Here is a 55,344-nt window from a genome sequence, read left to right on the forward strand (position 1 = left end):
TCCGGATAGGATTCCACGGCGCGGCGGATCGCCTCGCCCAGCATCCAGCAGCGGTTGCCGGACGGCGGCGGATAAGTGACCACGTTCACCGGCAGCGGAATGACCTTGACCGGCCATTCGTCCGGTTCGCCAAAGATCATCGACAGCGGCACGGTGCAGCCGTGATCGACGTCCATGTCGTTCATGATCGTCATGTCGAACTCGTCCAGGATCAGCGACTGGGCGATATGCCAGGCAAGATCCGGGTGGCCGATCACGTCGGGCACCGGACGCGGGCCCCAGCCTTCATCAGCCGGCTTGAAGCGTTCCGCACACCCGATCGCGAACGTCGGGATAATGTTCATGTCGAACGCGGAAGCGTGGTCGTTGTAGACCAGGATCACCACGTCCGGCATGTTTTCCGGCTTGGCTTCCCATTCCTTGACGTGGTCATAGCCCTTGAACACGGGGCCCCAGTAGTCATCCGCGGTCTTGCCGGTCTGGATGGCCGCGCCCAGCGCGGGAATGTGGCTTGTCGTAAGCCCTGCGGTAATCCGCGCCATGTCAGCGTCCCTCCTTGATTGAACGTACTCCGTGGGGCGAACGGCCGCCCTTGAGCATCATTTCGGCATAAGCTTCCTGCGTCATGCCGGTCATCGAACCGGCGGCGAACTGGAAGCTCTTGCGGTCGGTAGAGAAAAGCTTCGACAGGAAGTAGATGTTCCCGCCGCAATCGATCATCCGGTTGTAATCCCGGTCGAGCACCGCCTGCTTCGCCTCGTCGGTCAGTTGCCACTCATTGAGATAGGCCTTTTCGTCGGCGAGGAACCGCTGGCGGTTCTCTTCCTTCATCAGGCTCATCGCGAACTGGTTGAGATGGTATCCCTGCCGGGCGCGCTTGGCAGTGAAGACGCGGGTGCCGGGAATATCGTCGAATTCAGCGAGATATTCATGGATGTTGGTGATCCGCCGCATACCTTGGGCGGCTTGGGTGTTGTCGTCGCTCATTGCTCTTTCCAGTCAAAGGACAGGGGCGCCTCGCGAAAGGCGAACCGGTCGAGATGGCGCTCGATCACGCCGCGCAAGTGGACGTTGCGGGTCTGATCGGGCGTGGTCAGGGTAATCGCGATGCCATCCGCCCGGATGTCCATCGCGCAGTTCTCTTCATCGCTGAAGGGAAACTCGGCGTGGCCGCCGTTCTCCCCCCGCTCTTCCCAGGTCGTCGCCATCTTGTTGCTCCAGTGCTTGGTCAGCGTCTGGACATAGCGCGCCGGCTTTTCACAGGGTGCAAATCCGAGGGCGGTGACGGTCATAAGCCTCGTTCCTTGAGCTTCGCGTCGAGCCGCGGATAGACTCGCCGCGCATTTCCTTCAAAGATCATGTGCTTAGCAGATTCGTCGATCGGCAGCGCGTCAACATAGCGCTTAGTGTCATCGAAATAATGCCCGGTCTGGGGATCGATCCCGCGCACCGCGCCGACCATCTCGCTGCCGAACAGGATGTTCTTGGTGTCGATCACCTCCGCCAGCAGGTCCACGCCCGGCTGGTGGTAGACGCACGTGTCGAAGAACACGTTGTTCATCAGATGCTCGTCGAGCGAGGGCTGCTTCAGCATGTCCGCCAGACCGCGGTAGCGGCCCCAGTGGTATGGCACCGCGCCGCCGCCGTGGGGAATGATGAAGCGCAGATTGGGGAACCGGCTGAACAAGTCGCCCTGCAAAAGCTGCATGAACGCCACCGTGTCGGCGGCGAGATAGAACCCGCCGGTCGCGTGCATCGCCGGGTTGCACGACCCCGAGACGTGGATCATCGCCGGCACGTCCAGCTCGCACATCGTCTCGTAGATCGGGAACCAGTACTCGTCGGTCAGGGGCGGATGCTCGAAGTGCCCGCCGCCCGGATCGGGGTTGAGGTTGCAGCCGACGAAGCCCAGTTCCTCAACGCAGCGGCGCAGCTCCTTGATCGAGGCAGTCAGGTCCGCCTTCGGGCTTTGCGGCAGCATGCAGCCGCCAACGAAGGTTTCGGGAAACAGCTGGGTGACGCGGTAGATCAGGTCGTTGCAGCGGCGGGCCCATTCCTCGCTCACTTGCTGGTCACCGACATGGTGCGCCATGGCGGACGCGCGGGGGGAGAACAGCGTCAGGTCTGCGCCGCGTTCCTGGATCAGCTTCAGCTGGTTCTGCTCGATCGTCTCGCGAATCTCCTCGTCGGAGATCTCGGGGTAGGGCGAGGGAGTGCGGCCTTCCTTGTAGGCGGCCTTCTGCTCCTCGCGCCAGGCGTCATGCGCTTTGGGAAGTACCGTGTAGTGGCCGTGGCAATCGATGATCAGCGTCATTCGCCCTTGTTCCTCTCGTTGTTTTCCGCCGCCTTGCGCTGCAGCAGCACCGTGCCGCGAGTCATGACCGGTTCGATTCCCAACCCTAGCAGCGTGCGGGCCGATTCTTCCATTTCCGCCGCGCGGCGAAACCCGTGGGTCGCCATCCGCTCCCGGTTGTAGGCGACGCGTTCCGCCCAGCCGGTTGCTTTTTCGGACGCGTCGAGCGAGGCCATCACTTCATCGAACACGCCGGCAGCATCCGCCGCGGCGGCGCATTCACTGGACAGCGCCTCAAGCCCTTTCACCATAACCGAGCGGATCATCTTGATCGCCGATGCCCTGCCTATTTCATCGCCCACCACGCGCGTCTTCGCAAAGCCGAGTGTGGCAAGCAGCGAACGCGCATCTTCCGCATCGGGTCCGGCGATCAGCAGCGGAACGTTCAGCCGGGCCGGATCGACCGGGGCCATCACCGCGATATCGACATAGCGCCCGCCGGCTGCGCGGATCGCCTCTGCCGCGGCGCGCTTGGTTTCCGGCGCGACGGAGTTCATGTCGCACCAGATCGCGCCTTCAGGCAATTCGGCGGCGTGATCCTGCGCCACCTTCAGCGCGCTTTCGGCGGTCACCAGCGACAGGACGATCTCGGCCCCCGCCAGCGCCGTCGCGGCTTCTTCCGCCGGGTCGATGCCGCAATCCTCCATCGCGGCGCGCCGTTCGGGCGCGATGTCCCAGCCGCGGGCATGGCCGGACCAGTCGCCGGCAAGGGCGAAGGTGGAGCCTGCTTCACCGAAACCGATGAGGGCGACGTTCGGGGCGGAAACGGTCATTGTTGTTCTGGACGGCTCCATACAGTCTGTATGTGTTGCTTACAAGTTTGCCCGCGCGGCAGAGGGGGCAGGTACTCGAAGACCTGACGGCCAAAGAAGCCTTGACGGAAGGGGCGCGCGCGGTCCACGCCACCGGCAAACCACATCGGGAGAATTGAAGCATGGGTGTCGTCGTCCAGAACATCGAACGCACGGACAAGCAGCTCGCAGAAGGGCTGGGCGCCAGCGGCGTCGCCACCGTGCACGAAGCGCAAGGGCGCAAGGGCCTGCTCGCCAGCTACATGCGGCCGATCTATCCCGGCGCGCGGATCGGCGGCACGGCAGTGACGATCAGCGTTCCCCCGGGCGACAACTACATGGTCCATGCCGCCATCGAGCAGTGCCAGGATGGCGACATCCTGGTGATCGCGCCGACCTCCCCTTGCGAAGACGGCTATTTCGGCGATCTGCTGGCCACCAGCGCACAGGCGCGCGGGGTGAAGGGCCTGATCATCGATGCCGGGGTGCGCGACGTGCGCGACTTGCAGGAAATGGGCTTTCCCGTCTGGTCGAAGCGGGTCTTCGCGCAAGGGACGATCAAGGCCTCGCTCGGCAGCGTCAATGTACCGGTGGTCTGCGCCGGGGCCTATATCCTGCCCGGCGACGTGATCGTGGCCGATGATGACGGCGTCTGCGTCGTTTCCCGCCAGGAAGCGGCCGATGTGCTGGAAAAGGCCCGCAAGCGCGAAGCGAACGAGGAAGACAAGCGCCAGCGCCTCGCCGGCGGGGAGCTCGGCCTCGACATGTACGGCTTCCGCCAGAAGCTGACCGACATGGGGCTGAAGTGGATCTGACCATGAACAGCGCACCGGTCATGTGGATGCGCGGGGGGACGTCGAAAGGCGGTTACTTCCTCGCGTCCGATCTGCCGTCCGATACTGCCGAGCGGGATGCTTTCCTGCTGCGGGTGATGGGCAGCCCCGATCCCCGCCAGATCGACGGGATGGGCGGGGCCGACCCGCTGGCCAGCAAGGTCGCGGTGGTGAAGAAATCGGACCGCGAAGGCATAGACGTCGATTACTTGTTCCTGCAGGTGTTCGTCGACCAACCGATCGTCACCGACGCGCAGAACTGCGGCAACATCCTGGCCGGGGTCGGCCCGTTCGCGATCGAGCGGGGGCTGGTGGATCCCAAGGGTGAGGAAACCCGGGTCGCGATCTACATGGAAAACACCGGGCAAGTCGCCATTGCGGGCGTCGAAACCCCGGGCGGCACCGTGAACTATGCCGGCGAGGCGCGGATCGACGGCGTTCCCGGCAGCCACGCGCCGGTCCCGCTGGAATTCCGCGATACCGCCGGCTCCAGCTGCGGCGCCTTGCTGCCGACCGGTAACGCGGCCGATATTATCGAGGGAGTGCGCTGCACTCTGATCGACAACGGGATGCCGTGCATCGTCTTCAAGGCGGAAGACGTGGGCGCGACCGGATATGAAACGCGCGAGGAGCTGGACGCCGCCGATGATCTGAAAGCGCGGATCGAGAAGATTCGCCTCGCGGCCGGAGAACGGATGAACCTTGGCGACGTGTCGGCCAAGTCCGTGCCCAAGATGATGCTGGTCGCCCCTCCGAAGAACGGCGGGGCCGTTACCGTGCGCAGCTTCATTCCGCACCGGGCCCACTCCTCGATCGGGGTGCTTGGCGCGGTGACGGTGGCGACCGCCTGCCTGGTTGAAGGATCGCCCGCCGCCGAAGTGGCGGATATTCCGACCGGCGCGAAAAAGACGCTCAGCATCGAGCATCCGACCGGCGAGATGACCTGCGTGCTGCAAGTGGACGACGCTGGCGAAGTGGCGAGCGCCGCCTTGCTGCGCACCGCACGCAAACTGATGGATGGAACCGTTTTCGTATGACTAACCGTATCGTCAGCTGGCACCCGAACCCGTCGAAGCCCGCTTACGCCCCGCCTGCGGGCGCGGTGGACGCGCATTGCCACGTGTTTGGGCCGCAAGCCGATTTCCCGTTCAGCCCCAAGGCGAAGTACCTGCCGGAAGACGCCGGGCCGGACATGCTGTTCGCGCTGCGCGACAAGCTGGGCTTCGAAAAGAACGTGATCGTCCAGGCCAGCTGCCACGGGACGAACAACGCCGCCACGCTCAACGCGATCGCGCAATCGAACGGCAAGGCGCGCGGCGTGGCCGTGGTCGATCCGGCGATTTCGGAAGACGAGCTCCAGCGCCTGCATCAGGGTGGCATTCGCGGCATCCGCTTCAACTTCCTGAAGCGGCTGGTGGACGATGCGCCGAAGGACAAGTTCATCGACGTGGCGCGCCGCCTGCCGTCCGGCTGGCACGTGGTGATCTATTTCGAAGCCGACATTCTTGAGGAACTGCGCCCGTTCATGGACGCGATCCCCGTGCCGCTGGTGATCGATCACATGGGCCGCCCGGACGTGACGCAAGGGCCGGACGGGCCCGACATGCGCGCGTTCCGCAACCTGCTGGAATCCCGCGCCGACATTCACTTCAAGGCGACATGCCCGGACCGGCTCGATCCCACGGGCGATCCGTGGAACGCGTTTGCCGAAGCCGTGCGCCCGCTGGTGGAGGATTACCCGGACCGCTGCCTGTGGGGCACCGACTGGCCGCATCCCAACATGCAGGACAACGTCCCGGACGATGGGCACCTGGTCGACATGATTCCGCGCATCGCACCCAGCGAAGAGTTGCAGCAGAAGCTGCTCGTCGCCAATCCCAACCGGCTGTACTGGAACGACTGAGGACTTTCCGGCGAGCGGCTCGGGCCGCTCGCCGGAAGCAAGGTCAGTTCGTCGGGGCGACGTTGCGGTTGGCGATCAGCCATTTGTCGCCAACCTTGACCACGTCATCCACGCCGCGGCCCACCGCAGCGACGTTGGGCGGGGTCGGGCTGCCGGCTGCACCGCCGAACACGGTCATCCAGTAATACTGCACCCGGGCGTGGTTCGGATCGAGGAACTCGATCGACTGGTTGCTCATCACGTGGTGCATATCGCCGATCGTCTGGCCCTGCGCGCGCCGCTGGTCCTGGCTGGCCTTGAGGTCCGCCACCATCGTGCGCAGCGCCTCGCGCCCCTTGGTGCGCCCAAAGGCGCCATCGGGGGTGAACACCGCAGCGTAAGCGTCCGGGTTCCAGCCGTCGATTGCGCGGACATAGTCCCACATCAGCCGCTCGATCGCCGCGCGGTCGGCTTCCTGCTGCAAGGCGACCTGATGCTGGGCCATGTTGCCCATCGCCATGCCGCCTGACGCGGGAGCCGGGGCCGGAGTGGCGCGGACGGGCGGCAAGGTCGCCGGATCCCAGTGCTCATCGGCCTTGCCGTCGACGAAGCGCCAGGTGTCGAACCAGGTCGTGGTGTAGGTTTCGCCGGGGATGCCCGGCACCGGCAGTTCCTGCTTCGCCAGCACGGTGACGTAATCGCCTTCCGCCTGCACTGCGACGATCGGGCTGGTCAGCTTGTCGCAGGTCGGCGTCGGCTGCCGCTTGGCGACGTTGATGAAATAGTCCTGCACGCCCTTCAGGCCGGACGCCGCCAGCGGATTGTGCTGGATGTACCGCCCGGTCAGCCACTCGCCGGCCCGGTTCCACTGGTTGCACTGGAGCAGCTCCCGCATGATGTGCAGCGCGGCCTGCTTGTTGCGGTGAAGCTGCGGGTCACGGCTGGTGAACAGCGCTTCCGGGTTGGGATGGGCGACCACCGGATCGTTCAGCGGCCTCATCTGCGCCTGGGCGGGCATGGCGGTGCATCCCAGCAGCGCGGCGAACAGGATCGAACGTGAAAACCTCATCGACAAATCCCCCAATTGGCTCTCAGGCCGGTTAACGTCTTCGTTTTGCGCGTGGCTTACTTTCCGGGCGAAACCTTCAGCAGCGCGCCTTCCGTCTCATCCGTCAGGATATAAAGATTTCCATCCGGTCCGGTCCGCACGTCGCGTAGGCGCTGCTTGAGATCGCCCAGCAGCTTTTCCTGCAGCACCGGCTGGCCCGAGGCATCGGGCGCGAACCGCAGCAGTCCTTGCGTGAAGCTCGCCAGCAGCAGGTTGCCGTTCCACTGCGGGAACGCCTGTCCGCGGTACAGCGTCACGTTGCCGGGATTAAGCGAGGGCGGACCGAAGGCGAGCACCGGATCGGTAAAGCCTTCGACGTCCCGGACGCCCTTGGCCGCCTCGCTGTTGTAGTGCTCTCCCTGAGTCACGTCGATCCAGCCGTAGTTCGCTCCGCGCTCGATCCGGTTCACTTCATCCCCGCCGCGCGGCCCGAATTCGGATTCCCACAGCTCACCGGTCTGCGCATCGTAGAACAGGCCCAGCGGGTTGCGATGCCCGGTGCTCCAGATCTTCGGGTCCCAGCCCGGCTGGCCGACGAACGGATTGTCCTGCGGCACGCTGCCATCGCGGTTGATCCGCAGAATCTTGCCGAACGCCTTCGACTGGTCCTGCACCATCTCGCCGTAGTTGCGGTCCCCGGTGGCGACGAACAAGCGGCCGTCGTTGTCAAACGCGATCCGCCCGCCCCAGCTGCCCGAGGCCGGACCTTGGCCGCAGCACCGTTTTGGCCACGGCCGGGCCCCGTACCAGGCATCGGTGACGAGGATGTCCTGCACATCGGACAAGCCGTGCGCGCCGTCCCACTTCGCCCGCGCCACCGCGAGCGTGGTCTGGTCGTGATTGGCGGGATCCGGTTTGACGTAGGAAAAGTAGATCCGGCCGTTGCGGGCGAAATCAGGATCAAGCGCGATGTCGTACAGCCCGCCAATACCGACCGCTGCGATCTCCGGCAGCCCGGAAACCGGGGTGGGGTCGAGCACGCCATCGCGGATCAGTCGCAGCCGCCCGGGCCGCTCCGTCACCAGCATTCCGCCATCGGGCAGGAAGGCCATGGCCCACGGGTGATCGAGCCCCTTCGTCACCACGTCTGCGCGTACGGGCCCGCCTTGGGTGGAATAGCTCCAGGGTCCGTCCCGCAGCGCGGTCCGCGGGGGTGGGCCGGCGGGCCGTGCCGGAGTCGCTGCGGTGGGCGCATCCTGCGCCAGCGCCGTTCCGCCCGGCACACTGATGCTGGCCGCCAGCGCCAGACACGCAGACGCGTGTTTCCAGAAATTCGCCACCATCCCGCTCCCGATTGATTATGTCCGGCAGTCTAGCGCCCGTTTCGCGCATGACAATCGGCTGATCGGGATCATCGTCTCCAATGGCGCTGCACAGGACAGCTCAGGCGGTTAGGCAACGGTCAACGATCATCCAGGGAACCTCGCGGCGCGCCCGGAGCAGGGGTCAGGAGCTTGCGCCCGCCTGGGGGGTGGAACGGCCCGGAGCGGCGGCTTAGCGCAGCCCGGCCACACGCTGGCTGAAGCGGCCGTTGCGGCGGTACCGAACCATCCAGCGATCAAGAAACAGGCTGAGCGGGCGCGGCGTGATGCCCAGGTCCTGAATGCCCGGGAGCTGCCCGGACGCGACATTGCCGCGCTGAAGCATCGTCCACTGATCGCCGTTCATCGGGCTGCCCGGCAGCTTGGACACGAAGCCTGCGACGGAATCCGACACCCGCACGAAATGGCGCCGGCGCCCCTGCGCCTCCGCGATCCGCTGGTTCAGGTCCCACATGGTCATCGTCTCGGGTCCGGCGATTTCGAATATCTTGCCGCCGTGCTGGCCCGGATCCGACAAGGCACTGGTCACGGCTTCGGCCACATCGTCCACCCATATGGGCTGCAGCTTTGCGTCGGGCGCGAAGACCGGGATCACGGGGTAGGAGCCGATCAGGCCGGCGAACAGGTTGATGAAGTTGTCCTCATCCCCGAACATCGCCGACGGGCGCAGGATCGTCGCCCGGGGGAATGCCGCGCGGACGGCTTCCTCGCCTTCCGCCTTGGTGCGGGCATAGCCGCTGTCCGACTGCGGATCGGCGCCAATCGCCGAAAGATAGACAAACGCGCTCGCCCCTTCGTCCCGGGCTGCCTCGGCGGCCACTTGCGCGGCGTGGTTGTGCAGGGTGCCAAGGTTGCCGGAAAAGCTGCCGACCAGATAAACGGCGGCATCGGCGCCCTGCATGGCGCGGCGCAGGTTTGCTGCGTCGGAGACGTCGCAGCGCAGGAACTGGATCTGGCCCAGCAGGCCCAGCGGCTTCAGCTTGATCGCCCGGTTCGGCTCACGGCTGACGATCCGCAGGCGGGCACCGCGGCGCAGCAGCTCCTGCGCAAGATAGGTGCCGACAAACCCGCTGCCGCCGACAAGGACGACCAGCTTTCCTTCGAGGGGATTCATTTTAGCCATGCTGCACCCGGTTTCGCATCGTGTGGTCGCCATGCCGCAACCCGCCGCGCACCGCAAGCAGCACAAGAATGTGACGAGGCAGTGCACACAGTCGTTGACAAGCGGTCATCCTTTTAGCTATCGGCGCGCCCCTACCCACCGTGCAGCGGACGCTTCACGGTTTTCGTGCCCAGATGGCGGAATTGGTAGACGCACCGTCTTCAGGTGGCGGCGGGGGAAACCCCGTGGAGGTTCGAGTCCTCTTCTGGGCACCATTTTCCAAAGCGCAGAAACGCCGGAGAACCATCGCGAGATGGTCTTCCGAGTGCGGTTGCACCGTCGCTTCCGGACAATCGCACCCGTAGATCGGTGGCACCGGGCCTCGTGACGTAAAGTTCCTCTACTGCATCGGGGTTGGGCGGATCGCGACGGCATGGAGCCGCCAGCCGTTCTGCCAACGGTAAAGCAGATCGAAGGCGACTGCGGTGGGCCGCATTGGAAAGCTTCCGCGCATTCTCAGCAGTCCGCCTTCCACAATCGCCGGCGCAAAATCGTACTGCGGTGCAACCAGCAGCGTATCCGATAGATCGACTCGCTGCGTGCGGATCGGCGCGAACACCTCGGCCAGCCCCGCAGCGGTGTTGCGAGCCTGGAAGTCAGGAGTGCCAAGGTCGCGCAGGACGGAGTAGTTGCCCGTCTTGTTCGCCTGGTCGATGGCGGCCATCGTGCTCCAGAGCAGCTTGAGCGATGTCTTTTCATCAGGTGCCGCAACAGCTGCCTGGGCCGGGGCTTGCGAAAGCGCCGGGAACGCCCATCCCACGGGGGCGGTGAACCACAGGGCGAGCGCGAGAAAGCGGGCCGGGGAAATCCCCGGCCCGCTCTTCTCATTCACCGAACGTCTGCTCACCATGCGGTCTGGAAGCCTGCTCGCGCGCCGATTTCACCGCTGTCGAAACCGACGCCCACACCGGCAGAGACCGAAGACATCGCGCCGACCCTTCCGGCGAACGCTGCAGAGACAGCCGCGCGTTCGTCATAGTAGCCGACACCGCCGGACATCGCGAAATTGGCTCCGGCCGGAATGAACGGCGTGTCCATTGCCAGCGCAAGGGCGACACCCTCATTTGCTTTGCGGATGGAGCGGCGGTTCACATCGGCAAGATCGAACAGTTCTCCGATCTGCCCCTGCATGATGGTCCGATCCGACTGAAGGCTGGCAATCGCGGTTCCTTGCGACGCCATGGTGCCCATCAAGCTCGTATTCCGGCCAAGCGTGCCGCTGTTGTCGACCGTGACGACGGCAAGTTCGCCTTGCTGGGCAGCCGTGCTTCCGACGATGTCTCCGACGGTTACACTTGTCCCGGTGCTTCCCAGCACAACCTGGTTGTCGCGGGTTGCTGTTGCGTTGGCCCCGAGGGCGGTCGAGTTCACGAACGTCTGGGTGTTCGCGCTCGCTCCGATCGCCGTGGAATTCGCTCCGCCTGCAAAGGAGCGCGCACCGACAGCGGTGGTCGAATCGGCCATCGCCATGGCATCTGCGCCCAGTGCCATGGCGGTTACGCCGTTCGCCACCGCACCATCGCCGTTCCCGTTGGCATCGCTGCCCAGTGCAATCGCACCGACGCCGCGTGCCTCGGTATCCGCGCCAAGGGCGATCCCGGCGTTATCGGTCGCGAGCGCGCCGAACGCTCCATTGCTGGTGTCGCCGCCAATCGCGATGCCGCCGACACCTTGTGCGGCCGCTTGTTCACCGATGGCCACGGAGCTGTCCCCGAACCCGCGGGCGTTGTAGCCGAAGGCCGTCGCGGCGGGGGCCGTCGCCATGCTCAGCCCGCCGACCGCGGTCGTATTTTCCCCATTGGCCATGGAATCGGCGCCGGTGGCGATCGCATACTGCCCCATGGCAACCGCTCCGTCGCCGTTTCCGTCAACGTCGCCGCCGACTGCGATGGAGCCGATCCCGCGCGCTTCGGTATCGGCGCCCACGGCAACTGCGTCGTCAGCGGCAGCAAGCGCGCCGTAAGACCCGCCGCTGGTGTCACCGCCGACCGCGACGCTTCCGGAACCAAGGGCACCGGCCTTTTCGCCGACAGCCGTTGAACTGAAGGCGGAAGCAGTCGCGAGATGGCCAAGGGCGTGCGCGCGCTCTCCGGTTGCGCTGGCTTGCCAGCCGAAAGCCGTGGCGGCGAGGTTCGAAGCCGTGCTCTCCCCGCCCACTGCCGTTGTCGAGTTGCCTTGCGCGAAGGAATCCGCACCTATGGCGACAGCATCGACGCCGTTGGCAACGGCTCCGTCTCCGTCGTCATCGGCATCCCCGCCAAGCGCGAGCGCGCCCTCTTGCCGGGCTTCCGTATCGTCTCCAATGGCGATCCCTGCGTCATCCGTGGCGAGTGCACCGTAAGTGCCGCCACTGGTGTTTCCGCCGACAGCGATCCCGCCGTCTCCCAGGGCAGCGGCATCGTTGCCCAGGACGCTCGTTTGTGCAGCGAGGGCTCCTGCGTCGCTGCCTACCGCAGTGGCACCTTCGGCGGTTGCCGTGGCGCCGACGCCGCATTCCAGTGTTTCAGCCCTAGCCGCCGTGTTGCATTCCGGCGTGCTGTCGGCGGAGGCGGGCGAAGCTGCTGCGACAAACCCGAGGGTTGTCGCGGACAAGAGGGTAGCTCGAATCAAATGGCGCTTCACGGTGCATTCCTTCCCATGATCCCGGGCGGATGCCTTGTGGCTCCACCTCGGGTGACTGTCGCATCGTCGGAGCGTCCAGCGGCTCTGACGACATGGGAAGAACTGACAAATGCTAACGTCGGGCACGGGGAAGGGGTGCTCAATCGGCCCGAACAGGTGCGGGTATGGCTCACCGCTCGACCGCTGTCGCAAACGATGCTTGTCCGACTGTCCTAAGCTTCCGCTTCCGGACTGGATTCGCTGCGTTTGCTGTGGCGGAAAGCTGTCGGGTCTGCTCCATACGCCTTGCGGAAAGCGCGGGAGAAATGGCTTCGACTGGCGTAGCCGACCGCCTGCGCTATCGCCTTTATCGGTTGGCGGGTACCTTCAAGCAGGCGGATCGCGTTGTGAAGTCGTACGGCCTGCAGGAACTGCATCGGGCTTTGGCCGATCGCCGCAGCAAAGCGGTGAGTGAACCGGGAGCGGCTCATTCCCGCAAGCTTGGCGAGATCGTCGAGGCTGTGGTTCTTTTGCGGCTCGCGGTACATTGCTTCCAGCGAACGGCAAAGCTCGGGTGTCACAAGGGCTGACCAGAATGGCAACAGGTGTTCCTCGGCGGTGCGGCTTCTTGCAAGGCAGACCAGAATCTGGCGCATGACACCCTCGATGATGCTTTTGCTGCCAACGGAGGGAGACGACAGCTCTGCCAGGACCACCTGCAACAGGAGTGGCAAAGCCTCGTCGGAACAACGCTCCACCAGCGGCCCGAGAAGGTGATCGAAAAGGTTGCGGCCACCGGCGGGAGCAATGCGCAAGGACCCGCATCCAAGAATAAGGTCACCCGGGCTGTCGCAGGCGCGGAACTTCACCAGGCCCGGCAAGAGCGGGCAGCTTCTGTCGGCAGGGATCACGCGGGTGATGGGAGGCTGCCCGCTGATACGCTTCGGGATATTCGCCGGGACGAGGACGATAGCGCCCGGGCCAAGGTCAAGCTTGCCGCCTGCCCATTCTATTGAGCCTTCCCCCTGAAGCACGAAGTGAACGACGACATTGCTGACGGGCGGACAATCCAGACTGTAGCCGTCCTGAATCTCGCAGATCGCGAACGCTTCAAGAGAAACGCCGATCGAGGCGATGCGATCTTCAATCGTGTCCGTCGTTCCGCGTTCGGCGTTCGGGCGCATCGTGTTCTTCACGCTGCTGCCCCAGCAATGCTGCGCAGCAATTGCTCGCTGCTCGGGCGCCTGGTCAGTGTCCGACACGCAGCATCAAGGGCACCGGGCCGTTCTGAAAAGAGCGTCGCAGGGAGCGCTTTCATGGACGGATCGCATGATCCGGGGCTGGCGCATGCGGCACCTTTCGGTGCTTCAGGGGTGTGGCTGACAGCGGCTTGCCAAGGGAGCCTGTTACAACCCTGTCCGGTGCTTTCGACCGCATCCCCAGGGGCCACTTCAAGGATGGTGCCGCCGCCGCAAGTGCGACAGCGGCTTTGCGGTTCAGAACCACTCATCGCCATCCAGAACGCCGTCCCGGCTTTCGTCCCACACGCCGAATTCATCGTCACCGAAAAACTCGTTCATGCCAAGGAAGCCGTCGGCATCGTCATCGAATGCGCCGAACGCGGAAGCGTCATCGTCCCAGCCCACATTTCGCCAGCCGGTCGTGAATTCATTCCGGTCAATCCTGTTATCGCGGTTTGCGTCCCACGTTCCGAAGTTGTTGGTGCGGAAAGCGTCGTATTCGGCGCGCTCGAACAATCCGTCACGATCGGTGTCGAACAGGCCGGCGTTGGTTCCGGAAATCAGGTTGCGGTCCACCATACCGGCGTCGGTCGCGCACCCGGCCAGCAAACCAGCCGAAGCCATGGCGGCAATAAGTATCGTTTTCATATCCTGCTCCTTCGCTATTGAAGCAAAATCCGCTCTGGCCGTGATCTTGAATACGAAAACCCTTCTTGCACCGGCCCTTCAGATCTGCCTGTCAGTTCAGCGCACGCCAGCGGGAGCGGTTCCCGGGATCAGGCCCTAAGGTGCGACGACTATCGGGATGCAAGTTTTGGCTTCTGCGAACCTCACACCAGCTAAATTATACGGATGGCCTCCAGGCCATACGAATTACGCTGCGTGCGAAAGCGCTCGCCGGGATGCTGCGACGAGCGGTTCGTCGTTGCGGGAGAGATTCTCGATGTTCGCTTCATCCACGACCAGGAAGACATCCTGCTCATCGAGGATGCGGCGCGTGTCGGGGTCGAGATCCTCGCCCGGAATCTGCGGGATGAACGTCGCATCCCGGATCATCCCTTCCGTAATCGCGAGCCGCTGGCCCGGGTCGATATCCACCGGGGCTTCCCGGGGATTGTCGATCACCACTGCGAAGAGACGCTGCCCCTGATCCTCGATCCAGAAGCCGCGGTCGGTCGGCACCTCAGGCACTGTTACCCCGGTCAAAACGACCCCGTCATGCCCGATGTGATCGGCAGGAGATCCGAGGATGTCGGCAATGGTGACGGTCGCTTCGGCCGCGACCGGTTCAGGGGCGGTGACAGGATCCGCGCCCGGCGTATTCGCCCCGACGACTTCCGCGTCGGTAAGATCCGGGTCCCCGTCGGTGTCGCTCATCCACCAGATCAACGGGAGGGCGAACACCACGATCAGCAGAAGAATCCACAGCCACTTGGGCTGGCTCTTGCGATCCACGGCCATCATTTTCCTCCTGCTCGATCTGCCTGCGGGACAGCATCCTCTACATTGCAACTGGCGCCCGACGTGGAGGTTCCAGCGCGTACCCCTGCCGTCTCCGGTGGCACCAGTTGGTGCACGGAATGGAACTGAGCCGGGCGCCACCTGTTCATCAACGGTAGCAGCAGGAGTTCGAATGATGTCCAGGGGAAGAGAAGGCTCAAAAAAGGGACCGGGCGTATGGCTCCTCGGCCTGCTTGCCGTGGCGGCTGTGGCAATGTTCCTGTTTTCGATCCTTGGCGGTCCGGATTCCCGCGAGGTGGAAGAGCAACAGGGCTTCGAATCTCATGAGACCGTCGATGCGGTCGTGGGTGCGACAGAGGTGGAAACGCAGCCAGCCGTGGGGGACGAAACCCCTCTGGCGGAACAGTAATTCAGAAAGAAGCGAGCCGGTTATGAAGAAGCCTGTTGTGATCAGCATCGTCGCCTGCGCCATGCTGGCAGCGTGCGAGAGCGAGCCGCAAGTCGTGGCGGTCGAGGGAGTGGAGCAGAGCGAGGTCGACTACTCCGTCGCCGACAACCAGGACGAGCTTTCGCGCTGGGATGTCGACGCGGACGGGCAGCTTAGCCAGACCGAATATGGCAGCGTCGGCTCCCTCGCCGGGCATGCCTGGAATACGGATGATAATCCGGGGCTGGGGCCGGAGGAGTTCGCGAGCGGCTGGACGAGGGTCGGGTGGACCAATCCTCAGGCAGCGTTCGCGGCTTTCGACGATGACGGCGACGGCATTCTTCAGGCAGCTGAGCTTTTCGACCAGGAAGAATGGACCGAGTGGGACACCGACAGCAGCGGAAAGCTGGAGTTCGGGGAATTCAGCTACTACGCCCAGTAGGCGGCTGATCGTTCCTCCGCCGCAAGCAGCGGCAAGAGGGGAACCGCACCCAACCGCGCAACAGGACTGGCGGCCCTGATCCGGGCGGCAGCGTTCCGGCTAGAAGGTGTCCTGCGCTAAAAGGCCGAGGTCGGAGAGGACGGCGGCCAGGGCCTGGTCCAGATGGATCGCACACAGGTTCAGATCCAGTTCCTCTGCGCTCTTCAGGGCTTGATCCAGCAAGCGGCGAAGCTCCAGCGCCCGTGGGTCCAGCTGCTCGGCGGGAATGGGGCTGTCGAATTGCACCCCTGAAATCCTGCCATTTCCCCAGCGCACGCGGCCGGTCACCTTCAGCTTGCCGATCTCCACGGTCACGGCCTCATCGGCGGCATAAGCCGCGCCCCCGAGATTGCTGATCTGACATCCTCCCGAAGACAGATCGATCATGAGCCCTTCGGCGGTGCGCCCGCCGGATCCCTTGATCCGGACAACTTGCCGCATGGCATATCGCTCATGAGCCCGAGCCAGAGTTGCCGTCATGGCCTTCTGCCCTTTCCTAGCTGAGTTGAGTGAACCGGCGGACGAGCTCCGGTACCCGATTTGCCGGCTCGGCCTTGGAGAACAGGAAACCCTGGCCGAAATCACAGCTGGCTTTCAGCAGGCAAGCGGCCTGGGCGTCGGTTTCGATCCCCTCGGCTACAACCTTGATCCCCAGGCTGCGCCCAAGATGGATGACGGCCCGAATGATGGCATCGTTGTCGGTATCGCTTTCGATCCCCTGCACGAAGCTGCGGTCGATCTTGATGGTGTCCACCGGGAATTTCTTCAGGTGGGCGAGCGAGGCATAACCGGTTCCGAAATCGTCGAGCGCCACGCGGACGCCCGCGTTCCCCAACTGCGCGAGAGAGCGGTGAACGTACTCCGCCCCCGGACCCAGGAACACGGATTCCGTGACTTCGAGCTGGAAATGATGCGGCGGAATATCCGCCTTGGCCAACCGGTCGAGCACGCGTTCGGCGAATTTGTCGTTCCGAAACTCCGCGGCAGAAGCATTTACCGCGACGTGATGGAACTCGATACCCTGATCCAGCCAGCTGCGCATGTCGGAAATCGTGCGCTCGATGATCCGGTCGCTGATCGCGGCGGCAAGGTCGGCATCCTCGAACGCGGCTTCGATGGAAGCGGGATAATTGAGTTCGCCATAGGGAGTACGCCACCGAAGCAGGGCCTCGAAACCCACGATCGACCTGTTGAGAAGGCCAAGCTTCGGCTGGTAATAGGGAACTACCCGGTTGTCCCGCAAGGCGTCGCGCGCCAGCTGGAGCATGGCCCCGCGCTGCAGGATGGCTGTCTCCATCTGCGGCGCAAACAGCGCCGAAGTGGCCCGCCCATTCGATTTCGCAGCATAGAGCGCTATGTCCGCACTCTTCAGCAGCGTTTCCGCGTCGGCCCCGAACTTGGGGAAAACGGTTGCGCCAACGCTGGCGCGGCAGTGCAGGACATGCCCCTTGCAGACGAAGGGTTCCTGCAAGCGGTCGAGGATCGACCTGGATAGCCGGGAGAGGTTCTCTTCGCTGCCGACTCCGGGCAGGATCAGCGCAAACTCATCGCCTCCCAGTCGGGCGACGGTATCGCCTTCGCGTACCGTGCTCTGCAGGCGGCAGGCCAGCATCTTGAGCAGTTCGTCGCCAGCATCGTGGCCGTGCGTATCGTTGATCTTCTTGAAATGGTCGAGGTCGAGCAGCAAAAGCCCCAGGCATTCGCCCGCATCGGCGGCGTGCCGTATCGCCTCGTCCAGCTTGTCCTGCAACAGGCGGCGGTTCGCCAGCCCGGTCAGGGCGTCGTGGGATGCGATCCAGCGAATCCGCTCCTCGGCGGTCTTTTCATCGGTGACATCGCGGAAGGTCACGATGATCCTCCCCATGTCCCTTCCCGCGTCCCGTGTCTTCCACCCGTTCATGGTTACCCAGCGTTCCGCCCCGTCGCTGGCGCGGCTGATCCGGACCGAGGATTCAAGCTTCATCGCCTTCCGGCTTTCGAGCGTCTTTTGAAGGAGCTGGGTGAAAACGTCCCGGTCGTCCTGATGAACACGCTCCAGCGCAGCTGCCCGGGAAGGCCGGACAGTGTCGGAAATCCCCAGGATCTCCCTTAGCCTTCCCGACCAGTTCCGGCTTTGAGTGGCGGCATCGTAGTCCCAGATCCCCAGCCCTGCCGCTTCTGCAGCCAGGCGGAAGCGTTCTTCGCTCTCGCGCAGGGCTTCCTCGGCCCGCTTGCGATCGGTGATGTCGAGGTGGGCGCCGATCGCGCGGATCATCTCGCCGTTTTCATCGCGCACCACCTTGGTCCGGCTGGCGATCCAGCGCGTCTCCCCGGTGTCCGCGCGGATCATGCGAAACTCGCACTCGTATCCGTCGGTTTCCTTGAGGCCTTGCAGGACTTCGGCCTTGATCCGCTTCTGATCCAGCGGGTGGACCAGCTGGAGGGATTCCTCGGCAGTCATCGTCTTCTTGTCGACGGGCAGGCCGACTTGCCGGAAGAACAGTTCGGAACAGGTCGAGATGCCGTCCGGCCTTGTCTCGAAATCGGCCAGGCCGGTCGTCTCGTACAGCAGGCGAAGGCGTTCTTCGCTTCGCCGCAAGGCCTCTTCAGCCTCCTTCTTTTCCGTCACGTCCCGCGAGATGCAGAGATGGGCTTTCGATCCATCGGCCATGCGGAAGGGCACTGACTGGGCTTCCACGTGGCGCTGGCGGCCTTTCAGCCCCACCAGCTTGAAACTCCAGGTAACCGCCTCACCGGCCAGAACGCGCGCATGCGTCTCCCGGCAAAGCGGCATGTATTCGGACACGATCGCCTCGTACCCCGGCGTCGATACGCTCGCGATGCTCGGCGCCTGCAAAAGCTCAAGACCGCAGGGGTTTATGTGAACCAGTTGCCCATCGGCATCGAAAATCTTCACGCAGTTCGGGATCGCGTCGATGATGGCGCGGAACTGCGTCTCGCCCTGACGAAGCCGCTCCTCCAGCTGCACTTGCTCGTGTACGTCTTCGCACAATCCATACCAGCGAACGATTTCCCCGGTTTCACTCCACTTGGGTGCGGCGCGTGTCCGGAACCAGCGCCAGGAACGGTCCCGCATCCGAAAACGCGCGCGGCTCTCCAGAGGCTCACCGCTGCGCATGCAAGCGGACCAGATCTCCCCCAGCGATGCCCGGTCCTCCGGGTGGACCAGTTCGGACCAGCGGTTGGACGCGAGAACTTCCATGGGAATGCCGGTCAGGCGAACCAGCCGGGGAGAAACTGTTTGCGGTATTCCGTCAGGATTGGTCGTCCAGGGAATCTGCGGATTCAGCTCGACGGTAAGGCGGTAGTGCTCTTCGCTTTCCTGAAGCGCCGTCTCCGCTGCGACTTGCGTGGATACGTCCTCGCTCGTCGCGATCAGGTAACGATCGGGCGTGAGGGTATGGCGCAGCTGGTGGGTCTCGCCCCCGTTCGAGAACAGGAGGCGGCCGCCTACGCCCAATTGAGTCCAGAGCTCTTCTTCAACCTCGGAGACGGTCTTGCCGGGGTGGCGTCCGGCGGCGACACTCCGTTCAAGCAACTCGCGCCCGGTCATGCCGGGGCGCACCTCGTCCGGATCCAGGCCGAGAACCTCGGCATAGCGGCAATTGACCACCACTATGCGCCCGTCGGGGTCGAACATGCACAAGCCTTGGTGCATCTGGTCCAGCGCTTTGCGGTACAAGGTCAGCTCGGCACGCAGAGCCTCGATCTCTGCTTCCTGATCGGGTATCTGATAGGCCTGAGACGCCACGCTTTCTCGTCCTTCCTGCCGATTTGCCAGACCACCGGATCAGCGAACGCTTCGTGCCGATCGGCCGTTGGAGGACACCGGATGAAAAAGCCCCAACGCACATTCCTTATAGTCTCCCGGAAAGGCGCTGCCTCTCCGGGAGACTACTCAACTGTCTGTTATTCTGGCGAACCGGCCATGCGCGCCTCGGCTTCCGGCAGCCCGCCAGCGGGCTGATCTTCAACCAAGGTCCTGAACCCGTCTGCAGAACCCGAGCACGTCCCGGTTCCCGCAGCGCGCGGGCGGCCGATCCGGCGCGCTTTGGCCACGCGGTATCGGGATTTCCGTTTCAGGAACGAAGCATCAGGAACGAAGCCACGACGGCCTCGGTTGAGGGGCAGATCCGCCCATCCCCTAAGTCCGCCTGAAGGAAGTAGCCATGGCCGTCAAACTGAAGCCGCTAGCCGAACAAGTCGTTGTCGTCATTGGCGCCGCGAGCGGCATCGGGCGGGAAACCGCGCTGCGCTTCGGCGAGGCGGGGGCGAGCGTCCTAGTCGCGGCCCGGGACGAAGACGCCTTGCGTTCGCTTGTCGCGGAAATCGAGCGCGCGGGCGGTCAGGCCGCGCACGCGGTGTGCGATGTAGCCGACTTCGCCCAAGTCGAAGCAGTCGCGAGGCTGGCGGAAGAGCGTTTCGGGCGCGTCGATACATGGGTCAACGACGCCGCGGTCGCGGTCTATGCCAGGTTCTGGGACACGAAGCCGGACGAATTCCGGCGTGTGATGGACGTGAATTACATGGGGCAGATCCACGGCACGCTCGCCGCGTTGCCGCTGCTGCGTCGCCAGGGCGGGGCACTGATCGCGATTTCCTCGGTCGAAAGCATGGTCTCCCTCCCGCTGCACAGCGCCTATGCGGCATCGAAGCACGCAGTCGAGGGAGCGATGGACGCGCTGCGGAGGGAAATCATGGCCGAAGGCTGGCCGGTTTCGGTCACCAGCGTGAAGCCGGCCACGATCGACACGCCCCTGTTCCCCAACTCGCGCAACACGATGGACGTGAAGCCCAAGGGGCCGCCGCCTTATTACGATCCGGCCGTGGTGGCCGACTGCGTCCTCTATGCCGCCCAGCACCCGGTACGGGACATGTATGCGGGCGGCGCGGCGCGGATGATGGTGGCCAACCAGCATCTGGCGCCCGGATTGATGGACCAGGCGCTGTCCCGGTTCGGCATCCCGGCATCGCGGACCGAGCAGCCGGATCCCGGCGGCAGCGAAGGCAATCTCCAGGCGCCCAGCGGCGACAGCCGCCGCAGCGGCGGCTTGCCGCGCGGCGGGCGGAGGTTCAGCCTCTACACGTGGATGGAGACGCACCCGGGCGCGGCGAAGGTTGTGGCCGGCGGCGCGCTGGCCGGGGCCCTGCTGCTGAACCGGCGCAGGGATGGCGAATAGATGCAGGTCCCGTCCTCATGATCGCGTTTCTCGATTTCGAAGCCTCATCCTTGTCCGATGACAGCTATCCCGTGGAAGTGGGCTGGGTGTTCGAGGACGGACGCAGCGAAGCCTACCTGATCCGACCCGCGCCGGAGTGGACCGAATGGGATCCGCAGGCGGAGGCGATCCACGGCATCTCGCGGGCGGACCTGCTGGAGAACGGCACTGCGCACGACACGGTGGCGCAGCGGATGGTCGAAGCACTGACCGGGCACGACTTGTGCGCCAGCGCGCCGTCATGGGACGGCAAGTGGCTGAGCGCGCTGCTGCGCGCGGCCGGTCTTCCCCGCCGGGCTCTGCGGCTGCGCGACACGGATGAAGTGCTGCGCGAAACCGCCAGCGCGATCCTGGTCCCTTCCATGGCGGGCGCCCAACTCGGTCCGGTGGTGGAGGATCTGATTGCCCGGCAAGCGGCGGCGGCGGCGGACGACGGCCCGCCCGCACACCGTGCGCTGGCCGATGCGGAGCACGAACGCCGGCGCTGGCTGAAGATACGGGGCGCGGCACGATCCATGGTGACAGCGATCGGCTGACGGCAAAAAGCCTGTCCGCTCGCCCGGGCCGGAACGCTTGGGCTTCACCTGCGCTTATCCGGCAGCGGGTGCAGGGGAGCTGTTGAATGAACGTGATCGCCTTGGGCACCCTTGGGGGGATGGCGACCGCGCTCGCGACTTTCATTGGTGCCTTGCCGGTGTTGTTCGCCAATCCCGCGTCCGAACGCTACAGCAACGCGATGCTCGGCTTTGCCGCGGGGGTCATGATCTCCGCGTCGTATCTGTCGCTGATCGTCCCGGCCGCGGACATCGCACAGGCAAATGGGCACGGTTCGGGTTTCGCCGCCTTCATCGTCGCGCTGGCGGTAGTGGCGGGTGCAGCGACGCTGGACTTGCTGCGCCGGTGGGACCCTGTCGCTGCCCCGGCTATTGGCAACGGAACCGCCTCGGCCGAACGCCGCCGGCGGGTCTGGCTGCTGCTGCTGGCGATGACCGCCCACAACTTTCCCGAAGGCGCGGCGGTTGGGGTCAGCTTCGGCTCCGGCGACCTGAAGATCGGCCTTGGCACCACGATCGGGATCGGGATCCAGAACCTGCCCGAAGGCCTCGCGGTGGCGGCGTCCCTGCTGACGGTCGGCACCAGGCGGTGGACAGCGGTGCTGATTGGCGGAGCAACCGGCCTGGCCGAACCGGTCGGAGCCCTGGTCGGCGTCACGCTCGTCTCGGCGGTCGAAGGCTTGCTGCCGGCGGGAATGGGATGGGCGGCGGGCGCGATGCTCTACATCTGCGCCTCCGAACTTATCCCGGCGGTTCACCGCGACAAGGGAGATGCCGGGCTTGCGATCTGGTCAACCATGGGCGGGATCGTCCTGATGCTGCTGCTCGACATCGGGCTGGGATAAGTCCGCAGCCTGACAAGCGAATTGCCCCTTTGTGACACCGATGGACGAGCGTTCGGCCTTTGTGGTGCAAAAACGAGACGAACTGTGGAAAGATAACCAGATGCCCTTCGTTCTCCGGTGGTTACTTAAAAGAAATCCGGAGAAATACGTATGTTCATGCACGCCAAGGAATTGCAATTCAACGCCAGGGTCTCGGAACCCGATCCGCGTTTCGCCAGCATGCTGCTCGATCAGTTCGGCGGACCGAACGGAGAGCTCAAGGCGGCGATGCAATACTTCACGCAGGCTTTCGCCGCGCGCCAGACGCACCCGGAAAAGTACGACATGCTGATGGACATCGCGACCGAGGAGCTGAGCCACCTCGAAATCGTCGGCGCGACCATCACCATGCTGCTCGACGGCGTGAATGCCGAAATGAAGGAAGCGGGCGAGGCCAAGAACTGGATGGACCTGCTGCGTGGCGGCACCGAGAAGGAAGAAATGATCCACATGGCGATGACCAACCCGTCATTCCTTACGGAAAGCCGGGGCGGTCCGCGCCTGACCGACGTGAACGGGGTTCCCTGGACCAGCGCCTACGTCAACGCCAACGGGGATCTCACCGTTGACCTGCGGTCCGACATCGCCGCGGAATCGCGCGCCAAGATCGTGTATGAAAACCTGATCCAGTTCACCGACGATCCTTACGTGAAGGAAACGCTCGGCTTCCTGATGACGCGCGAAGTCGCCCACTTCCAGATGTTCGCCGCGGCGCTCGAAACGATCCCGCAGAACTTCCCGCCGGGCGCGCTTCAGGCCGATCCGCGTTACAGCCATGCCTATTACAACATGTCCGACGGCGCCGATGCCCGCGGTCCGTGGAACGAAGGCCAGGGCCCGTGGCCGGCTGGCGAGCACTGGGAATACATCCAGACCCCGCATGCCCATGTCGTCGAGACCTCCGGCGAAATCAACAAGCCGGTGGTCGGCACCAGCACCACGATGGAGCAGGCGCAGAAGGCCGGCAAGGAACTCGGCAAGACGCGCAAGGAAGAAGCGCTCGCCAAGATCGGCACCGGGACCAACCAGTGGTCAAGCTATCCGCAGACGGAGCTGCCCCATCCGGGCAAGGCGCAGCAGAAGGCCGGACCCAACCCGACCGGATCGTAATCTCCGTTCGGCAGAAAAAGGCCCGCGGGACATTCGTCCCGCGGGCCTTTTCGCGTCTGCAGATTGCGCGTTCGCAGATCAATCCGGGCCGAGCATGTCCTCCGGACGGACGACGCGGTCGTATTCCTCGCCCGTCACGGCCCCGCTGGCGATCGCCGCCTCGCGCAAGGTAGTGCCTTCCTTGTGGGCCGACTTGGCGATCGCGGCTGCCTTGTCGTACCCGATCGTGGGCGCAAGCGCAGTGACCAGCATCAGCGAGTTTTCCAGCCCGCGCTGGATATTCTCCCGCCGCGGTTCCAGCCCGCGCAGCAGGTTGTCGGTGAAGCTGCGGGCTGCATCGCCGATCAGCCGGACCGACTGCAGGAAGTTGTAGGCCATCACCGGCCGATAGACGTTCAGTTCGAAATGCCCCTGGCTGTCGGCGAACGTCAGCGCCGCGTGGTTGCCGAACACTTGCGTGCAGACCTGCGTCATGGCTTCGCACTGGGTCGGGTTGACCTTGCCGGGCATGATCGAGCTGCCCGGCTCGTTCTCCGGCAGCGCCAGCTCTCCCAGGCCGGAACGCGGCCCGGAGCCGAGAAAGCGAATGTCGTTGGCGATCTTGTAGAGCGATGCCGCCAGCGTGTTCAGCGCGCCGTGGCAGAACAGCAGCGCGTCCTGCCCGCCCAGTGCCTCAAACTTGTTGGGTGCACTGGTGAAGGGCAGGCCGGTAGCTTCTGCGATTTCGCGCGCGACTCCATCGGCAAATCCCTTGGGAGCGTTCAGCCCCGTGCCGACGGCGGTGCCGCCCTGCGCCAGCTGGTAAATGCCGGGCAGGGTCATCTTCAGCCGCTCGATGCCGTTGTAGATCTGGGTCGCGTAACCGGAAAATTCCTGTCCCAGCGTCAGCGGGGTGGCGTCCTGCGTGTGGGTGCGGCCGATCTTGACGATGTCCTTCCACGCCTTTGCCTTGGCGGAAAGCTCATCCGCCAGTTCGCGCAGGGCGGGCATCAGATCGTGCTCCACCTGCATCGCGGCCGCAATGTTGATCGCGCTGGGAAAGGTGTCGTTGGACGACTGGCTCTGGTTCACGTGATCGTTGGGGTGGACCGGGGACTTCGCGCCGAGTTCTCCGCCCAGCATCTGGTTGGCGCGGTTGGCGATCACTTCGTTGGCGTTCATGTTGCTCTGGGTGCCGGACCCGGTCTGCCACACCACCAGCGGAAACTCGGCATCCAGCTTGCCAGAAAGCACTTCGCCCGCCGCCTGCTCGATCGCGTCGGCCAGCTTCTGGTCCAGCAGGCCGAGCCGGCAGTTGGTCCGGGCTGCGGCGCGCTTGATCACGCCCAGTGCACGGATAACGGGGATCGGCATCCGCTCCCCGCCGATGCGGAAGTTCTCCAACGATCGCTGGGTCTGCGCGCCCCACAGCCGGTCGGCGGGGACGGCGACCTGACCCATGGTGTCGCTTTCCATCCTGGTTTCGCTCATTGCTGGTTCCCTTGCAGTGTTCGGATGGGAACGCCTTGCGACGCTTCGCGTCAAAAGTCATCCATCCTTGTTTTCGCCCGCCCTTGTCTTGCCGCGTTCATGGGTGCAGTTTCAACTGATACCAGAACACGTCGGAGAGGAACGACCATGCGCCAGATCGACCACCTGATCGCCGGAGGCGGCGGAGGAAAGGCGGCCCGGCTGGGCGACGTGTACGATCCCAACCGAGGCACGGTGCAGGCGCAGGTTGCGCTGGGCGGCAAGGCAGAGCTGGACGGCGCCGTGGAAGCGGCAAAAGCCGCCCAGCCCGGTTGGGCCGCTACCAACCCGCAGCGCCGCGCGCGGGTGCTGTTCCGCTTTCGCGAACTGGTCGAAGCGAACATGGATGATCTGGCCCGCTTGCTTTCCAGCGAGCATGGCAAGGTGCTGGCCGATGCGCGCGGCGACGTGCAGCGCGGACTGGACGTGATCGAATTCGCCTGCGGCATCCCGCATGCGCTGAAGGGCGAACACACCCAAGGCGCTGGCCCGGGGATCGACGTGTACTCGATGCGCCAGCCGATCGGGATCGGCGCGGGGATTACCCCGTTCAACTTCCCGGCGATGATCCCGATGTGGATGTTCGGCGTCGCGGTTGCGGCGGGCAACGCCTTCATCCTCAAGCCATCGGAACGCGATCCCTCCGTGCCCGTGCGGCTGGCCGAATTGCTGCTGGAAGCGGGCGCGCCCGAAGGAATCCTGCAAGTCGTCCACGGCGACAAGGAGATGGTCGACGCGATCCTCGATCACCCGGACATCGCCGGCATCAGCTTCGTCGGATCGTCCGACATCGCGCAGTATGTCTATTCCCGCGGGGTCGCGAACGGCAAGCGAGTGCAGGCGATGGGCGGGGCGAAGAACCACGGCATCGTGATGCCGGATGCCGACATGGACATGGTGGTGAACGATCTTGCGGGCGCGGCATTCGGATCGGCGGGGGAGCGCTGCATGGCGCTGCCGGTGGTGGTCCCGGTGGGAGAAGACACCGCACAGCGCCTGCGCGACAAGCTGATCCCGGCGATTCAGGCCCTGCGGGTCGGCCTTTCGACCGATGAGGACGCGCACTACGGTCCGGTGATCAACGCCGCGCACAAGGCCCGCGTCGAAAACTGGATCGCCAAGGCGCAGGCCGAAGGGGGCGAGATCGTCATCGACGGGCGCGGTTTCTCTCTTCAGGGGCATGAGCAAGGGTACTTCGTCGGCCCCACCCTGATCGACCACGTAACGCCGGACATGGAAAGCTACCGGGAGGAGATATTCGGCCCGGTCCTGCAGATCGTGCGGGCGAAGGATTTCGAGGAAGCCGTCGCGTTGCCGTCAAAGCACCAGTACGGCAACGGCGTGGCGATCTTCACCCGCAACGGCCACGCGGCGCGCGAATTCGCTGCCCGGGTGAATGTCGGAATGGTGGGGATCAACGTTCCGATCCCGGTGCCGGTGGCGTATCATTCGTTCGGCGGGTGGAAGCGTTCGGCCTTCGGGGACACCAATCAGCACGGGATGGAAGGGGTGCGTTTCTGGACCAAGGTCAAGACAGTCACGCAGCGCTGGCCGGACGGCTCCGTCACCGGAGAAAACGCGTTCGTCATCCCGACGATGGGATAAGGAAACTCACATGACCCAGTACGAAACCATTCTGGTGGAACGGCGCGATGCGGTCACGCTGGTCACCCTCAACCGCCCCAAGGCGCTGAACGCGCTCAACAGCCAGGTCCTTTCCGAACTGATCGATGCCTTCGCCGCATTCGAGGCGGATGAAACGCAGCGCTGCGCAGTGCTGACCGGCAGCGGGGAAAAGGCATTCGCGGCCGGGGCCGACATCAAGGAGATGGCCGACAAGCCAGCGGCCGATTTCTACCTGGAAGACTTCTTCTCCAAATGGACCAGCGACTTCACGCACAAGATCCGCAAGCCGTGGATCGCGGCGGTCAACGGCTTCGCGCTCGGCGGCGGGTGCGAGGTGGCGATGATGGCCGATTTCATCCTCGCGGCCGATACGGCGAAGTTCGGCCAGCCGGAAATCCGCCTCGGCGTTGCGCCCGGCATGGGGGGCTCGCAGCGGCTGACCCGGGCAGTCGGCAAGTCCAAGGCAATGGAAATGATCCTCACCGGCCGGATGATGGGGGCTGAGGAGGCTGAGCGCGCCGGTCTGGTCGCCCGGGTTATTCCGGCCGCCGACTTGCTGGACGAAGCGCTGAAGACCGCCGCGGCCATCGCCGCGATGCCGCCAATGGCTGCGATCGCCAACAAGGAACTGGTCAACGCCGCGTTCGAGACCACGCTCGATCAAGGCATCGTGCTGGAACGCCGCTTGTTCCAGATTCTCGCCGCCAGCGAGGATCGGACCGAAGGGATGAGCGCGTTCATCGAAAAGCGCGAAGGGCAGTGGAAAGGCCGCTGACCCTCACTCCCCCTCCCGGCCGCGGGAGGGGGCGGGGCGGACAAGGCCCCAAACGAAGACCTCGGAGCGGCTGACTTCGGCCCTTCCGCAACCCGGAGCGGATAACCCATGAGAATCGCATTCATCGGCCTCGGCAACATGGGCGGCGGGATGGCGGCCAATCTCGCAAAGGCGGGGCATGAGGTGCGGGCGTTCGATGTGTCGGAAGATGCGCTGGCGCATGCGCGGCAGAGCGGGTGCCAAACCTCCTCCAGCGCTGCCGAGGCGGCGGACGGGGCGCAAGCCGTGGTCTCGATGCTCCCCAACGGAAAGATTGTCCGCGACGTCTACCTGCAAGAGGTCATCGGCCATGCGCCCGCCGACGCGGTCCTGATCGATTGCTCTACCATCGATGTCGCCACCGCGCGCGAGGTCGAAGGCCTCGCGGCCAAGGCTGGCTACGCGATGGTCGATGCCCCGGTGTCCGGCGGGATCGCCGCAGCGGCGGCCGGCACGCTGACCTTCATGGTCGGGGGCAGCGAAGACGGGTTTGCCCGTGCCGAACCAATCCTGTCGGCCATGGGCAAGGCGGTGATCCGCGCGGGCGAGGCCGGGGCGGGGCAAGCAGCCAAGATCTGCAACAACATGCTGCTCGGCATCCACATGATCGGCACGAGCGAGGCGTTCCGGCTGGCCGAAAGGCTCGGGCTCGACCCGCAGACGTTCTACGATATCGCGTCGGTCAGCTCGGGCCAGTGCTGGTCCATGACCAGCTACTGCCCGGTGCCCGGTGTCGGCCCGGAAACCCCGGCAGACCGGGATTATCAGGGCGGGTTCGCGGCCGCGCTGATGCTGAAGGATCTCCGCCTCGCGATGGAAGCGGCGGAGCTGGCCGGCGCGACGACCCCGCTCGGCGCCCACGCGAAGGACCTTTACGAAGGCTTCGCGGCAGACAACGGCGGGCTCGACTTCTCGGCGATCATCACGTCGCTGGAGTGACGGGCTCCATGATCGGCTGGGCGAGCAGGCAGGACCCGAGCGGGGCGAACACCACGTCTTCGATCGAATGGGCCAGCGCGCATTGCCCCGGGACAATCGGCTCGTTCGCCACCCGGGCTTCGCCCACACGGGGGATGACCAGCAGGGCCCCTGCGGAATAGCGGCGCGCGGTCTCGCGGTCGGGCAGCCCGTCCACTCGGTCGAGGCGGAAATAGGGCCCATCGACCAGCGCCGCGTCGCCTTTTTCCGGCACATGGAGGCGGTAAGTTGGATCGTGCGGTTCGCCTTTCGCCACCCCGACGGCTTGTTCCAGGTGCAGTTCGCGCGGACGGCCGTAATCGTAGAGGCGATAGGTGATGTCGGAATTCTGCTGAATCTCGATGATGCTCACGCCCGCGCCGATCGCGTGGACCGTGTTGGCCGGGATGTAGAAGAAATCACCGGGTTTCACTTCGTGCCAGACCAGCATCTGCTCGACGCTTCCGTCCAGCGCGGCGGCCCGCATTGCTTCGGAATCCAGGGCCTGCTCAAAGCCGATGCCCAGGGTGGCGCCCGGCTCGGCATCGATCACCAGCCAGCATTCCTCTTTCCCCTGCCGGCCGATCCCTGCCGCCTTGGTCTGGGTATCGGACGGATGCACCTGCACGGACAATTTCTCGCTGGTGAAGATGTACTTGACCAGCAACTGCGGCAAATCGCGCGGCGGTTCGAACCAGATCTCCCCGATCCGCTGCCCATCCGGCGCGGTGAAAGGGGACGGCAAGCGGTCCTTGCCCCATGGTTTTTCAACGCTCTTCGTAGTCAGCAGCATGATCGGCCCTTCAAACCGCCGGTCGCAAGCCGGCAACGGCGCGGCCGATCTTACCGCACTGCACCATTCGAAGTCCAGAAACCATCGCCAGGTTTTCGCCCCCCGGGAATTGCCCGGCGGGCTCAGGCCTGCAGTACGGAAAAGCCGCCCCTCCGGCCTGAGGCTGCCGGGAAGCACGCGCCCTCAGCGGCGGGAAAAAACGCAGCAACAATCCGGGTAAACAATAGGGTAAATTGCGGAACGGATTGGCACCCCATGGGTTCGATGTAGTGGGAGAGAGCCGGCCTGAGAGCAACATCTTGAACCGGCCCTCGAGAATAGCCGAGTTCGAGGCCGTCATGCGAATTTCCGTCTGCGTTACCTCCAGTCCCGCCGAGCGGCCACTGAAGGACTTGATCCACGCTCTTCGCTGGAGCCATCGGCCGCCCTGCGAAGTCGTCGTTTCTTCCCGTACCTGCCGGCTCGATTTGCCGGAGACGAGCTTTCCGGTTCGGCAGCTGGTTCTGGGCAGCGGCATAAACCACTGGCAGGCGCGCAACAGGGCGGCGAATGCGGCACGCGGCGATCTGCTGATTTTCCTGGAAAACGGCTGTCTCGCTCATCCTGAATTGATCGACCGGTATGCCGAGGCCGCCAGACTCGCGGGCGGAGCATTCGGAGGAGAGGTTCGAACCCTGCCCGAGGGTGCGGCGCGGCGCGGCATCGACTTCAGCCTGTTCAAACGGCTTGCCCCGGCAGATGAGGGCGAAGGCGCCAGCCCTGCGATGCAGCGGATCGGCGCCTTGGAATTCTCGGTGGGCAACTTCGCGATATCGGCGGCCGATTTTCTGCGCATCGGGGGGTTTCCCGAAACCGAAGGGGGGCGCCGGGAAACCGACGCTGCCTTTGCTCGCGCTCTTTGGGGAGCGCACCTGCCGCTCTGGCGGGTAAGCGGAGCGACGGCGTGGTGCGAACAGTGGCGGCGCAGGCCGGTCCGGCCCGTTCAGGTTAGCGAACCGGGCCTGCTCGTGGCGAAGGACCGACCGGTCCGCGTCCCCCTCGTGCCCTCGCTCACTTCGAAATCCTCCGGGCGTACTGCGGCGCCACACCGCGTGTAGGCGGGGTTGCCGGCAAGCGGCAGCGAGCGCCGCGGCGTAGATGTTTGCCGGTTCAGCGGGAACCGGATGGCGATTGAAACGCTTTTAATGGAACAAGCCGGGGCATCGGGCAGCGCTCTTTCCCAGGCTTCGACGGCTGACCCCCGTCCCACATTTCAGGATCGGACCCTGCCGCCGTACGATTTATCTCTGCGGCCCCGGGGTCGGTGATGGCGGGAAGACTCAGTCTTCCCGCCATTTCGCATCCGAACGTCACCTGCCCGGCACCATTGCCTTCCCCCCGCGTTCCTCTCGCATGCCAGGCCCATCGCCTCTTTTGCCGTGGAACGGCGCACGCGACGCGCTGCGTGCCCGGATCGCCGGACAAGTGCGCAGCGTTATTTCCGGTCAAAGCGAAAAGCGGGCCCTCGCACCGGCTGGACCGGGCTTCTACCCGCCGGGCTCCGTGATCCGCGCGGTACATGCCGACGTCACTTCGATGATGACGGGCGGGATCACAGCCCTGCTGCTGCAGATGCTCCATCCACTGGCTTTGGCGGGTGTGCTCGGCCATTCGAACTTTCGCAGCGACATGCAGGGGCGATTGCAGCGCACCGCCAGGTTCATCGCCGTGACGACTTACGGGTCCCGCGAAGCGGCCGAGGCAGCGATCGCCCGGGTGGATTCCATCCACGCCAGAGTGCTGGGCGTCACGGCGGAGGGCGCGCCTTACTCCGCACGTGACCCGCAGCTGCTGGCGTGGGTCCACCTGGCCGAATCGTGGAGCTTCCTGTCGGCCTACCGCCGCTATGTCCGGCCGGGCATGCCGAAGGCCGATCGGGATGCGTATTATGCCCAAAGCGCACTTGTCGCCCGCAAGCTGGGGGCAAGTCCGGTTCCGGAAACGGAGGCAGAGGCTGAAGAGCTGATGCGGCGCTACCGCCCCGACTTGCGAGTGAGCGGAGAAACGAATGAGGTGGCGCGGCTGGTGCTGGCACCGGTCCGGGATCATCATCCCGCCGCTCGGCTGATGGCCGAAGCCGCAATCGACTTGTTGCCGCAGTGGGCGGCGGAAATGCTTGGCCTGCGCCGCCGGACGCTGTCCGCCTTGCCGGTACGGGCCGCGACGTTCGCCGGCGCGGCAACGCTGCGCTGGGCCTTTCGGCAGCCGAGCAAATAACAGGGATGGAAAGAATGAAGATCAACGGCATCGCGGCGCTGTCCGCAGGGTTGCTGGGCTGCGGCCTGAGCGTTCCGGCTTTCGCACAGGACGCCGGCCAGTCGTCGGGGGAGTATCAGCGCACCCGGATCGATCTCGGGGTCCAGTTCCAGCCAAGCTACCCCGGGTCCGATAAACTGAGCCCGCGCCCCCTGTTCGGAGTTGCTCGGGCCACGGGAGACGAGCCCTTCGCGTTCGAGGCGCCGGACGAGAGCTTTGGGTTCGCTCTCTGGCGCCAGCGCCGGCTGTCCTTCGGCTTCGCGGTCGGACTGGAAGGGAGCAGAACCGCCAAGGATGTCGGGGCCGCGCTGCCGAAAGTCGGCTTCACCGTGGAGCCGGGCGTATTCCTGCAGTACGAAACCACTCCAAGCACGCGCCTGCGAGGCGAGATTCGCCGCGGTATCGGCGGTCATGACGGCTGGATCGGAACCGTGGGAGGCGATTACGTTGCCCGCACCAACGATGACTGGCTGTTTTCCGTCGGCCCCCGCCTGACCCTTGCGGACGGCAACTACCAGGATGCCTACTTCACCGTCGCTCCCGAGGATGCAGCCGGAGCCGGATTGCCGACCTATGACGCCGATGGCGGGTTGCAGGCGGTCGGCGCGACAGCCAGCTTCCTCAAGCAGCTGAGCGCGCACTGGGGTGTCTATACTTATGCCAAGTATGACCGGCTGATCGGAGACCCGGCAAACTCTCCGCTGGTCCGGGAATTCGGCTCACGCGATCAGTTCTCCGGAGGGGTGGCGCTGAGCTACACGTTCGGCGGCTGATGAAACGTACCCATCAACTTGCCATTCACCCGCATCGACCTACATTGATGCTCGAAAGGCAGGACTTTTCCGCATGAGTGAGAATCAGGACCCGAACAACCGCGAACCGGGCGGCAATCCGTGGCTCAAGAGCCTGCTCGTCTGGGGCGGGATTTTCCTTGCGTTGCTGCTGGTCGTGTCGATGTTCACTGGACCGCGCGATGCCGCGGGAACCCAGATCAAATATTCCGACTTCCGCGAGAAAGTGGCCGAAGGTTCGGTGGCGGATGTGCAGATTTCGCCTGACCGGATTACCGGCACGCTAAAGAACAGCCAGGCGTTCTCGACCGTCCCGGTGCCGAACGACACCGACCTGACCCAGCTGCTGGAAGAAAACGGCGTTCAGTTCTCCGGCACGCCGGCCGAACAGCCGAACCTGCTGCTCTACATCCTTGTCCAGTCGCTTCCGTTCATCCTGATCCTCGGCCTCGCGTTCTTTGCGCTGCGCCAGGTACAGAAGGGCGGCGGATCGGGCGCGATGGGCTTCGGCAAGTCGAAGGCCAAGCTGCTGACCGAAAAGCAGGGCCGCGTCACCTTTGACGATGTCGCCGGCATCGACGAAGCGCGGGAGGAACTGCAGGAAATCGTTGAATTCCTGAAGGACCCGCAGCGCTTTTCCCGCCTTGGCGGGCAAATCCCGAAGGGTGCGCTGCTGGTCGGCTCTCCCGGTACCGGCAAGACCCTGCTTGCTCGCGCAATCGCGGGTGAAGCGCGGGTGCCGTTCTTCACCATCTCCGGTTCCGACTTCGTCGAGATGTTCGTCGGCGTCGGCGCCAGCCGCGTGCGCGACATGTTCGAACAAGCGAAGAAGAACGCGCCGTGCATCGTGTTCATCGATGAAATCGACGCAGTCGGCCGCCATCGCGGCCATGGCCTCGGCAATTCGAACGACGAACGCGAGCAGACGCTGAACCAGCTGCTGGTCGAGATGGACGGGTTCGAAGCGAACGAAGGCATCATCATCATCGCCGCGACCAACCGGCCGGACGTTCTCGATCCCGCGCTGCTGCGCCCGGGCCGGTTCGATCGCCAGGTCGTGGTTCCGGTGCCGGACGTCGACGGACGCGAAAAGATCCTCGCCGTGCACATGAAGAAGGTGCCGCTGGCGCCCGACGTCAACCCGCGCACCATCGCGCGCGGCACTCCGGGCTTCTCGGGTGCGGATCTCGCCAACCTCGTCAACGAGGCGGCGCTGCTCGCCGCCCGGCGCAACAAGCGCCTTGTCGCGATGCAGGAGTTCGAGGACGCCAAGGACAAGGTCATGATGGGCAGCGAGCGTCGCTCCATGGTCATGACCGAGGACGAAAAGAAGATGACCGCTTATCATGAGGCGGGCCACGCAATCGTCGCGGTCCACGAACCGGCGTCCGATCCGATTCACAAGGCGACGATCATCCCGCGCGGCCGCGCGCTGGGCATGGTCATGCGCCTGCCGGAACGGGACAACTATTCGTACCACCGCGACAAGATGCACGCGAACCTCGCTGTCAGCATGGGCGGCCGCGTGGCGGAAGAGATCATCTTCGGTCACGCCAAGGTATCGAGCGGCGCTTCGTCGGACATCCAGTACGCCACGGATCTTGCCCGCAACATGGTCACCAAGTGGGGCATGTCGGACAAGCTTGGGCCCCTGCAGTACGAACAGAGCCAGGAAGGCTATCTCGGCATGGGCGGCACGCAGCGGCTGATGTCCTCGGATGAGACGAACAAGCTGATTGACAGCGAGATCCGCGCGCTGGTCGAAGGCGCCCACTCCCGCGCCAATCAGGTGCTGAGCGAACAGGAAAGCCAGCTTCATCTCCTGGCCCAGGCGCTGCTCGAGTATGAGACGCTGACGGGTGACGAGATCAAGCGGCTGCTGGAAGACGGGTCGATCGACCGGCCTGACGAACCCACGCGCATCGCGGTGCGCCCGGTACGCGGATCAGCCATTCCGAAGGCGGGCAAGCGCTTCGGGGGCCCGGCACCGCAAGGGGCGTAAGCCGATCTGAGTTGAACGAAGGCCGTCCGGGGAAACCCGGGCGGCCTTTGCTTTTGGCACTGCTCGCCTGTTTGGCCGACTGTCTGGATGCAACGCTCACCCATGCCTGACCGTACTGTCGCCCTTGCCGGGTTGAGCATCCTTCTGGCCCAGTTTTCCCTCAATATCGGGGCAGCCTTGGGGAAGGGTATCTTCCCGCAAGTGGGGCCGGAAGGAATTGCGGCGCTGCGGACCACGATCGCGGCGTTGATTCTTCTTCCGATAGCCCGTCCGTGGCGGGCCATGCCGGACATGCGCCAGCTGCGCGTTCTGCTGGCCTACGGTCTGGCGGTCGGCGGGATGAACCTGCTGATCTACTGGGCGTTCGAGCGCATCCCTATCGGGGTCGCGGTAGCGATCGAGGTCACCGGTCCGCTGGCGGTCGTGCTGGCAACCTCACGCAGCGTGCGGGACTTCCTGTGGTTCGGGCTGGCCGTTGCGGGCCTGATGCTGCTCGTGCCGTGGCCCGGGCACATCTCGACCCTCGATCCGCTGGGGATTGCCTTCGCGCTCGCCGCCGCGGCTTGCTGGGCGCTGTACATCCTGATCGGCAAGCACGCGTCGAAAGTTCGGGGATCGACCGCCGTCGCGATCGGCATGGCGGCGGCGTGTCTGGTCACCGTGCCGTTCGGGGTCGCCACGGCGGGAGCCGGTCTGCTGCAGGGGCCGGTCCTCGCGACAGGACTGGCCGTGGCGGTGCTGTCGAGCGCGCTACCCTATATGCTGGAGATGAAGGCGCTCGGGAAATTGCCCTATAGGCTGTTCGGCGTCGCCACGAGCGCCGCCCCCGCAATCGCCGCCTTGTGCGGGTTCCTGGTGCTGGGAGAACAGCTGACGGCGCTGCAATGGATCGCGGTTGCGCTGATGATCGGAGCCAGCGCCGGATGCTCGCTTTCGGCCAGGCCGCCGATCAAGGAGCGAAAGGAAGAAGCCTTCGTCTGATTGTCAGCCCATTGCGCCGAGCAGCAGCAGGGCGGCGACAAACAGGAACAGGATGACAAAGACGAACCCGCTCAGCGCGACCGTGCGCCAGAGGGCCGAGCCGCGCGACAAGCCACAGGTGCCCTTGGCTGGCGAAACGAACCGGGGGCGCTCCCCTTCGATATTGCGGCGGGTCAGCTGCCCGGGGCGCAGGACCAGTTCGGGAAGGGTGTGCCAGACGCGACCTTCGAAAGGGAGCGCGCCATGCGCAAGGTCGTGCAGGAAAGCGCCTGCGGTCCGGAAGGTGCAGGCGTGGCAATGCAATGGCGCAGTTGAGACACGTGCCTTCGTGCACGGAAGCGGCCGGTGCTTCGGGTGCCGCGGTACCCTGGCCCCGCCTGCCGCCAATGTCGATGGCACTGGTCATCGCCGGTTCTTACCGCGTCGCTGCAAGGCGCCGAGCAGGTGTGGCGGGAACGAAAGAGGAACGGGGGCGTTCGCAGGGAAAGGAGTTAGAGTCCATGACCGACAAGAACCACCCGAAGGCGGAGCCGTTTTCCAACGCGGAGAAGGACCCGGACGACTGGACCACCGGCGACGAACCGATGACCGGTGCGCAGGCAAGCTATCTCAAGACGCTGAGCGAGGAAGCCAAGGATGCGGACCAGTTCGATCCGGATCTGAGCAAGGCGGAAGCGTCCAGACGGATCGACGCCTTGCAGGAAAAGACCGGGCGCGGCGACGATTGATCGCGTGCAGGCACCGGCCCCAAACAGTCAGACGAAAGGCCGCCCGAGGGCGGCCTTTCTCGTTCGATCAGCCTTCGTAGTCGCCGCCGACTGAAGTCGAGCGGGCGGGAGCCGCTGCGGTCAGGCGCATGGCTTCGGCCGACTGGGACAGGGAGCCGACTTCATCCGCCTCATCATCGTCATCCGGCAGGACGCGCTGAAGCGACTGGATCAGGTTTTCGTGCAGTTCCTTGGGCTTCACCGTCTGTTCGGCGACTTCGCGCAAGGCGACGACCGGGTTCTTGTCCCGGTCCCGGTCCACCGTCAGTTCCGCTCCGCCCGAAATTTCGCGGGCGCGCTGCGCGGCCAGCAGGACGAGATCGAAACGGTTGGGAACCTTGTCGACGCAATCTTCGACGGTAACGCGCGCCATGGGCACTCCGGTGCTGAAAAGGACACTACTGGTCGGAAAAGCGGATCGCTAGCGTGAAAAGGGCGGGAAGTCAAGGTTTCGCTGGGCTCGGCGTCTGCTAGAACCACGGAATGGACCGAGGGATCATGGGTACCGAACCGCATTTGCCGGGGGAGGCGCGCTACCGCGAGTCGCCGCCGTTCGCGGTTCGCGCCCAGGGACTGGACCTGGTGTTCTATCCCCGGGGGGCGGATCGGCTGAAACGCCTGATCGAACTGATCGAGAGCGCGGAAAAGACCCTCAAGCTCACCTTCTACATATTCGCAGCGGACGACAGCGGACGAACGGTGCGTGATGCCCTGGCCTCGGCGGCCCGGCGCGGCGTGGCGGTGAAGCTGCTGGTCGATGCTTTCGGCGGCGCCAATCCCGGGTTCTTTTCCGAGCTGGAAGAAGCGGGCGGGGAATTCTGCTTGTTCGAGCCGAGGATCGGCCGCCGCTACCTGATCCGGAACCACCAGAAGATCGTCATCGTCGATGACCGGATTGCGATGATGGGCGGCTTCAACATAGAGGATTCCTACTTCGCCCCGCCGGAGGAAGATGGCTGGAACGATCTGGCCTTCACGCTGGAAGGAGCCGTGGTCGATCAGCTGTGCGACTGGTTTGCCCGGCTGGAGAAATGGACCGAGAACCCGAAGGCGCAGTTCACCGCCATCCGGCGCATGGTACGCCGCTGGGACGGGGGGAGTGGCCCGGTGCAGCTGCTGCTGGGCGGGCCCACGCGCGGCTTGTCGAGCTGGGCGCGGAGCGTCAGCCACGATCTGATCGAAGGCCGGCGGCTGGACATGATAATGGCCTATTTCGCGCCGGCCCACCGCCTGACCGCCCGCGTCTGCCAGATCGCCCGCCGGGGCGAGGCGCGGCTGGTGCTGGGCGCCCGTTCGGACAACCCGGCAACCGTCGGAGCGGCGCGATCGCTCTATTCCCGGCTGCTGAGGGCAGGCACGCGGATCTTCGAGTTCCAGCCCTGCAAGCTCCACACCAAGCTGATCGTGCTAGGCGATGCCGTCTATCTCGGCAGCGCCAATTTCGATTTGCGGAGCCTGTACCTCAACCTGGAAATCGTGCTGAGGATCGAGGACAAGGCGCTGGCCGACCGGATGCGGGAATTCATCACCGAGCATGTTCCCGCAAGCGAGGCGATCACCCCCGCGCTGCACCGCAAGCGCGCCACCTGGTGGAACCGCATGCGGTGGAAGCTGTGCTGGTTCCTGGTCTCCGGCGTCGATTACACGGTGACGCGCAAGCTCAACCTCGGCTTGGGGTAAGGGCTGGTGCCGCCTTCTGGGCACCGCCCACTCCTAGAGGCGGTGACCTTTCCAGATCTCAGTCGTAAGCCCCGGCCGGCATTTCCCCTTCGGCCAGATCGGAGAAGCGCGTGATGCGCGGTTCGAAGCGCAGGCGGACCTTGCCGGTCGCGCCATGGCGCTGCTTGGCGACGATCAGTTCGGCGAGGCCATAGACTCGCTCCATTTCCGCTGCCCACGAAGCGTGTGCGTCGTGGATCTTGGCTTCGTCGCTTTCCACCGGGCGCTTCGGCTCCCGCGAGGCGACGTAGTAGTCTTCGCGGTAAACGAACCAGACCATGTCGGCGTCCTGCTCGATCGAGCCGGACTCGCGCAAGTCCGACAGCATCGGCCGCTTGTCCTCGCGCTGTTCCACCGCACGGGACAGCTGCGACAAGGCAATCACCGGGACTTGCAGTTCCTTCGCCAGCGTCTTCAGGCCGCGGCTGATTTCGGAGATCTCGTTCACGCGGTTGTCGGTCGCCCGGCCCGATCCCTGCAGCAGCTGGAGGTAATCGACCACGATCACCCCGATATCGTGCCGCCGCTTCAGCCGCCGGGCGCGCGTGCGCAGGGCCGCGATCGACAGCGCCGGGGTATCGTCGATGTACAGCGGCAAGTCGGCGAGCCGCTGGCTGGCATAGGACAACTGCTGGAAATCTTCCCGGCTGATCTTGCCCATGCGCAGCGCCTCGCTGGAAATCCCGGCTTGTTCGGCAAGGATACGGGTGGCGAGCTGGTCGCTCGACATTTCCAGGCTGAAGAACGCGACGCCCGAACCGACCGATTTCTCGATCCCGTCCTGCCGATCCCGAAGCATGCGGTCGGCGCAGTTGAAGGCGATGTTGGTCGCGAGCGAGGTCTTGCCCATGCCGGGACGCCCGGCAAGGATGATAAGGTCGGAATCGTGCAGGCCGCCGATCTTCTCATTGATCGAGGTGAAGCCGGTGGTCTTGCCTGCGATATGGCCGCCGGAATTGATCGCGTGCTCGATCATCTTCAGCGCGGTGCTGGTCGCCCCGCGGAAGCTGTCGGCCTCGTTCTGTCCCGCCGCGCCTTCGGCCACCCGGAAAAGGGCCGCCTCGGCGTATTCGATCTGCTTCATCGGCTCGACTTCCTGGGAAGTGTCGAGCGCGCTTTCCACCAGCTCGCGCCCGACGCTCACCAGTTCGCGCAGCAAGGCGAGGTCGTAGATCTGCTGGGCCAGCTCCCGAGGGGCGAGCAGGCCCTGCCCGTCAGCGGTCAGCTGGGCGAGATAGCCGGTGCCGCCCAGCTGCTTCAGCGCATCGTCCGCTTCGAAATAGGGTTTCAGCGTGACCGGGGTGACGACCATCTGCCGGTCGATCAGCACCAGCACTCGTTCGAAGATCCGGCCGTGCAGCGGTTCGAAGAAATGCTCCGGCCTCAGCGCAACCGGAAGTTCTTCCAGCACGCGGTTGTCGATCAGCACCGCGCCGATGAAGGCGGCTTCGGCTTCAAGGTTGGCGGGCAAGGCGCGGCCCACAGCAGAAGTGGCCGGGGGGCGAGTCAGCAAGTCGATTTCGGACATTCGCGCGTGATGCGCCGGGTCCGTCCGCCCTGCAAGTCATCGCGTGCAAGCGAGCCTGTGGATAGCGGGGATGCTTTTCGCGTTTGCGCAAAAACCCGCGCTCTGCGACACGGCAGCCTGTGTCCAGCCAGCGCATCTTTGACATAACCCTCGATGAAGCCACGATTCTGTGGCGCAATCCCGATGTCGAGCGAGAACGCCGAGTCGCGATGCAGGACCTGATTGAGGAGAACACCTTCACCCCCCTGGGCGCGGTGGCCGATGGGCACGACGGCCCGTGGGCGCTGCACTTGTCGATTCGCGACAACTGCCTTTCGATAGGCGTGCGCAACGCGGAAGGGGCGGAAGTCGGAACGATCCAGCTGGGGCTGACCCGGTTCCGCCGCACGGTGCGGGAATACTTCGCGATCTGCGATTCGTACTACAAGGCGGTGCGCCAGATGTCGGCGCAGGAAATCGAGACGCTGGACATGGCGCGCCGGGCGACTCACGACCAGGCAACCCGCATGCTGGTGGACGCGCTGGAGGACAGCGTAGAGACCGATTTTGCCACCGCGCGGCGGCTGTTCACGCTGCTGTGCGTGCTTCATATCAAAGGCTGAATACACGACATGGGACGGAAGAAGGCGTCACCCTGGCGCTGGCGCGTGGCCGCTATCCTGCTGCTGGCCGCGCTGGCGGGCGGGCTTTACGCCTGGTGGCAGGCCCGGCACTGGGCACCGCCGCGCGGCGAATTTCCCATGCAGGGCGTGCTGATCGGTGCGCGCGACGGGGACGTGGACTTCACCGCCCTGCACGCGATCGGGGCCGATTTCGTCTATCTGGAAGCCAGCCGGGGAGCGGCGGGGCGCGATCCCGCCTTCATCCGCAACCTGGCCGCGGTGCGCGAATCCGGCCTGCGCTTCGGCGCGCTCCACGTCTATGATCCCTGCATCCCGGCGGAACGGCAATCGGCCAACTTCGTCACCATGGTCCCGCGCGACAAGGCGCTGCTGCCGCCGGTCGTGGAACTGAGCAAGCTGGCCGAAGGCTGCGCGGTCCGCGTGGCCGAGCCGGCAGTGGAAAGCGAACTGACCACCTTTCTCAACCAGATCGAAGGGCACGCGGGCCAACCGGCGGTGCTGAAAATCGCCCCCGAGTTCGAGGAACGCTACGGCATCGCGGATCACATCGAGCGTAACTTGTGGCTCACCCGCGACTGGTCCCAGCCGGAATACACCGAACGATCCTGGACTCTGTGGACCGCCAACAGCCAGCTGCAGACCGAAGCGAGCGCGGAACCGGTCCGCTGGGTGGCGCTGAAGCCGTAAACCGGAAGCGTCAACCGCACCCGGCATCCCCATCGCCGGGCGGCAATGGAGGCGGGCACCAGCCGGTCACCCCGAACAAGGCGGCGGCGGAACGACGGTGTCGGTGCGCCAGCTCAATTCATAGGTAACGCGCAGGCCGTCATGATCCGAAAGCTTCGGTTCGGAAGCGCCGTCGAACATGGCTTCCACCCGGATCGGCCGCACGGTGACCGCTCCTCCGGATGAGAACAGCTGCAGGTCCTGCGTGTCCATCCACGGCGCATCGCCGTCCCAGGACAGTTCCACCTCGCACAGGCTCGCATGGTCGGTGCAGTACTGGTGGACGATCTCAAGGGACTGCTCCGTCCTGAACACCTCGAACCGCTGCTCCGAGGAGCGCATGTTGAAGTCTCCGCCCAACACCGCCGGCTGATCGGATATTCCGGAATCGAGGAACCGGGAAAGCGCATGCACCTGCCGCGCATGGGCGGCGTTGTGCCGGCGCACGGAAACGCGTGAGGCGCGCTGGGCGTTCATGTGCGTGTTCAGGACCGCAAGCGTGCCGGGCACTCCCGGGATGGCAACTTCCGCAAGCAGCATGCCCTTGTTGGCCAGACAGTCGAACCCGGCGCAGCTTGCGCGCGGGAAGGGCTCGGATCGGCTCGCCACGATGGGGAAGGTCGAAACCGTTACGAGCCCACTCGAAAAGACACGAAACCCGATCTCCCCGCGCTCCGGACGCCGTTTGCCGGGAAGGCCGGAATAGTCCCGGCGCGGCCGGCGCTGGTTCCGTTCCGGGCCGGCGACGAGGCTGGGATAGGAACTGGCGCCAATCGCGCGCGCAGCGGACCTGGAGAACACTTCCTGGAACAGCACGATGTCCGGCGCTTCTCCGCGGCCATGCAGTTCGGCCAGATGATCCGAGATCGCCTGCAAATGGCGGCCTCGCCCGGTACGTGCCGGCCAGCCGAGCCCTTCGACGTTGTAGGTGAGCACATCGATCTCGACGGACGCCGTATGCCCGTCCTCCGAAACCCGGACTTGCGGTTCCGCCGACCGCGAGCAGGAAACGGAGCGCGCCTCAGGCAACGTTACGCAGCCCGTCAGCAGGAACGCGGCCGCCGAAGTCCACGCAAGCCTCCGCCAGGTTGTCTGCCACGGCTTCAACCGCATCGAACTTCAGACTCCATCCTCGCGAACCATGCGAACGCCGAACAGTTCGGCCCGCCGGTGGACCTAGACGGTGGGAACGCACCCGTCCAACTCCTGGACGCTCGGCTCAATCGCCAGCGCACCTGGAGCAGCAAGGCTTATCTTGGCCCGTTCCTCCAGCCCGGCCGCTTTGAGACCTTCCCGGCAAATGTCGCACTCTGGGTGGTAAGCCGCGAGCCTGCTATCGGCCGATCCCATATGAAAAGCGGACAAGGAGGCTGACGAGGAATGCTATACAGATATCCAGCGCAAACCTTTGGTCGTGTGATCCGCGGCTACAAACGTCCCTATGAAAATCCAATTGTGGTCAGGGCTGGCGATCTGGTCAGACCCATCGCAGATGGTTCGAAAACGACTGACATCCCCGGGTGGACGTGGTGTGTCGGGCCGGACGGGCGAAGTGGGTGGACCCCGGACAATTGGTGCGAACCCAGGGGAGATCGATGGCGCCTGAAGCGTGATTTTTCTGCCTTGGAGCTCACCGTAGAGGTTGGAGACCGCCTCCATCTCCTTCTCAGCGAAAGCGGTTTCTTGATCGCGGAAACCGAAGATGGCGACCGAGCGTGGGTGCCGGATGCGGTAATCGAATTGGAAGGTCCGCTATCAACATACCTTTCGAAATCGCTGACTGTCCGAAACGGGGTGTAAGCAGACCTTCCCGCTTTCCTACACCCCGCGCGGCCCAGCAGAACTGGTGTGCTCTTTGCTATCGTTGTTCCCGCCTTCCAACCGCGCCCGCTGTCATGGGTGCGGTAAGTTCTTTTGTTGCTTTCTGGCGAAAGAACATTTTATTTTCTTTGCTGGTGGTATTTCGTCACTTTCTGCCCGCAAACCCGCAGAAATGCGCGGGTTTGCAGCGTGACACCGGGTTGTAGGACATGTCAGGTGTGTAAACCTCGACGCGTGTTCGCGCCGAGGTTTCGTGGAGGGCTCTAGCCGTCCAGCCACTCCGCCAACGAGGCCAGACAATCGCGGGCGAGCAGCTTGCAGCGTTCCGGGCTCCAGCCTTGCTCCGGATCGGGTAAGTCGGCGTTGTCCTTGAACGGCATTTCCAGCGTCATGGAACACGCGCCGAAGCGTTCGGCCAGCTGGTTCGTGCTCATCGACAGGTTGGCCTTGCCGGGCGGGGTTGCCGGGTAGCCCTTCTTCGTCTGGAAATCCGGGGTGCGCCGGTCTAGGATCGCGCGGTAGCGGGCGTATTTCTCCCCCAGTTCGTCAGTCCAGGAGGGGATGCCGTCGAACCCGGCAAGAAAGTTCGCCGCAATCGCTTCGTCCCCGTGGATGTCCATCGCGAAATCGACCCCGGTCTCGTCCATCGCATTCCGGATGCAGAGCACTTCGGGCGATTTCTCCGCGCTGGGGGTGGCCCATTCGCGGTTGAGGTTGGTGCCCGCCGCATTGGTCCGCAAGTGCCCGCGGCGCGATCCATCCGGGTTGCAATTGGGCACGATGTGCAGGCGGCATTTGCTCCGCAGCACGCGCGCTACCGGATCGGCCGGATCGGTCAGCGTCTCCAGCGCGCCTTCCATCCACCATTCGGCCATGGTCTCGCCCGGATGCTGACGGGCATAGAGCCAGACCTGCGTCTCTCCTTCGCCCAGTTCCAGGCAATCGACCGGCTGGCCATCGAGAGTGAGGCCAAGGCAGCGGTAGTCCACTCCTTCGCTCGCTGCGGCTTCGGCAACCAGATCGTGGTGCCGTTCCATCGAATAGGGCGCGAAGTAGGCGAACCAGGCGATGTCGCTGGCCGGGCGGTAGCGGATCGTCAGGGTGCCGCCGTCCTCCTGCGCGTCGAAATCGCTGTCGGCCCGGGCCCAGTACTCCCGGTCTTCCGAAACGGCGGTGCGATAGCCTTTCCATCCGTCCGGGTAGGCCGATCCGTTCAGGTCGCCGATCCTCAGAATCAGCTCCCGCCCTTTCGCGCCGGACACGCGGAAGTGGAACCACTGGTAGAATTCGGACTGGTTGTCCTTCGGAATGCGGAGCCGCGCAGTGGGGCCCGCAGTCTCAAGGACTTCGATGGTGCCGCTGTCGAAGGCGGCGTTCACGGTGATGTCGGTCATCGAACCTCGATAGTCTGTCCGGACTCTCCGGGAAAGCCCGTGAACAGCGCGCCGGCAAGGCGGTTCGCGGCGGCTTGCGTGTTCGAGTAATCGCTGTTCGCGGTGGCGGAGAACCGGGCTCGGCCTTCCCATAAGGCGGTGCCGCCGCTGGCTGGACGGATCAGGACTCGCAGCTCATTGTCCAGCCGGGCGGGCGGCGGGCCGGACAAGTCGATCCCGACGCCTAGCCCGACGCCCGATCCGAATGTTCCGGTCGAAGCGCCGCCGCCGACTGTCACCGGGGAGCGGTCCCGCACGCCTTGTTCGACAAACCGGGAATACCCGATTTCCGCAACCTGCGGCGCGTTGCCTTGCACCACGGTATAGCCGAGCCGCGCCAGCTCGGCTGCGACCGCGCCGGCGTAGGTGGAGAATTCGAGCGAGTTGGCTTCAATCCCCGGCACCGGACGCACGGCAATTGTGCCCTGGCCGAGGACCGCCTGCGGGGCAGCGAAGCGCGTCACTTCGACCGGGGAGACGGAATTGGTCGCGCATCCGCCGAGAAGAGCAAACGCGGCAAGAGGTAGTAAAAAGTGTTTCATGAGCAATAAACGTCCTGAAGCGGGAGAAGTTGCGTCCGATTGTCTCTTGCAGGCGCGATTGCCTTGCGCTTAACCGGTGCGTTGATTGTGCGGTGCGAAAAGGGGCATGCGTGGCCGAGACGAACAGGAACACGGTGCCGGTGCTCGTCACCGGCGGGGCGGGGTACATCGGCAGTCATGCGGTGCTGGCGCTGAAGGATGCCGGCTGGCCGGTTGCGGTGATCGACAACTTGTCCACCGGCTTTCGCTTCGCCTTGCCTGACGGCGTCCCGCTGTACGAAGGGGATATCGAGGACGCGGCCTTGCTTGCGCGGATCTTTGCAGAGCAGGGCACGCGCGCGATCATGCACTTTGCAGGATCGGTCATCGTACCGGAGTCGGTCGAGAACCCGCTCAAGTACTATCACAACAATACCGCCAAGAGCCGGGCACTGATCGACGCGGCGGTACAGGGCGGGGTGAAGCATTTCATCTTCTCCAGCACCGCGGCGACTTACGGCATTCCCGAAACGTCGCCGGTGGCCGAAGATTCGCCGAAGAAGCCGATCAACCCTTACGGGATGAGCAAGCTCATGACGGAGGTCATGCTGGACGACACGGCCAAGGCGCACGATCTCAATTACTGTGCGCTGCGGTACTTCAACGTCGCCGGCGCCGATCCGCAGGCGCGCAGCGGGCAATCGACCGCGGGCGCGACGCACCTGATCAAGGTCGCCGTGGAAGCCGCGCTCGGCAAGCGGGACAATGTTTCGGTCTTCGGCACCGACTACGCGACGGCGGACGGAACCGGGGTACGGGATTACATCCACGTCAGCGACCTGGCCGCCGCGCACGTGCTGGCGCTGGAGGAACTGATTGCCCGGCCGGACCAGTCCCTGACGATGAACTGCGGCTATGGCCGCGGATTCTCGGTGCTGGAAGTGCTCGATGCTGTCGACCGGGCGACCAACCGCCGGATCGCGCGAGTGATGGGGCCGCGCCGTGCAGGTGACCCGGATTCGCTGATTTCCGACAACCGCCGGATCAAGGCGACCCTGCCGTGGGAGCCGCGGCACGAGGATCTGGATACGATCATCGCCCATGCCCTTGCGTGGGAGCGCAAGCTGGGCGAAATTCGCGGCACTGCTTGACTCTCACGCCCTGCGTCCGTAACGGCGCTGCCTTGATTATCGTGCCGGAGAGTGTCTGCGGCGCCTCAATTTCGAAAGCTTGACCGATGAAGATCCGCAACAGCCTGAAGTCGCTGAAGGGCCGCCACCGCGACAACCGCGTGATCCGCCGTCGCGGCCGGACCTATGTAATCAACAAGACCAACCGCCGCTTCAAGGCGCGCCAGGGTTGATCCCGCTCGCCGCGGACATCCCGCGGCGGCGATGATCGAGAAAAGCCCCCGTCTGGGGGCTTTTTTTGGCGTCCATGAACCGGAAGTCGTCCCACGCGGGATCGGTCCTGCCGTCTGAAGCATCGGCGTCGGAAGTTCCCGGCGCCGCCGTGTTCGATGTAGGCCGGGTTCTGTACGAGTGGGACCTGCGGTGCCTGTTCGGCAAGCTGATTGCGGACCGAGACGAACTGGAGCGGTTCCTTGGCGCCGTCGTGACCGAGGAATGGCATTTCCAGCACGACGCCGGGCGCGATCTGGCCGAAATGGTCGCCGAACGCAAAACCCGCTTTCCGGAACATGCGGCGCTGCTCGATGCTTATGCGACGCGTTTCTCCGAAACCATTCCCGGCCCGGTCAACGGCACGCATTCGCTGGTTGAGCGGCTGGCGGAACGCGGCGTGCCGCTGTTCGCCCTGACCAACTTCGCCGCCCCGTTCTGGGACGAATTCAGCGCGGACAAGGCGGTGTTCCGCCACTTCGGCGACATTGTGGTTTCCGGCGTAGAAAAGTGCGTGAAGCCGAACCCGGAAATCTATGCGGTCGCGGAACGGCGATTCGGATATCCGCCGCCGGACCTGTTCTTCATCGATGACAATGCAGCCAACGTGGAAGCGGCACGGGCGCGCGGCTGGCGGGCGCACCACTTCACCGATGCGGCGCGTCTGGAGCAGGAATTGATCGCGCTCGGGCTGCTCTGAGCGGCCTCGCGACACTCGCGGTTCCACCTTTACTCTCCAAACAATTCGCCCTGCGCCTTCTCGCTTTCCTCGATGTAGCGGCGGTGGACGTATTTTTCCGTCACCACTCCCAGGATGCGTCCGTTGAGGTCGATAACGGCCAGTTCCTCGCAGCCGAGCCTTTCGAACCGGTCAAGCACTGCGCTGATGTCTAGCTCTGGACCAATGGCCTGGTTGTTCAGCCCGGCGACGGACGCAATCGGCGCGTCGGGATCGAGCGAGGGATCGTAGCCCCGTGCCGTGTCGACGATCCCGGCATATTTCCGGTCGTTATCCGCCAGCAGCACCCGGCTCGTGGAGCCGAGCGGGACTTTGACCCGGAACTGCGCGACTGTCAGGTGATCAGGCAGGATCGTCGCATGACGGCGCATCAGCCGCCGCGCGGTCAGCGTGCTGGTCCAGCCGATGTCGCGCGGGCTGCGGATATTGGAGCCGCGCAAATGCAGCCGCCAGGTGGAGAACGAGTAGCCGAAGTTGGCCCGGGTGAACGCAGTGGCGCACAGGGAGGCGGTGATGACTGCGCCGGTCAGGGCGAAATCCTGCGTTGTTTCCAGCACCAATAGCGACAGCGTCATCGGCGCGCCGATCACCGCCACTGCGAAGGCAGCCATTCCGACCAGCGCGGCATCGAGTTCTCCGAGCACCACGTAGCCCGCCATTCCATTGATCGCCTGCGCATAGATGGGGCCGAGCATCGAGCCGAGGAACAGCGAGGCGAAGAACAGGCCGCCGCGAAACCCGAAGCTGAGCGAGAGGATCGAGGCGGCGACCTTCATGGAGAACACGAACAGCAGGAACGGGATCGGCGGACTGAGGGCCAGTTCCAGCCGCAAGGCTCCGTGGCCGGACGACAGCGCCTGGGGTGAAAGCCAGACGATCGGGATCAGCAGGAAACCACCGATCATCGGCCGCAGGAACACCGGGATCTTTGAGCGGGCGACCCATCGGCTGACCCAGGCTTCGAGCCGGATCATCGCGATCCCGCACAAGGCGCATACGATCCCGAGCCCGGCGAACAGCAGGTAGTCGAGCGTGGTGATGTGTTCGGCGATCGCGGTGACGGTGAGGTATGGCTCCGCTCCGAGGGCGCGGCCGACCAGCGCGGCGATGAGGGCGGCGGCGGCAACCGGAACAATCGCGGCCGGGGTATAGGCGCCGATCACCACCTCGAAAGCGTAGAACGCGCCAGTCAGCGGGGCGCTGAAGGCCGCGCCGATCGCTGCCCCGGCGCCCGCGCCGACAAGGTTGCGCAAGTCCGCGCGCCGCAGCCGCAGCCACTGGCCGACCACCGAAGCCAGCCCGCCGCCAGCCTGGGCATAGGCCGCTTCAAGCCCGACGGAGGCGCCGAAGCCGTTGGACACCACGGTTTGCAGGGTGACCCACAAGCTGTCCGCGCGCGGGATGCGTCCGCCGTGCAGCGCGTTCGCCTCAACCACGTCCACCGGCGCCTTGCGCTTGCGCGACAGGTAGTAGATCCCGCCCAGCAGCAGACCGCCCAGCGGCAGGGCCAGCAGCTTGTAGGGGTGGCGGATCGATGCGAGCGCGCTCAGCCGGTTGATGCCGACTCCGTACAGCAGGTATTGCAGCCCGTGGGCCATCGCCCCGATCAGCGCGGTGGCCAGCCCGGCGCCAAGCCCGATCAGCGCCGCCAGCACGACCAGCGACAGTTCGCTGGAGCGGAGCCAGCGCCGGAACCGGATTGCCTGTTTCGTGCCCCGCCGCGCCATTCCTATCGGCTAGGGGGGAACGGGCGCGCGGGCAACTGCTTCAGCGATCCCCCTCTTGAAGATGTTCAGGGCTGCGGTAGGAAATGCTCTGGCGAGAGCCGTTTTGCCTCAAGGTTTACTTTGCCGCCAACAAACTGAAGGGGAAGTTGTGTTCGCGATCCGCACAGACAGTTTGTCGAGCGAGCAGACTCGCTCCCTCCTCGCACTTCATCTGGCAGGAATGCACGCGAACTCTCCGCCCGGCAGTGTGTTCGCCCTCGATCTTTCCGGGTTGAAGGCGGCGACTGTCACGGTCTGGAGCGCCTGGGCCGGGGAGCGGATCGCCAGCATCGGGGCGCTGAAAATGCTGGCGGATGGCTCTGCCGAGGTGAAATCAATGCGCACCCATCCCGATTTCCTGCGGATGGGTGCCGCGGCCGCAGTGCTCGAGGAAATCGTCCGCGCGGCCCGCGCCCGGCAAGTGCGCCGGCTAAGCCTTGAAACCGGCTGCGGCCCGGAGTTCGAGCCGGCGCTGGCCTTGTACCTCCGGTACGGCTTTCGCAGCGGCGAGCGGTTCGCCGACTACGAGCCGAGCGCGTTCAACCAGTTCCTGCACCTCGACTTGTGATGCGGCATCGCCCTGGCTCCTTCGTCCGCCGCTTTGGCGAGACGGCCTGCTGAGGTTGACACACCTGACACGTCCTACAATCGGGTGTCAGGCTATGGACCCTCAGATTTCTGCGGGTTTGCGGGCCGAAAGTGACGAGACGGCGCGAACGGGAAAAATAAAATATTCTTTCGTCCGGAAGCAACAAAGAGCCTGTGCCTGCCTGAGGCGCGCATGGCCGCAGGAAAGGCTGGAAGCGGCGGAAACGACGATGGGAAAGAACGCATCGGGTTTGCCGCGGCGGTCGGATGTAGGGAAGCGGGAATGTCGCCTTCCCCCCAGAAGCGGAAGGTCCGCTTTTCCGATACTCAGTCGCTGGAATTGAGTACGACGGTGAAGCCCTCGAACTCCGGATGGCCCAGATAGAGCGGCCGATTGTCGCCAGCGTTGCGGTGCGCCAGTCGGAAGGCCTCGGATTTCGTCCACTCAGTGAAGCGCTGCTCGCTCTCCCAGAGTGTATGAGAGGCATACAGCGTGTGGTCTTCGCGCTCCGGCCCGCGAAGCAGCTTGAAATCCCTGTAGCCGGGCACCCCTTCGAGATGCCTGTCGCGGGTGCGCCAGACCTCCTCGAAAGCCTCCTCCTTGCCCTTGACGATCTTGAACCGGTTCATTGCGATGTACATCCGTTTTACCTCTTCGATTGGCGCATGGCCGAACAACGCACCGGAAAGCGGAGTGGCCACTCCTGGCGGTGCTTTGGGCATACGGCGGATGTCCGTTTTCGACCCATTGCAGACATTCGCGAACTCCGCCACGTTGACCGCGTGGGCCGGGACGCGCCGCCGCGCGAGACGGCAGCGTTTGCCTGCACCTTTAGGAGGTAGGCGATGAGAGGGCAGAAAATGGCCGCAGCCTTCAACAAGATGTCGCTGTTCGCTATAGCGGTAGTCATATTTATAGGACTGCTAAACGCAGCCGACTTAGTTTTCCGCCTCGGGTGGGGATACTCAAAGGCGGACCTAGCTATAGCGTTAATCGTGTTGGCCTCTGCCATAGCCCTTAGGTTTGTCGGTCTGCGCATGGCTGCTTTCTTTGGTGACCCAGATTAGCATCCCTAGCTAATAGGGCTGCGGAGTAACGCCGGCCAGTGCGGCTGAATGTCCGCTTTCCACCCTTTCGCGCCATTCGGCTGAGGTCTGAAAAGACCCAGCGCTCAAGGTCGCCGCTGGTCGAACTAACCTGCAGAATGTAGGGTCCGCGAATGGACGTCTTCGCTCCTCGAGTTCGTGAGCGCTGGCCAGCGGCCACCATCATCGTGCTTCTGTTGCTGATTGGCGGAGCAGTAGTTTTCCTGAGGATGGGACCAGCTAAAGGGGAGACAGGTGAGGTTGTTCGCTTTGGCATTCGGGCCAGCCACGTGGGCAATCAGCCGACGGTGATTGTCCGCACATTAGCTGGCGAGCAACGCGAGATTGCTGCACCTGCTGGAGCATTGCGCGGTTGCATCAGAGGCGGCGACATAAGGCTTGTCCGCAAAGCTCATGGACTCGAGGTGGCTCCGATAGGCTGCCCCTAGCTCAGAAGAACTTGTATCCGCTTGCCACTCGTTCGCGACATTCGTCACGAGGGCCTGACAGCGGCCCATTGCCGATATTCACCGCTCATGCGACCGTAGCCCATGCCATATTCCGGAAGGCGTTCTCGTGTCCTTGGCTGCGGCGTTCTGATCCTCCTCGGAGTGGCTGTTCTTGCGCTTGCTACAGCTTGGCTGGTGGGCCGCCCCTATACCTCGACATTCCCGCGCTCGTTCGATGCTCAGGCTTGGAAAGCTGCCGACCCGACAGCTTACCCTAGGGATGACACGCGCTGCGGCATGATTGCCGACCTCAAATATCGCATCGGAGTTGAAGGAAAGACGCGAGGTGAATTGATAGACCTGCTTGGCGACTCCCACAGCCTCCCCATAAACCCACCCGCCAGCTACTGGAGCCTATGCCCCAGTTTCCTCGACGTGTGGGTTCTAAGGGTCCGTTGGGAAAACGACCGAGAAGTTGAAGCAGTAGTCCACGATACTTAGTCAATGTCGCCTATCCACCCATTGCGACACCGCGACGGCCGCACATGTGTGTAGGTCCGCCTGACGATCTCGCTTTGCGCCTCCCCTTGCGGGTTTGCCCCTGACCGGGCGAATGCACCCGGTTCATCGCCCGTCGCGGCGGCTCCCCATGCCGTCCTCGTCCTTCTCTGCCTTCGCCTCCGACGCGTTGCCAATCCGAACGGCCTGCTGGATGAGCAGGGCAAACAGGATTCCGCCGAGCGCGTTTCCGACCGTTGCCCAGACGATGACGTGGAGCACTGTTTCGATACCGATCCCGGGGCTGCCCAGCGCGGCCATCAGCATCTCGATGCTGCCCGTGATCGAATGATGCAGTCCGAGGAACCCGATCGTGATCCCGACAATCCAGATGAAAACGATCTGGCTGGTCGTATCCCTTCCTCCGGCAATGAGCCAGGAAAGCACGCCCACCAGCCACCCCGCCGCGACTCCGCTGAGGACGATCACCCACCAGGAATGATCGGAGAGGTGGCGCGCAAAGCCGGCCATGTCAGCCGGCGCGAACAACTGCAGGCCGGGGCCAAGCGCAGTTGCCAGGAGCACGGTCGCGAATCCGCCGGTCAGATTTCCCGCGTAGACCAGCAACCACAGGCGACTGACCGGGCCCAGGCCCACATCTCCGGTGAGCAAGGGGAGTACCGAAATCGTGGTGTACTCGGTGAACAAGTCGGTTCGTGCGAGAATGGCCAGCGTGAACCCGACCGCGTAGGTCGCGCCGACTCCGAGCCGAAAGACAGTGCCTTCGGTTTCCTGCTGCGCGAGCAGAACTCCGAGAACAAGCATGGCCATCCCGATTGCGGTTCCGGCCACTACGCCGGACGCGAACAGCCCTGCGGAAGGCCGCTGGAGTTCGATGATGGCGTGGCCTACTTCGGTGTTGAACATGCCGCGGTAGGGCGCGATCGAGCCTTTTTCGGCGCCCAGGTCTTGGTCAGGTCGAGTCATTCTTCGTGTCAGCCTGGCTTCTCTTTTCAACCCGAGCGGGCGGAAGCTGTTCCAGCGGGAAGGGAAGCCTGCGTCATGCTCTTGGCGGCTGGCGGCGATAGCTCAGCGCCTCGGCGACGTGGATGCGGCCGACTTGTTCGGAACCCGAGAGATCGGCCACCGTGCGCGCCACCCTGAGCATGCGGGTGTAGCCGCGCGCGGAAAGCCGCATGGCTTCGGCGGCTTGCAGCAGCAGCTTGCGTCCCGCTTCGTCCGGAGTGGCGTGGGTGTCCAGCGCGTCTCCCGCAAGGTCGGCGTTGCTGCGCATTTTCGTGCCGCGCAGCCGTTCGGTCTGGACCGCGCGGGCTCGTCTTACCCGCGCGGCAACTTCGGCCGATCCTTCGGCGGGCGGGGGGAGGGCGAGATCGGCGGCGCTGACGGGATCGACTTCCACGTGCAGATCGATCCGGTCGAGCAGCGGGCCGGAGACCTTGCTCTGGTAATCGGCTGCGCAGCGCGGGGCGCGGGAGCAGGCGAGCGCGGGATCGCCCAGGTGGCCGCAGCGGCACGGGTTCATCGCCGCGATCAGTTGCACGCGCGCGGGGTACGTGACGTGGGCGTTGGCGCGGGCGACGCTGACTTCGCCCGTTTCGAGCGGCTGGCGCAGCGAATCGAGCGCGGCGCGTTGGAATTCGGGCAATTCGTCCAGGAACAGCACGCCAAGGTGCGCCATGCTGACTTCGCCCGGCTTTACCTTCAGCCCCCCGCCGGTGAGCGCCGCGATCGAGGCGGAATGGTGCGGATCGCGGAACGGGCGCTGGCGGCTGATTCGTCCGCCTTCCAGCGTTCCGGCGACCGACGCGATCATCGAGACTTCCAGCGCCTCATTCGGCAGGAGATCCGGCAGGATGCCGGGCAGGCAGCTGGCGAGCAGGCTCTTGCCGGCTCCGGGCGGGCCGACCAGCAGCAGGTTGTGTCCGCCGGCAGCGGCGATTTCCAGTGCGCGCTTGGCGGTTTCCTGGCCTTTTACTTGCCTGAGGTCCGGCCCCGGCATGCCGGGTTCGACTTCACCCGGCTGAGGATCGGGCAGGGACTGCGTGCCTTTCAGGTGATTGAGCAGGCTGACCAGATCGGGCGCGGCGATCACAGGGACACCGCTGGCCCAGCGGGCCTCTGCCCCTTGCGCACGGGGGCAGATCAGGCCCTTTTCTTCCTCGCTGGCGTGAATCGCGGACAGCAGCACGCCGGGGGACGGGACGATCCGCCCATCGAGCGCGAGTTCCCCCACCGCGATCCAGTCCGCCAGCTGCTCGGCATCGGTGACGCCCATCGCGGCCAGCAGCGCCAGCGCGATCGGCAAATCGTAATGCGAACCTTCCTTGGGCAAGTCGGCGGGCGAGAGGTTGATCGTGATGCGCTTGGGCGGAAGCGACAAGCCCATCGCCATCAACGCGGCCTGGACACGTTCGCGGCTTTCCCCCACGGCTTTGTCCGGCAGGCCGACGACGGTGAAGCGCGGCATTCCCGGCGCGACCTGACACTGGACTTCGACGCTGCGCGCCTCCAGCCCGAGATAGGCGACCGTCGATATCAGTGCGACCACATGAACCCCCGTGTCGGTTCATAACGCGGGCGCACCGCTTGTCGAGCGGGGTTATAGAGGTGCCGTCACGCGCGGATGCGCTTGACTCAGGTGGTCGTCTTGGATAACCGCGCCCTCAGCGAAGGCCGCCTCGGCGGCCCTTTTTGTATTCGAGGACTTGAACGATGAAGCGCACTTTCCAGCCGAGCAATCTCGTGCGCAAGCGCCGCCACGGTTTCCGCGCTCGCATGGCGACCCCGGGTGGCCGCAAGGTGCTGCGCGCCCGCCGTTCGCGCGGTCGCAAGAAGCTCTCGGCCTAATTCACAGCCTCAGGCGCCGGCGGGGCCATTCGGCCCCTTGGCTTCCCTCGCGCCTGACGGCGCTGCGGCGGCCGCCCGGCCTTGCGGTCCGCTGGTCGCGGACCGGGAAGCGTCTTGGCTCAAGTCTTGCGGGCTGAGGCTTTATGACCGGCGGACTTGAGGTTCTTCGGCGCCGGGCCGATTTTTTGGCCGCCAACCGGGGCTTGCGCGTGGCGCGGCCCGGATTTGTGCTGCTTGTCCGGCCGAACGATGAGCAGGGCAAGCGCTACGGCATTACCGTCACCAAGAAAATCGGCAACGCGGTGGTCCGCAACCGGATGAAGCGCCGGTTCCGCGAACTGCTGAGAGCCGCGCTGCCGGACGAAGGCCTGCCCGGGCATGACCACGTGCTGATCGGCCGCGAAGGCGGGATCGAGCGCGATTTCGGCAAGCTGCAAGAGGAATTGTCCGCCGCCCTGGCCCGCGCGGTCGCAGGAAAAGGCGATCCGCCGCGAAAGCCCAGGGCGCGCAAGTGAAGCACGTGTTCATCGCCGTGGCCCGGCTGTGGCAGCTTGGGCCTTCGCGCATCCTGCCGCCCACGTGCCGCTATGCCCCATCGTGCAGCGCCTACGCGATCGAGGCGCTGGAAAAGCATGGCGCGATCAAGGGTGGATGGCTGGCGACGAAGCGGCTAATGCGCTGCCACCCGTGGGGCGGGCATGGCTATGACCCCGTGCCCTGATGGCCGGGACAGACGAAGTTTAGGACGTCCGTGAACAACCAGCGTAACCTTGTCATTGCCGTGCTGCTGAGCGCGCTCATCCTGTTCGGATGGGATTTCGCCATGAGCCGGCTCTATCCGCAACCCGCATCGATGGATCGTGCCGAGCGAATCGACACTCCGGTCGAGCGAGCCGCCGGAGTCGACGGCGAAACCCGCGATGGCGGGCTGGCCGATCCGGCAGACATCGCCGAGAAGCGGATCGAACTTGAGACGGCGCTGGCCACCACCAACCGCGTTGCGATCCGGGCGCCTGCCGTGATCGGATCGATCAACCCGGCCGGTGCGCGGATCGACGATATCGAACTGACGACCCACCGGGAAACGGTGGACAGGGACAGCGGCCCGGTCCGGCTGTTTTCCCCCTCGGGCACGATCGCCCAGCAGTTCGCCCAGTTCGGCTGGGTCGGGCAAGGGGTGGAAGTCCCCGATGCGCAGACCGTCTGGCAAGCGCAGGGCGGACCGCTGGCGCCGGGCAGTCCGGTGATGCTGACCTGGAATAATGGTCAGGGGCAAGTGTTCCGCATTACCCTGACGATTGACGAGCGCTACATGATCACCGCGCAGCAGACGGTGGAGAACACCGGCGACAGTCCAGTGGTCGTGCAGCCTTACGCCTTCATCAACCGCACCAGCCGGACGGCGAGCCAGGACACCTGGAACGTCCATTCCGGCCCGATTGGCGCGTTCGACGGATCGGTCGATTTCGGGTGGGACTACGACGATGTCGCCGAAGCGGGCACCGTCCGTCATCCGGGCAGCCCCAACTGGGCGGGCTTTACCGACATCTACTGGCTGTCCGCGCTCGTCCCCCAGCAAGGTGCCGACGCCGAGACTGCTTTCCGCGCGCTGGGC

The 55,344-nt window shown here is 64.7% G+C and carries 57 protein-coding genes and 1 tRNA gene (2 of these 58 only partly in view); 31 read left to right on the forward strand and 27 right to left on the reverse strand.

The annotated features are described in order from the left end of the window. The 5 genes in view from ELY13_RS06345 to ELY13_RS06365 are tightly spaced (at most 1 nt apart) and all read right to left on the reverse strand, a layout consistent with a single transcriptional unit that may run on beyond the window. Positions 1 to 542, reverse strand: partial view of a class III extradiol dioxygenase subunit beta gene (locus ELY13_RS06345; protein WP_126173047.1) — the 5' portion only. It extends 331 nt beyond the left edge of the window; 542 of the gene's 873 nt are visible here — the first part of the coding sequence; it begins with the start codon at positions 540 to 542; its stop codon lies off the left edge, out of view. A gap of 1 nt (position 543) precedes the next feature. Beyond that, a complete protein-coding gene (ligA, locus tag ELY13_RS06350; RefSeq protein ID WP_241233569.1) occupies positions 544 to 987 on the reverse strand; it encodes a protocatechuate 4,5-dioxygenase subunit alpha in 444 nt (147 codons plus the stop codon). Next, complete coding sequence (locus ELY13_RS06355) at positions 984 to 1,292, reverse strand: DUF2218 domain-containing protein (RefSeq protein WP_126173048.1); 309 nt, start codon at positions 1,290 to 1,292, stop codon at positions 984 to 986. The genes ligA and ELY13_RS06355 overlap by 4 nt, the downstream gene beginning before the upstream one ends. Then, entirely contained in the window at positions 1,289 to 2,314 is a 1,026-nt protein-coding gene (locus ELY13_RS06360; protein ID WP_126173049.1) for an amidohydrolase family protein, read from the reverse strand. The genes ELY13_RS06355 and ELY13_RS06360 overlap by 4 nt, the downstream gene beginning before the upstream one ends. Next, positions 2,311 to 3,126: an NAD(P)-dependent oxidoreductase gene (locus ELY13_RS06365; RefSeq protein ID WP_126173050.1), complete on the reverse strand. Its 816-nt coding sequence runs from the start codon at positions 3,124 to 3,126 to the stop codon at positions 2,311 to 2,313. Before ELY13_RS06365 ends, ELY13_RS06360 begins: the two co-directional genes overlap by 4 nt. A 161-nt stretch (positions 3,127 to 3,287) precedes the next feature. Between ELY13_RS06365 and ELY13_RS06370 the strand changes: the two genes are divergently transcribed. The 3 genes from ELY13_RS06370 to ELY13_RS06380 are packed head-to-tail and all read left to right on the forward strand — an operon-like array spanning position 3,288 to position 5,880. Further along, positions 3,288 to 3,959, forward strand: coding sequence for a 4-carboxy-4-hydroxy-2-oxoadipate aldolase/oxaloacetate decarboxylase (locus ELY13_RS06370; protein WP_126173051.1), 672 nt, complete (start codon positions 3,288 to 3,290; stop codon positions 3,957 to 3,959). Between the two features lie 2 nt (positions 3,960 to 3,961). Beyond that, positions 3,962 to 5,014, forward strand: coding sequence for a 4-oxalomesaconate tautomerase (locus tag ELY13_RS06375; protein WP_126173052.1), 1,053 nt, complete (start codon positions 3,962 to 3,964; stop codon positions 5,012 to 5,014). After that, positions 5,011 to 5,880 carry an amidohydrolase family protein gene (locus ELY13_RS06380; RefSeq protein ID WP_126173053.1) on the forward strand — a complete coding sequence of 290 codons (870 nt, stop codon included), beginning with the start codon at positions 5,011 to 5,013 and terminating at the stop codon, positions 5,878 to 5,880. The genes ELY13_RS06375 and ELY13_RS06380 overlap by 4 nt, the downstream gene beginning before the upstream one ends. 43 nt (positions 5,881 to 5,923) lie before the next feature. Here the strand turns inward: ELY13_RS06380 and ELY13_RS06385 are convergent, their stop codons facing one another. From ELY13_RS06385 to ELY13_RS06395, 3 genes are all read right to left on the reverse strand, one after another. After that, positions 5,924 to 6,928, reverse strand: coding sequence for a nuclear transport factor 2 family protein (locus ELY13_RS06385; protein ID WP_126173054.1), 1,005 nt, complete (start codon positions 6,926 to 6,928; stop codon positions 5,924 to 5,926). Positions 6,929 to 6,984: 56 nt separating this feature from the next. Further along, positions 6,985 to 8,247 (reverse strand): PQQ-dependent sugar dehydrogenase, encoded by a 1,263-nt coding sequence (locus tag ELY13_RS06390; RefSeq protein ID WP_164549716.1) that lies wholly within the window; start codon positions 8,245 to 8,247, stop codon positions 6,985 to 6,987. A 214-nt stretch (positions 8,248 to 8,461) separates the two neighbouring features. Then, positions 8,462 to 9,403 (reverse strand): complex I NDUFA9 subunit family protein, encoded by a 942-nt coding sequence (locus ELY13_RS06395; RefSeq protein WP_241233570.1) that lies wholly within the window; start codon positions 9,401 to 9,403, stop codon positions 8,462 to 8,464. Between the two features lie 176 nt (positions 9,404 to 9,579). On the opposite strand from ELY13_RS06395, the gene ELY13_RS06400 reads away from it, so the two are divergent. After that, positions 9,580 to 9,666, forward strand: a tRNA-Leu gene (locus ELY13_RS06400). A 125-nt stretch (positions 9,667 to 9,791) separates the two neighbouring features. Here the strand turns inward: ELY13_RS06400 and ELY13_RS06405 are convergent. The 5 genes from ELY13_RS06405 to ELY13_RS06425 form a co-directional block, all read right to left on the reverse strand. Then, the gene (locus ELY13_RS06405) at positions 9,792 to 10,283 is read right to left on the reverse strand and encodes a hypothetical protein (protein WP_126173057.1); all 492 of its coding nucleotides are present in this window, start codon (positions 10,281 to 10,283) and stop codon (positions 9,792 to 9,794) included. Positions 10,284 to 10,294: 11 nt separating this feature from the next. Next, entirely contained in the window at positions 10,295 to 12,043 is a 1,749-nt protein-coding gene (locus ELY13_RS06410) for a hypothetical protein (RefSeq protein WP_164549717.1), read from the reverse strand. A 242-nt stretch (positions 12,044 to 12,285) separates the two neighbouring features. Continuing rightward, entirely contained in the window at positions 12,286 to 13,314 is a 1,029-nt protein-coding gene (locus tag ELY13_RS06415; protein WP_126173059.1) for a helix-turn-helix domain-containing protein, read from the reverse strand. Positions 13,315 to 13,548: 234 nt separating this feature from the next. After that, the gene (locus ELY13_RS06420) at positions 13,549 to 13,941 is read right to left on the reverse strand and encodes an EF-hand domain-containing protein (protein WP_126173060.1); all 393 of its coding nucleotides are present in this window, start codon (positions 13,939 to 13,941) and stop codon (positions 13,549 to 13,551) included. A 225-nt stretch (positions 13,942 to 14,166) separates the two neighbouring features. Further along, a complete protein-coding gene (locus ELY13_RS06425; protein ID WP_126173061.1) occupies positions 14,167 to 14,754 on the reverse strand; it encodes a hypothetical protein in 588 nt (195 codons plus the stop codon). A gap of 175 nt (positions 14,755 to 14,929) precedes the next feature. Here ELY13_RS06425 and ELY13_RS06430 point away from each other — a divergent pair, with 175 nt between their 5' ends. Further along, positions 14,930 to 15,163, forward strand: coding sequence for a hypothetical protein (locus ELY13_RS06430; RefSeq protein WP_126173062.1), 234 nt, complete (start codon positions 14,930 to 14,932; stop codon positions 15,161 to 15,163). A 22-nt stretch (positions 15,164 to 15,185) separates the two neighbouring features. After that, entirely contained in the window at positions 15,186 to 15,623 is a 438-nt protein-coding gene (locus tag ELY13_RS06435; protein WP_164549718.1) for an EF-hand domain-containing protein, read from the forward strand. 99 nt (positions 15,624 to 15,722) lie between these two features. On the opposite strand, the gene ELY13_RS06440 is transcribed toward ELY13_RS06435, so the two are convergent. Both ELY13_RS06440 and ELY13_RS06445 read right to left on the reverse strand, forming a co-directional pair. Next, positions 15,723 to 16,142: a PilZ domain-containing protein gene (locus ELY13_RS06440; protein WP_126173064.1), complete on the reverse strand. Its 420-nt coding sequence runs from the start codon at positions 16,140 to 16,142 to the stop codon at positions 15,723 to 15,725. Positions 16,143 to 16,158: 16 nt separating this feature from the next. Further along, complete coding sequence (locus ELY13_RS06445) at positions 16,159 to 19,413, reverse strand: EAL domain-containing protein (RefSeq protein ID WP_126173065.1); 3,255 nt, start codon at positions 19,411 to 19,413, stop codon at positions 16,159 to 16,161. 418 nt (positions 19,414 to 19,831) lie between these two features. On the opposite strand from ELY13_RS06445, the gene ELY13_RS06450 reads away from it, so the two are divergent. From ELY13_RS06450 to ELY13_RS06465, 4 genes are all read left to right on the forward strand, one after another. Further along, on the forward strand, positions 19,832 to 20,842 hold the full coding sequence (locus ELY13_RS06450) for an SDR family oxidoreductase (RefSeq protein WP_126173066.1): 1,011 nt from the start codon (positions 19,832 to 19,834) through the stop codon (positions 20,840 to 20,842). A gap of 17 nt (positions 20,843 to 20,859) precedes the next feature. Next, positions 20,860 to 21,417, forward strand: coding sequence for a 3'-5' exonuclease (locus ELY13_RS06455; protein WP_126173067.1), 558 nt, complete (start codon positions 20,860 to 20,862; stop codon positions 21,415 to 21,417). A gap of 86 nt (positions 21,418 to 21,503) precedes the next feature. Beyond that, on the forward strand, positions 21,504 to 22,280 hold the full coding sequence (locus ELY13_RS06460; protein ID WP_126173068.1) for a ZIP family metal transporter: 777 nt from the start codon (positions 21,504 to 21,506) through the stop codon (positions 22,278 to 22,280). A 150-nt stretch (positions 22,281 to 22,430) separates the two neighbouring features. Continuing rightward, complete coding sequence (locus tag ELY13_RS06465) at positions 22,431 to 23,429, forward strand: manganese catalase family protein (RefSeq protein WP_126173069.1); 999 nt, start codon at positions 22,431 to 22,433, stop codon at positions 23,427 to 23,429. A gap of 78 nt (positions 23,430 to 23,507) precedes the next feature. Here the strand turns inward: ELY13_RS06465 and fumC are convergent, their stop codons facing one another. Then, a complete protein-coding gene (fumC, locus tag ELY13_RS06470; protein WP_126173070.1) occupies positions 23,508 to 24,899 on the reverse strand; it encodes a class II fumarate hydratase in 1,392 nt (463 codons plus the stop codon). Positions 24,900 to 25,046: 147 nt separating this feature from the next. Here fumC and ELY13_RS06475 point away from each other — a divergent pair, with 147 nt between their 5' ends. From ELY13_RS06475 to mmsB, 3 genes are all read left to right on the forward strand, one after another. After that, the gene (locus ELY13_RS06475) at positions 25,047 to 26,543 is read left to right on the forward strand and encodes a CoA-acylating methylmalonate-semialdehyde dehydrogenase (RefSeq protein WP_126173071.1); all 1,497 of its coding nucleotides are present in this window, start codon (positions 25,047 to 25,049) and stop codon (positions 26,541 to 26,543) included. Positions 26,544 to 26,553: 10 nt separating this feature from the next. After that, a complete protein-coding gene (locus tag ELY13_RS06480; protein ID WP_126173072.1) occupies positions 26,554 to 27,339 on the forward strand; it encodes an enoyl-CoA hydratase-related protein in 786 nt (261 codons plus the stop codon). 108 nt (positions 27,340 to 27,447) lie between these two features. Next, the gene (gene mmsB / locus ELY13_RS06485) at positions 27,448 to 28,317 is read left to right on the forward strand and encodes a 3-hydroxyisobutyrate dehydrogenase (RefSeq protein WP_126173073.1); all 870 of its coding nucleotides are present in this window, start codon (positions 27,448 to 27,450) and stop codon (positions 28,315 to 28,317) included. Here mmsB and ELY13_RS06490 read toward each other — a convergent pair. Then, complete coding sequence (locus ELY13_RS06490) at positions 28,301 to 29,128, reverse strand: class I mannose-6-phosphate isomerase (RefSeq protein ID WP_126173074.1); 828 nt, start codon at positions 29,126 to 29,128, stop codon at positions 28,301 to 28,303. The genes mmsB and ELY13_RS06490 overlap by 17 nt on opposite strands. 338 nt (positions 29,129 to 29,466) lie before the next feature. On the opposite strand from ELY13_RS06490, the gene ELY13_RS06495 reads away from it, so the two are divergent. The 5 genes from ELY13_RS06495 (at position 29,467) to ELY13_RS06515 (ending at position 35,197) form a co-directional block, all read left to right on the forward strand. Then, entirely contained in the window at positions 29,467 to 30,225 is a 759-nt protein-coding gene (locus tag ELY13_RS06495) for a glycosyltransferase family protein (protein WP_126173075.1), read from the forward strand. A 295-nt stretch (positions 30,226 to 30,520) separates the two neighbouring features. Further along, positions 30,521 to 31,384 (forward strand): oxygenase MpaB family protein, encoded by an 864-nt coding sequence (locus ELY13_RS06500; RefSeq protein ID WP_126173076.1) that lies wholly within the window; start codon positions 30,521 to 30,523, stop codon positions 31,382 to 31,384. A gap of 14 nt (positions 31,385 to 31,398) precedes the next feature. Further along, complete coding sequence (locus ELY13_RS06505; RefSeq protein ID WP_164549721.1) at positions 31,399 to 32,196, forward strand: MipA/OmpV family protein; 798 nt, start codon at positions 31,399 to 31,401, stop codon at positions 32,194 to 32,196. 73 nt (positions 32,197 to 32,269) lie between these two features. Next, entirely contained in the window at positions 32,270 to 34,216 is a 1,947-nt protein-coding gene (gene ftsH / locus ELY13_RS06510; protein ID WP_126173078.1) for an ATP-dependent zinc metalloprotease FtsH, read from the forward strand. A gap of 102 nt (positions 34,217 to 34,318) precedes the next feature. After that, positions 34,319 to 35,197, forward strand: coding sequence for an EamA family transporter (locus tag ELY13_RS06515; protein WP_206435991.1), 879 nt, complete (start codon positions 34,319 to 34,321; stop codon positions 35,195 to 35,197). Between the two features lie 3 nt (positions 35,198 to 35,200). On the opposite strand, the gene ELY13_RS15650 is transcribed toward ELY13_RS06515, so the two are convergent. Beyond that, the gene (locus ELY13_RS15650) at positions 35,201 to 35,500 is read right to left on the reverse strand and encodes a DUF3667 domain-containing protein (protein WP_126173080.1); all 300 of its coding nucleotides are present in this window, start codon (positions 35,498 to 35,500) and stop codon (positions 35,201 to 35,203) included. A 197-nt stretch (positions 35,501 to 35,697) separates the two neighbouring features. On the opposite strand from ELY13_RS15650, the gene ELY13_RS06525 reads away from it, so the two are divergent. Next, entirely contained in the window at positions 35,698 to 35,925 is a 228-nt protein-coding gene (locus ELY13_RS06525) for a DUF3072 domain-containing protein (protein WP_126173081.1), read from the forward strand. 67 nt (positions 35,926 to 35,992) lie between these two features. On the opposite strand, the gene rpoZ is transcribed toward ELY13_RS06525, so the two are convergent. Next, the gene (gene rpoZ / locus ELY13_RS06530; protein ID WP_126173082.1) at positions 35,993 to 36,337 is read right to left on the reverse strand and encodes a DNA-directed RNA polymerase subunit omega; all 345 of its coding nucleotides are present in this window, start codon (positions 36,335 to 36,337) and stop codon (positions 35,993 to 35,995) included. 125 nt (positions 36,338 to 36,462) lie between these two features. Here rpoZ and ELY13_RS06535 point away from each other — a divergent pair, with 125 nt between their 5' ends. Continuing rightward, on the forward strand, positions 36,463 to 37,644 hold the full coding sequence (locus ELY13_RS06535; RefSeq protein ID WP_164549723.1) for a phospholipase D-like domain-containing protein: 1,182 nt from the start codon (positions 36,463 to 36,465) through the stop codon (positions 37,642 to 37,644). 58 nt (positions 37,645 to 37,702) lie between these two features. On the opposite strand, the gene ELY13_RS06540 is transcribed toward ELY13_RS06535, so the two are convergent. Continuing rightward, positions 37,703 to 39,211 (reverse strand): replicative DNA helicase, encoded by a 1,509-nt coding sequence (locus tag ELY13_RS06540; protein ID WP_126173084.1) that lies wholly within the window; start codon positions 39,209 to 39,211, stop codon positions 37,703 to 37,705. A gap of 119 nt (positions 39,212 to 39,330) precedes the next feature. Between ELY13_RS06540 and ELY13_RS06545 the strand changes: the two genes are divergently transcribed. Both ELY13_RS06545 and ELY13_RS06550 read left to right on the forward strand, forming a co-directional pair. Continuing rightward, positions 39,331 to 39,813 (forward strand): UPF0262 family protein, encoded by a 483-nt coding sequence (locus tag ELY13_RS06545; protein ID WP_126173085.1) that lies wholly within the window; start codon positions 39,331 to 39,333, stop codon positions 39,811 to 39,813. A 9-nt stretch (positions 39,814 to 39,822) separates the two neighbouring features. Next, complete coding sequence (locus tag ELY13_RS06550; protein WP_126173086.1) at positions 39,823 to 40,521, forward strand: glycoside hydrolase family 25 protein; 699 nt, start codon at positions 39,823 to 39,825, stop codon at positions 40,519 to 40,521. A 66-nt stretch (positions 40,522 to 40,587) separates the two neighbouring features. On the opposite strand, the gene ELY13_RS06555 is transcribed toward ELY13_RS06550, so the two are convergent. Beyond that, positions 40,588 to 41,673 carry an endonuclease/exonuclease/phosphatase family protein gene (locus tag ELY13_RS06555; RefSeq protein ID WP_126173087.1) on the reverse strand — a complete coding sequence of 362 codons (1,086 nt, stop codon included), beginning with the start codon at positions 41,671 to 41,673 and terminating at the stop codon, positions 40,588 to 40,590. A 267-nt stretch (positions 41,674 to 41,940) separates the two neighbouring features. Here ELY13_RS06555 and ELY13_RS15655 point away from each other — a divergent pair, with 267 nt between their 5' ends. After that, complete coding sequence (locus ELY13_RS15655) at positions 41,941 to 42,360, forward strand: SH3 domain-containing protein (RefSeq protein WP_126173088.1); 420 nt, start codon at positions 41,941 to 41,943, stop codon at positions 42,358 to 42,360. A gap of 284 nt (positions 42,361 to 42,644) precedes the next feature. Here ELY13_RS15655 and ELY13_RS06565 read toward each other — a convergent pair whose 3' ends face one another. Continuing rightward, complete coding sequence (locus ELY13_RS06565; RefSeq protein ID WP_126173089.1) at positions 42,645 to 43,775, reverse strand: M14 family metallopeptidase; 1,131 nt, start codon at positions 43,773 to 43,775, stop codon at positions 42,645 to 42,647. Next, complete coding sequence (locus ELY13_RS06570; protein WP_126173090.1) at positions 43,772 to 44,356, reverse strand: DUF4136 domain-containing protein; 585 nt, start codon at positions 44,354 to 44,356, stop codon at positions 43,772 to 43,774. The genes ELY13_RS06565 and ELY13_RS06570 overlap by 4 nt, the downstream gene beginning before the upstream one ends. Before the next feature lie 110 nt (positions 44,357 to 44,466). Here ELY13_RS06570 and galE point away from each other — a divergent pair, with 110 nt between their 5' ends. From galE to ELY13_RS06585, 3 genes are all read left to right on the forward strand, one after another. Then, positions 44,467 to 45,486, forward strand: a complete 1,020-nt coding sequence (galE, locus tag ELY13_RS06575) for a UDP-glucose 4-epimerase GalE (RefSeq protein ID WP_241233571.1) — start codon at positions 44,467 to 44,469, stop codon at positions 45,484 to 45,486. Positions 45,487 to 45,572: 86 nt separating this feature from the next. After that, complete coding sequence (gene ykgO, locus ELY13_RS06580; RefSeq protein WP_004210176.1) at positions 45,573 to 45,698, forward strand: type B 50S ribosomal protein L36; 126 nt, start codon at positions 45,573 to 45,575, stop codon at positions 45,696 to 45,698. Between the two features lie 74 nt (positions 45,699 to 45,772). Continuing rightward, the gene (locus tag ELY13_RS06585) at positions 45,773 to 46,435 is read left to right on the forward strand and encodes an HAD family hydrolase (protein WP_126173091.1); all 663 of its coding nucleotides are present in this window, start codon (positions 45,773 to 45,775) and stop codon (positions 46,433 to 46,435) included. Positions 46,436 to 46,464: 29 nt separating this feature from the next. Here ELY13_RS06585 and ELY13_RS06590 read toward each other — a convergent pair whose 3' ends face one another. Continuing rightward, positions 46,465 to 48,201, reverse strand: a complete 1,737-nt coding sequence (locus ELY13_RS06590; RefSeq protein ID WP_126173092.1) for a chloride channel protein — start codon at positions 48,199 to 48,201, stop codon at positions 46,465 to 46,467. A gap of 220 nt (positions 48,202 to 48,421) precedes the next feature. On the opposite strand from ELY13_RS06590, the gene ELY13_RS06595 reads away from it, so the two are divergent. Then, positions 48,422 to 48,808, forward strand: coding sequence for a GNAT family N-acetyltransferase (locus ELY13_RS06595; RefSeq protein WP_241233572.1), 387 nt, complete (start codon positions 48,422 to 48,424; stop codon positions 48,806 to 48,808). Between the two features lie 347 nt (positions 48,809 to 49,155). Here the strand turns inward: ELY13_RS06595 and hmuQ are convergent, their stop codons facing one another. From hmuQ to ELY13_RS06610, 3 genes are all read right to left on the reverse strand, one after another. Continuing rightward, positions 49,156 to 49,602, reverse strand: coding sequence for a heme-degrading protein HmuQ (gene hmuQ / locus ELY13_RS06600; RefSeq protein WP_241233573.1), 447 nt, complete (start codon positions 49,600 to 49,602; stop codon positions 49,156 to 49,158). A 1,385-nt stretch (positions 49,603 to 50,987) separates the two neighbouring features. After that, positions 50,988 to 51,848: a formate/nitrite transporter family protein gene (locus ELY13_RS06605; RefSeq protein ID WP_126173093.1), complete on the reverse strand. Its 861-nt coding sequence runs from the start codon at positions 51,846 to 51,848 to the stop codon at positions 50,988 to 50,990. A gap of 73 nt (positions 51,849 to 51,921) precedes the next feature. Continuing rightward, entirely contained in the window at positions 51,922 to 53,430 is a 1,509-nt protein-coding gene (locus ELY13_RS06610; protein WP_126173094.1) for a YifB family Mg chelatase-like AAA ATPase, read from the reverse strand. Positions 53,431 to 53,594: 164 nt separating this feature from the next. On the opposite strand from ELY13_RS06610, the gene rpmH reads away from it, so the two are divergent. The 4 genes from rpmH to yidC form a co-directional block, all read left to right on the forward strand. Next, positions 53,595 to 53,729, forward strand: coding sequence for a 50S ribosomal protein L34 (gene rpmH / locus ELY13_RS06615; RefSeq protein ID WP_126173095.1), 135 nt, complete (start codon positions 53,595 to 53,597; stop codon positions 53,727 to 53,729). A gap of 143 nt (positions 53,730 to 53,872) precedes the next feature. After that, positions 53,873 to 54,244, forward strand: coding sequence for a ribonuclease P protein component (rnpA, locus tag ELY13_RS06620; RefSeq protein ID WP_126173096.1), 372 nt, complete (start codon positions 53,873 to 53,875; stop codon positions 54,242 to 54,244). Further along, a complete protein-coding gene (gene yidD, locus ELY13_RS06625; protein WP_206435993.1) occupies positions 54,241 to 54,450 on the forward strand; it encodes a membrane protein insertion efficiency factor YidD in 210 nt (69 codons plus the stop codon). Before rnpA ends, yidD begins: the two co-directional genes overlap by 4 nt. Positions 54,451 to 54,480: 30 nt before the next feature. After that, positions 54,481 to 55,344, forward strand: partial view of a membrane protein insertase YidC gene (gene yidC, locus ELY13_RS06630; RefSeq protein WP_126173098.1) — the beginning only. It continues 894 nt past the right edge of the window; 864 of the gene's 1,758 nt are visible here — the first part of the coding sequence; the start codon lies at positions 54,481 to 54,483; its stop codon lies beyond the right edge, outside the window.

This window comes from Altericroceibacterium xinjiangense, assembly GCF_003958635.1.
Lineage (GTDB): Bacteria > Pseudomonadota > Alphaproteobacteria > Sphingomonadales > Sphingomonadaceae > Altericroceibacterium_A > Altericroceibacterium_A xinjiangense.

Bases quoted from the DNA above. Each gene is read 5' to 3' on its own strand.
- ELY13_RS06505 (WP_164549721.1), top strand. From the start codon at position 31,399: ATGAAGATCAACGGCATCGCGGCGCTGTCCGCAGGGTTGCTGGGCTGC.
- ELY13_RS06595 (WP_241233572.1), top strand. From the start codon at position 48,422: ATGCACGCGAACTCTCCGCCCGGCAGTGTGTTCGCCCTCGATCTTTCC.
- ELY13_RS06455 (WP_126173067.1), top strand. From the start codon at position 20,860: ATGATCGCGTTTCTCGATTTCGAAGCCTCATCCTTGTCCGATGACAGC.
- fumC (WP_126173070.1), bottom strand. From the start codon at position 24,899: ATGAGCGAAACCAGGATGGAAAGCGACACCATGGGTCAGGTCGCCGTC.
- ELY13_RS06550 (WP_126173086.1), top strand. From the start codon at position 39,823: ATGGGACGGAAGAAGGCGTCACCCTGGCGCTGGCGCGTGGCCGCTATC.
- ELY13_RS06425 (WP_126173061.1), bottom strand. From the start codon at position 14,754: ATGGCCGTGGATCGCAAGAGCCAGCCCAAGTGGCTGTGGATTCTTCTG.
- ELY13_RS06525 (WP_126173081.1), top strand. From the start codon at position 35,698: ATGACCGACAAGAACCACCCGAAGGCGGAGCCGTTTTCCAACGCGGAG.
- ELY13_RS06540 (WP_126173084.1), bottom strand. From the start codon at position 39,211: ATGTCCGAAATCGACTTGCTGACTCGCCCCCCGGCCACTTCTGCTGTG.
- ELY13_RS06480 (WP_126173072.1), top strand. From the start codon at position 26,554: ATGACCCAGTACGAAACCATTCTGGTGGAACGGCGCGATGCGGTCACG.
- ykgO (WP_004210176.1), top strand. From the start codon at position 45,573: ATGAAGATCCGCAACAGCCTGAAGTCGCTGAAGGGCCGCCACCGCGAC.
- ELY13_RS06395 (WP_241233570.1), bottom strand. From the start codon at position 9,403: ATGAATCCCCTCGAAGGAAAGCTGGTCGTCCTTGTCGGCGGCAGCGGG.
- ELY13_RS06565 (WP_126173089.1), bottom strand. From the start codon at position 43,775: ATGACCGACATCACCGTGAACGCCGCCTTCGACAGCGGCACCATCGAA.
- ELY13_RS06585 (WP_126173091.1), top strand. From the start codon at position 45,773: ATGAACCGGAAGTCGTCCCACGCGGGATCGGTCCTGCCGTCTGAAGCA.
- ELY13_RS06360 (WP_126173049.1), bottom strand. From the start codon at position 2,314: ATGACGCTGATCATCGATTGCCACGGCCACTACACGGTACTTCCCAAA.
- ELY13_RS06420 (WP_126173060.1), bottom strand. From the start codon at position 13,941: ATGAAAACGATACTTATTGCCGCCATGGCTTCGGCTGGTTTGCTGGCC.
- ELY13_RS06450 (WP_126173066.1), top strand. From the start codon at position 19,832: ATGGCCGTCAAACTGAAGCCGCTAGCCGAACAAGTCGTTGTCGTCATT.
- ELY13_RS06490 (WP_126173074.1), bottom strand. From the start codon at position 29,128: ATGCTGCTGACTACGAAGAGCGTTGAAAAACCATGGGGCAAGGACCGC.
- ELY13_RS06495 (WP_126173075.1), top strand. From the start codon at position 29,467: ATGCGAATTTCCGTCTGCGTTACCTCCAGTCCCGCCGAGCGGCCACTG.
- ligA (WP_241233569.1), bottom strand. From the start codon at position 987: ATGAGCGACGACAACACCCAAGCCGCCCAAGGTATGCGGCGGATCACC.
- ELY13_RS06465 (WP_126173069.1), top strand. From the start codon at position 22,431: ATGTTCATGCACGCCAAGGAATTGCAATTCAACGCCAGGGTCTCGGAA.
- ELY13_RS06380 (WP_126173053.1), top strand. From the start codon at position 5,011: ATGACTAACCGTATCGTCAGCTGGCACCCGAACCCGTCGAAGCCCGCT.
- ELY13_RS06385 (WP_126173054.1), bottom strand. From the start codon at position 6,928: ATGAGGTTTTCACGTTCGATCCTGTTCGCCGCGCTGCTGGGATGCACC.
- ELY13_RS06430 (WP_126173062.1), top strand. From the start codon at position 14,930: ATGTCCAGGGGAAGAGAAGGCTCAAAAAAGGGACCGGGCGTATGGCTC.
- ELY13_RS06435 (WP_164549718.1), top strand. From the start codon at position 15,186: ATGAAGAAGCCTGTTGTGATCAGCATCGTCGCCTGCGCCATGCTGGCA.
- ELY13_RS06570 (WP_126173090.1), bottom strand. From the start codon at position 44,356: ATGAAACACTTTTTACTACCTCTTGCCGCGTTTGCTCTTCTCGGCGGA.
- ELY13_RS15655 (WP_126173088.1), top strand. From the start codon at position 41,941: ATGCTATACAGATATCCAGCGCAAACCTTTGGTCGTGTGATCCGCGGC.
- ELY13_RS06370 (WP_126173051.1), top strand. From the start codon at position 3,288: ATGGGTGTCGTCGTCCAGAACATCGAACGCACGGACAAGCAGCTCGCA.
- ELY13_RS06365 (WP_126173050.1), bottom strand. From the start codon at position 3,126: ATGACCGTTTCCGCCCCGAACGTCGCCCTCATCGGTTTCGGTGAAGCA.
- ELY13_RS06355 (WP_126173048.1), bottom strand. From the start codon at position 1,292: ATGACCGTCACCGCCCTCGGATTTGCACCCTGTGAAAAGCCGGCGCGC.
- ELY13_RS06475 (WP_126173071.1), top strand. From the start codon at position 25,047: ATGCGCCAGATCGACCACCTGATCGCCGGAGGCGGCGGAGGAAAGGCG.
- rpoZ (WP_126173082.1), bottom strand. From the start codon at position 36,337: ATGGCGCGCGTTACCGTCGAAGATTGCGTCGACAAGGTTCCCAACCGT.
- rpmH (WP_126173095.1), top strand. From the start codon at position 53,595: ATGAAGCGCACTTTCCAGCCGAGCAATCTCGTGCGCAAGCGCCGCCAC.
- rnpA (WP_126173096.1), top strand. From the start codon at position 53,873: ATGACCGGCGGACTTGAGGTTCTTCGGCGCCGGGCCGATTTTTTGGCC.
- ELY13_RS06555 (WP_126173087.1), bottom strand. From the start codon at position 41,673: ATGCGGTTGAAGCCGTGGCAGACAACCTGGCGGAGGCTTGCGTGGACT.
- ftsH (WP_126173078.1), top strand. From the start codon at position 32,270: ATGAGTGAGAATCAGGACCCGAACAACCGCGAACCGGGCGGCAATCCG.
- ELY13_RS06500 (WP_126173076.1), top strand. From the start codon at position 30,521: ATGCCAGGCCCATCGCCTCTTTTGCCGTGGAACGGCGCACGCGACGCG.
- mmsB (WP_126173073.1), top strand. From the start codon at position 27,448: ATGAGAATCGCATTCATCGGCCTCGGCAACATGGGCGGCGGGATGGCG.
- ELY13_RS06440 (WP_126173064.1), bottom strand. From the start codon at position 16,142: ATGACGGCAACTCTGGCTCGGGCTCATGAGCGATATGCCATGCGGCAA.
- ELY13_RS06590 (WP_126173092.1), bottom strand. From the start codon at position 48,201: ATGGCGCGGCGGGGCACGAAACAGGCAATCCGGTTCCGGCGCTGGCTC.
- ELY13_RS06375 (WP_126173052.1), top strand. From the start codon at position 3,962: ATGAACAGCGCACCGGTCATGTGGATGCGCGGGGGGACGTCGAAAGGC.
- ELY13_RS06535 (WP_164549723.1), top strand. From the start codon at position 36,463: ATGGGTACCGAACCGCATTTGCCGGGGGAGGCGCGCTACCGCGAGTCG.
- ELY13_RS06605 (WP_126173093.1), bottom strand. From the start codon at position 51,848: ATGACTCGACCTGACCAAGACCTGGGCGCCGAAAAAGGCTCGATCGCG.
- ELY13_RS06460 (WP_126173068.1), top strand. From the start codon at position 21,504: ATGAACGTGATCGCCTTGGGCACCCTTGGGGGGATGGCGACCGCGCTC.
- ELY13_RS06515 (WP_206435991.1), top strand. From the start codon at position 34,319: ATGCCTGACCGTACTGTCGCCCTTGCCGGGTTGAGCATCCTTCTGGCC.